Raw genomic sequence first — 54639 nt, 5'->3', positions numbered from 1 at the left:
CCTACGAGACCCTGCGCCTTACCGAGGCCGGCTCCGGCCTCTACGCTGCCGTCAACGTCGTCGCGAGCGTCGCGGCGGGGCTCACCGCGGCCTTCGCCGGGGTCTCGCTCGCCGGCGCCCTGTGGGCCTAGGCGCTTGCCAGACCGCCGGACGCAGCAAGTACTGTCTACAACACTGTCGACCAACTCTCCTCAGAACTGGATCTCATGAGCGCCATCTCCGTCGGTCAGGCCGTCGTCCTCGGAGTAGTCGAGGGGGTGACCGAGTTCCTCCCGGTGTCCTCCACGGGTCACCTGAAGATCACCGAGGGACTCATGAACATCCCGGTCGACGACAAGTCCGTCGTCGGGTTCTCCGCCGTCATCCAGGTCGGCGCCATCGCCGCCGTGCTCGTGTACTTCTTCAAGGACATCAAGCGGATCGTCTCCGCCTGGTTCCGCGGTCTGACCAACCGCGAGGAGCGCTACCACCACGACTACAAGTTCGCCTGGTGGGTCATCGCCGCGACCATTCCGATCGTCGTGGTGGGCCTTGCCGCCAAGCCGCTGATCGACGGTCCGCTGGGCTCCCTCTGGGTCGTCGCCGGCTCGCTCATCCTCGGCTCCGTCGTGATGTGGTGCGCGGACCAGATGGGCCGGCACAAGCGCGGTGAGGACGACACCTCCTTCAAGGACGCGATGTGGGTCGGCTGCTCCCAGATCCTCGCCCTGCTCTTCCCTGGTTTCTCCCGCTCCGGCGCCACCATGTCCACCGCGCTCATCCTGGACCTCGACCGCGTCGCCGCCACCCGTCTGTCGTTCTTCCTCGGCATCCCGGCCCTGACCGGCGCCGGTATCTACGAGCTGAAGGACGCCCTCGGCGCGGGCGTGGGCGCCGCCCCGCTGGCCGTCGGCACCATCGTCTCCTTCGTCGTCGCCTACGCCTCGATCGCCTGGCTGCTGAAGTTCGTCGCCAAGCACTCCTTCAACGCCTTCGTGATCTACCGGATCATCATCGGCGTGGGCCTGCTCGGCCTGCTCGCCACGGGCACGCTCAACGCCTGACCGAATCCTCCTGATCACCCACGGGGTGCGGATGCCTGCTTTCAGGCGCCGCACCCCGTGAATGTTTCCTTACGGCACGTCTTGACAGTCCCGGCGGGCAACCCGCAGGATCGCTCCCGTGAACCTGTCAGACAGCCAGACAGGTGGGAGGGGACCCCGGCGTGTCAGCGCCATGGAAGCGGTCCTCGCCCACCTCCGCGGTGCCATCGAGCGCGGCGAGTACGCCATAGGCGACAAGCTCCCCTCCGAGGCCGAGCTGTGCCGCACCCTCGAGGTGTCCCGGCCCGTGCTCCGCGAGGCGCTGCGCGCGCTGCAGACGATGGGCCTGACGGTCTCCCGGACCGGCAAGGGCACCTTCGTCGTCGCCACCGCCGTCGAGGACCCCACCTTCGGCGACTACGCGGCCAGCGACCTGCTGGAGGTGCGCCGGCACATCGAGATACCGGTCGCCGGATACGCGGCCCTGCGCCGCACACCCGAGAACCTGGACCACCTGGCCCACCTGCTCGACCGCATGGAGCGGGAGACGGACACCACCGCGTGGGTCGCGATGGACACGCTCTTCCACCTCGCCGTCGCCGAGGCCGCCCAGAACCCGGTCTTCCGCCGGGTCATCGAGGAGATCCGCGACGCACTGGCGCGTCAGTCGGCCTTCCTCAACGAGCTGGGCGGCCGTCGCGAACAGTCCAACCGCGAGCACCGGGCGATCGTCGAGGCGCTGATCGACGGTTCCGAACTCGACGCCGTGGAGGCCATGAGTCACCACCTGGACCGCGTCGAGACGACCCTCACCGACATCGTGCGCCCCGCGCGCACGGACCTCCCCACGGAAGGCGGACCCGAGGCGTGAGCGAGCAGCACCTCAAAGACGAGACGCGCCCCTCGTCCGGCCATGTCGACGCCGGAGACGCCGGCTACAGCAAAGGCCTCAAGCACCGGCACGTCAACATGATCGCCATCGGCGGTGCCATCGGCACCGGCCTCTTCCTCGGCGCGGGCGGCCGGCTCGCCGACGCCGGTCCCTCCCTCTTCATCGCGTACGCCGTCTGCGGCGTCTTCGCCTTCCTGGTCGTCCGGGCCCTCGGCGAACTCGTCCTGTACCGCCCCTCCTCCGGCGCCTTCGTGTCGTACGCCCGGGAGTTCCTGGGGGAGAAGGGCGCCTACACCGCGGGCTGGATGTACTTTCTGAACTGGGCGACCACCGGCATCGCCGACATCACCGCGGTCGCCACGTACACGCACTACTGGGGCATGTTCTCGGACATCCCTCAATGGTTGATCGCATTGATCGCCCTGGCTGTCGTGTTGACCGTCAATCTGATCTCGGTCAAGGTGTTCGGCGAACTGGAGTTCTGGTTCGCCATCGTCAAGGTCGGCGCGCTCGTCGTCTTCATGTGCATCGGCATCTTCCTGCTGGTCACCCAGCACCCGGTCGACGGCCACCACCCCGGCCCGGCCCTGATCACCGACAGCGGCGGCGTCTTCCCCAACGGTCTGCTGCCCATGCTGCTGATCATCCAGGGTGTCGTCTTCGCCTACGCCTCCGTCGAGCTGGTCGGCGTCGCCGCCGGCGAGACCGAGAACCCCGAGAAGATCATGCCGAAGGCGATCAACTCGATCATGTGGCGCGTGGGCGTGTTCTACGTCGGCTCCGTCGTCCTGCTCTCGATGCTGCTGCCCTGGAACGAGTACAGCGCCGGTGAGAGCCCGTTCGTGACCGTCCTGTCGAACATCGGCGTCCCGGCGGCCGGCGGCGTGATGAACCTGGTCGTGCTGACCGCCGCCATGTCCTCGCTCAACTCCGGCCTGTACTCCACCGGCCGCATCCTGCGCTCCATGGCCATGAGCGGCTCGGCCCCCAAGTTCACCGCGAAGATGAGCCGCAGTCAGGTCCCGTACGGCGGAATCCTGCTCACCAGCGGCATCTGCGTCCTCGGCGTGGGTCTCAACTACGTCGTCCCCGCCGACGCGTTCGAGATCGTCCTCAACTTCGCGGCGATCGGCATCCTCGCGACCTGGGGCATGATCATGGTCTGCCACGCCCTCTTCTGGCGGAAGACCCAGAAGGGCGAACTGACCCGGCCGTCCTACCGGCTGCCGGGCTCCCCCTGGACCGAACTCGTGACGCTGGCGTTCCTCGCCTCCGTCCTGGTCCTCATGTACGCCGACGGCGGCGCCGGACGCACCACCGTGCTCTGTCTGCCGCTGATCGCCGCAGCGCTGGTCGTGGGCTGGTACGCCATCCGCGGCCGCATAGCGCGCACATCCACCGGCGCCGACGCGTGACCCGCGCCCCGGACCGCCCCGACCCCTCGATACAGGCAGTGATGTACAGCAGTTCCCCCGCCGACGCACCCGTCATACGCGAACCCCTCCACGCGCCCGTCGCCCACCTCGTCCGCGGCGGGGTCGTCGAGGGCATCCACTACGGCTCCGTCGTCGTCCTCGGCGCCGACGGCCGGGTGGAGTTCCAGCTCGGCGACATCGAGGCCGCCTTCTACCCGCGCTCGGCCGTCAAGCCCCTCCAGGCCGTGGCCATGCTGCGGGCCGGACTGCCGCTCGACGGCGAGCTGCTGTCCCTCGCCGCGGCCAGCCACTCCGGCGAGGAACGCCACCTCGCCGGCACCCGGCGCATCCTCGACCTCGCCGGACTGACCGAGCACGACCTGCGCAACGTCGCCGACATGCCCTTCGACCCGGCCGTCCGGGACGCCTGGGTGCGCGAGGGCCGCACGCCCTCCCGGCTCGCCCAGAACTGCTCCGGCAAGCACGCGGCCATGCTGTGGACCGCCAAGCTCAACGGCTGGTCCCTTCAGGACTACCTCGACCCGAAGCACCCGCTGCAGCAGGCGATCGAGGAGATCGTCGAGGACCTGACCGGCCAGCGGGTCGCCCGGGTCACCGTGGACGGCTGCGGGGCTCCACTGTTCGCCATCTCCCTGCACGGGCTCGCCCGCGCCCTGTCCCGCATCACCTCGGCGGCCCCCGGGACGCCCGAGGCACGGGTCGCCGACGCGATGCGCTCGCACGCCGAGATGGCCTCCGGCGCAGGCCGTGATGTTGCTTCGCTGATGAGGGCCGTTCCTGGATTGCTCACCAAGGACGGGTTCGAGGGCGTTCAGGTTGCCGCGCTGCCCGACGGCCGGGCGATCGCCGTCAAGATCGCTGACGGTGCGAACCGGGCGCGGATTCCGGTGGCGGCGGCCGCGCTCGCTCGCGCGGGCGTGGATCCCGACCTGCTGACCGAGTTCGCGGGTGAGCCGCTGCTCGGGGGTGGGGAGCCGGTGGGATGTGTGCGTGCGGTGCGTGCGCTCGACCCCGTTCCGTTCACCGCCTGCGCGTAGCGATCGCGCCCACGCGGCGGTGGCCGCGGACCGACACAGCCCCGCGCCCCCCAGGGGCGCCGTCACCTCTGTACCTCAGAAAGAGGACCGTACCCTCATGACCTCGCCCACCCGCAGCGAACACGATCTGCTCGGCGACCGTGACGTACCCGCCGACGCGTACTGGGGTGTGCACACCCTGCGCGCGACGGAGAACTTCCCCATCACGGGCACCCCGATCTCCGCATACCCGCATCTGATCGACGCCCTGGCCGCCGTCAAGGAGGCCGCCGCTCTCGCCAACGAGGAACTCGGCCTGCTGGCGCCGGAGAAGGCGGGCGCGATCGTCGCCGCCTGCCAGGAGATCCGGGCGGGCAAGCTGCACGAGCAGTTCGTCGTCGACGTCATCCAGGGCGGCGCCGGCACGTCCACGAACATGAACGCCAACGAGGTCGTGGCGAACCGTGCGCTGGAACTGCTCGGGCACGAGAAGGGCCGGTACGCGTACCTGCACCCCAACGAGCACGTCAACCTCGGTCAGTCGACCAATGACGTCTACCCGACCGCCGTCAAGATAGCGACGGTCTTCGCGGTGCGTGGACTGCTCAAGGCGATGGCCGTACTCCAGGACGCGTTCGCCCGTAAGGCGGTCGAGTTCCGTGACGTGCTCAAGATGGGCCGTACACAGCTGCAGGACGCCGTGCCGATGACGCTCGGCCAGGAGTTCTCCGCCTATGCCGTCATGATCGAGGAGGACCGCAGCCGTCTCGCCGAGGCCGTCGAGCTGATCCATGAGATCAACCTGGGCGCCACGGCGATCGGCACGGGGCTCAACGCGCCCGCCGGATACGCCGAGGCCGCCCGCCGGCACCTGTCGGCGATCACCGGGCTGCCACTGGTCACCGCCGCCAACCTGGTCGAGGCCACCCAGGACTGCGGCGCGTTCGTCCAGATGTCCGGTGTGCTCAAACGGATCGCGGTCAAGCTCTCCAAGAGCTGCAACGACCTGCGGCTGCTGTCCTCCGGGCCGCGCGCGGGCCTCGGCGAGATCAACCTGCCGCCGGTGCAGGCCGGTTCGTCCATCATGCCGGGCAAGGTCAACCCGGTGATCCCCGAGGTGGTCAACCAGGTCGCCTTCGAGGTGATCGGCAACGACGTCGCCATCACCATGGCCGCCGAGGCCGGACAGCTCCAGCTCAACGCCTTCGAGCCGATCATCCTGCACTCCCTGTCCGAGTCGATCACACACCTGCGCAGCGCCTGTCTCACGCTGGCCGAGCGGTGCGTGAACGGCATCACCGCCAACACCGAGCGGCTGCGCGCGACCGTCGAGAACTCCATCGGCCTGGTCACCGCGCTCAACCCGCACATCGGCTACACGGCCGCGACGGACATCGCCAAGGAGGCCCTCGTCACGGGCCGGGGCGTGGCCGAGCTGGTACTGGAGAAGGGCCTGCTCCCCGCCGAGCGGCTTGCCGAGCTGCTGCGCCCCGAGGTCGTCGCCGGCAGCGGAGCACCGGTCGCCTGACCTGCGGCGACGCAAGGCCGATTGCGCTCCGGGAGCGAGCGGGAGGCACAATGGTGATCATGACAACGACGTCGTCCCTCACCTTCCTGCCGGTCCTGGAGCGCATCGCCGAGGAGATGGAACGCACGCCCGGCCGCGGCCGGGCCGCCGACTACATCCCGGCCCTCGCCGCCCTCGACCCCCGCCGGTTCGGCATGGCCGTCGCCGAGCTGGACGGCACGGTGTACGGGGTGGGGGAGTGGCGCGAGCCGTTCTCCACGCAGTCCATCACCAAGGTCTTCACGCTCGCCCTGGACCTGGCCCGCGAGGGCGACGAACTCTGGGAGCACGTGGGCCGCGAGCCCTCCGGCAACCCCTTCAACTCGCTGGTCCAGCTGGAGTACGAGAACGGCATCCCGCGGAATCCCTTCATCAACGCGGGCGCCCTCGTCGTCACCGACCGCCTCCAGACCCGTACCGGAGACGCGGCCGGCGAGCTGCTGGCCTTTCTGCGTGCCGAGAGCGGCAACGCCTCCCTGGACTTCGACGAGGAGGTCGCCGCCTCCGAGACCGCCTACGGCGACCGCAACGCCGCCCTCGCCCATTTCATGGCGTCCTACGGCAACATCGACAACGACGTGCCGGCCCTGCTCGACCAGTACTTCCGGCAGTGTTCCCTCACCGCCTCCTGCGCCGACCTGGCCCTCGCCACCGGCTTCCTCGCCCGCCACGGCATACGCGCCGACGGCAGCCGCCTGCTCACCCGCAGCCAGGCCAAGCAGGTCAACGCGGTGATGCTGACCTGCGGGACGTACGACGCGGCCGGGAACTTCGCCTACCGCGTCGGGCTGCCCGGCAAGAGCGGCGTCGGCGGCGGGATCATCGCCGTCGTACCGGGCCGGTGCACGCTGTGCGTGTGGAGCCCGGGCCTGGACGAACGCGGCAACTCGGTGGCGGGGGTGGCGGCCCTGGACCGTTTCACGACGCTCACTGGTCTGTCAGTGTTCTGACGGGACCTGTCAACAGGACAGCACACCGCACTCACCGGTTACATCGTCGCCTCCGCCCGGCAGGGCCACCGTCGTCTCCCGGCCACCCCGCATTGACACGCTGAGCCAGTGTTGGCCATGGCATTCCCCGTCGATCTCCGCCACTGCCGGCTGCTCGGGCTGGCCGGCACCGCCTTCCTCGCGCTGGGCGGTGAGACAGCCGGTGCCCTGCCCGTACAGGATCTCCTCGCACCCGCCTCGGCGCGGGCCGCGCTCGGCCTGGTCGGGGTGTACTTCGGTGTCGTGCTGCTCATCGCGGCCTGGGTGCTCCTCGGCCGCCTGGTGCGCGGCCCCCGGCCGCCCACCCCGCGCGCCCTGCTGCTGGTGCTCGCCCTGTGGGCCGCCCCGCTGCTGCTCGCCCCGCCCCTGTTCAGCCGGGACGTCTACAGCTACCTCGCGCAGGGTGCCATGGCCGATGCCCACATGGACGTCTACGCCCACGGGCCCGCCGTGCTCGGCGGCCCGCTCGCCGACGAGGTCGCCCCGATGTGGCAGCACACCGGCGCCCCCTACGGGCCTGCCTTCCTGGCCGTGGCCTCCGCCCTGGCGGGCCTGACCCGTGGCCGGCTCCCGGCCGGCCTGCTGGGCATGCGCCTGCTCGCCCTGCTCGGTGTGGCCCTGATGGCGGCGGCGCTCCCACGCCTGGCCCGGCACAGCGGTGCCGACCCGGCCGCCGCCCTGTGGCTCGGCGCCCTCAATCCGCTGGTCCTGCTGCACCTGGTGGCCGGGGCCCACAACGACGCCCTCATGCTCGGCCTGCTCGGTCTCGGACTGGTCGCCGCGCGCGGTCGCCGGCCCGCCCTCGGCGCCGTCCTCGTCACTCTCGCCGCGCTGGTCAAGGCACCAGCGGGCCTCGGCCTCCTCGCCGTCCTGGTCCTCCAGGTCCGCTCCGGCCGCCGCCCGCTGACGGCCACCCTGACCACGGCGGGCGCCTCCGCCCTGACCACGGTCGCCGCCACCGCCGTCGCCGGCACCGGCTACGGCTGGATCGGCGCCCTGGACACCCCGGTCTCCCCGCAGAACTGGGCCCTGACCAGCCTGGCCGGCTGCGCCACCGGCGCCCTGCTGAAACACCTCGGCAGCGGCCTGGCCCCGCTGGCCGTCCCGGCCTGGCACCTGCTCGGGCTCGTGGCCACCGCCGTCGCCGTAGCGCTGATCTGGCTCCGGCTGCGCCTGAGACCGGAGTACGCCCTCGGGCTCAGCCTGCTGACGGTCGCCGTGTTCGGCCCGGCGATCCGACCCTGGTACGTGCTGTGGGGCCTGTTCCTCATCGCCGCCGGCGCGCCCGACACCTCCGTACGGCACCGGGTCGCGGCTCTGGCCGGCGTCCTCGCCCTCGCCGTCCTGCCGAGCGGCGGCCCGGCCGACCCCGGCCAGCTGGTGCTAGCCGTCTTGGGCGGGGTGCTCGGCGTGGTCGTCCTGTGGCAGGCCCACCAGGCGGCCCAGGCCCCGGCACCGGGACGCACGGCGTGAACGGCCCGCCGGGACCCCGTACGGACCGCGGCCGTGTGCGACTCGTCCTCGCCCTCGCCGCGGCCGTCACCCTCTTCACCGCCACCGTGCCGCTGCTGCGCGGCTTCTTCGACCTGCGCGTCTACTACGGCACCGTGCACACCTGGGTGCACCACGGCGGCCGGATCTACGACTACCAGGTGCCGGGCACCTCGTACGGCTTCACCTATCCGCCGTTCGCGGCCCTCGCCATGCTGCCGCTGGCCCTGCTGGGCCGTACCTCGGCGATCGTGGCGTCCGTGCTGGTCAACGTGGCCGCGCTGGCGGTGGTCCTGCGGATCCTGGCCGGGCCCGACTGGCGGCGGCACGGCTGGTACCGGTGGTCGCTGAGCCTGTGTCTGCTCGCCCTGTTCGAGCCGCTGCGGGACACCTTCAGCTTCGGCCAGGTCAACCTGGTGCTGCTCGCCCTCGTCCTCGGCGACTGCCTGCTGCTGGCGACCGGCCGGGAGCGCCTGGCCGGTGCCGGGATCGGGCTCGCCGCCGCCGTGAAGCTCACGCCCGCCCTGTTCATCGGCCTGCTGCTGCTCGCCGGACGGCGCCGGGCGGCCGGCCTCGCCACGGCCGTCGCCGCCGCGGCGACCGCGCTGGCCGCCTGGGCGGACCCCGAGGCGTCCCGTTTCTACTGGACCGAGGCGCTGTGGGACACCGGCCGGGTGGGCCGGCTCGGCTATGTGTCGAACCAGTCGCTCCAGGGCGTGCTGGCGCGCCTCGGTGAGCCGGGCCGCCCGCTGTGGGCGACGGCGGTCCTGCTGACCCTGTGCGTCTGGGCATGGCGGGCCCGCAGAGCGGTGACGGCCGGCGACTGGACGGCGGCCTTCGCGCTCACCGCGGCGGCGGCCTGCCTGGTCAGCCCCATCACCTGGGTGCACCACCTGGTGTGGCTGCTGCCGTCCTTCGCCGTGCTGGTCCGCGCCGGGCACCGGCGGATCGCGGGCGCCCTGTACGCGGTGCTGTGCACGAGCGTGGTCTGGCTGTGGGTCGACGACGCCTCGGGCGTCGGCGGCTTCCTCGGCAGCAACACCTACACGTGGATCACGCTGGGCCTGCTGTGCGTCCTGCCGACGGGTCAGCCGCGCGCGCCACGGCTGCCCTTGGCGCGCAACGCCAGCGCCACCGCTCCCGCGCCGAGCCCCGAGAGCCCCACGACGACGGCGGTACCCGACCAGTCGTCGTCCTGAGCCTGTGAGGTGGCCGCGGCCACCGGTGCGGCGGCGGACGCCGGGGACGACTTGGCGCGCAGCCCGTCCAGCGAGCCGACCGGATCCACCCGCCCGGCCGCCGCGAAGCCCCAGTCGAGCAGCTGGCGTGCCTCCTCGTAGACGGCCAGTCCGCCGCCCTCCTGAGGGTTCATCAAAGTGACCACCAGCGTGCGCCCGCCCCGTCGGGCCGCGGCCACGAGGGTGTTGCCCGCATTGGTGGTGTAGCCGTTCTTGATGCCGATCAGCCCCGGATACGGCGCCACCCCGTCCTCACCGGTCAGCAGCCGGTTGGTGTTCTCGATGCCGTACGACGAGCCCTCACCGGGGAACTGCGCCTGGGCGGTGGAGCAGTAGCGGGCGAAGTCGGGATTGCGCAGCCCGGCCCGGCCGAAAACCGCCAGGTCGTAGGCGGAGGACACCTGGCCGGGGGCGTCATAGCCGTCGGGGGACACGACATGGGTGTCCAGGGCGCCGAGCGAGCGTGCCTTGCCCTGCATCCGCGCGACCGTGGCCGCCCAGCCGCCGTCCAGCGAGGCGAGCACGTGCACCGCGTCGTTGCCGGAGCTGAGGAAGACCCCGCGCCACAGGTCGGCCACCTGGTAGGAGTGCCCCTCCTCGACGCCGACCAGGCTGCTGCCCGCACCGATGTCCGCCAGCTCCTCGTCCCGCACGGTGTGCTGCATCCCGGCGGGCAGCGTCGGCAGCACGGTGAGGGCGAACAGCGTCTTCAGGGTGCTCGCGGGCGGCAGCTTGCGGTGCGCGTCGTTCGCGGCCAGCACCTCCCCGCCGTCCGCGTCGGCCACCACCCAGGACAGCGCCGACACCTCCGGCACCTCGGGCGCGCCCCGGCGCGGCCGGACCTGGGGGCCGGAGCGGTAGAGCAGGGACGGCCCGGGCATCGCCGCCCGGGGTCCGGGCGGTGCGGGCTCGCCGGCACGGGGCCCGGCAGCGGCGGCGGCCGGCGCGAGTGCCAGCACGCCGGCCACACACAGGGAACAAGCCGCCCCGGCCGCCCGATGAGAAAGGGCTGTGAACATATGATCAACGTACGAACGGGGTCGCCGTCGCTCGCGCTGTCGGGGCCGTTCGGCCCACCGGAGCAACCCGGATGCCGCACCCCGGCCGCCCGCGGGCGGGGTCAGCCGGTGGGCAGGGTCGGCCGGACCTGCCGCAGGAACGCGGCGTTGTCGGGGGTGGAGCGCAGCCGCTGCAGGAGGGTCTCCAGACCGGACGGGCCGCTCTCGCGGGAGCGCAGGACGCGGCGCAGGCCGTGTACGGCCGTCAACTCGGCCGGAGCCAGCAGGAGTTCCTCACGGCGGGTGCCGGTGGCGTCGAGGTCCACGGCGGGGAAGAGGCGGCGGTCGGCGGCTTCGCGGTCGAGCCGCAGCTCCATGTTGCCCGTGCTCTTCAGCTCCTCGAAGTAGTAGCCGTCGGCGCGGGAGCCGGTGTCCACCAGGACGGTGGCGAGGATGGTCAGCGAGCCGCCCTCCTCGGCCTGGCGCGCGGCACCGAAGAACCGCTTGGGACCGAGCAGCGCGCCCGCGTCGACACCGCCGCTCAGCGTACGGCCGCCGGCCGCGGAGGCGTTGTTGTGGGCCCGGCACAGCCGGGTCAGCGAGTCCAGCAGGACGACGACGTCCTCGCCCGCCTCCACCCGGCGCCTGGCCCGCTCGACGACGAGGTCGGCGAGGGCGATGTGCTCCTTGGGGGACCGGTCGAAGGTGGAGGCGTACACCTCGCCGCGCACCGAGCGGCGCATCTCGGTGACCTCCTCGGGACGCTCGTCCAGCAGCAGGACCATCAGCCGGCACTCGGGGTGGTTGCCGGCCACGGCGGCGGCGAGCTGCTGGAGCAGCACCGTCTTGCCGCTCTTCGGCGGGGCCACGATGAGTCCGCGCTGGCCCTTGCCGACCGGCGCGAAGAGATCCGTGACCCGCCCGGCGGGTCCGGACGCGGGGTGTTCGAGGCGGATGCGGGCGTGCGGATGGAGCGGGGTGAGATCGCGGAAGTGGCGCCGGCCGCGCAGGCCCGCCGGGTCGCGTCCGTCGACGCGCGTGACCTCGGCCAGGGCGCGCCGGTCGCCCGGGACGCCCTCGACGAGGTCGCCCTTGCGCAGCCCGTGGCGCCGGATCAGGGCCGGCGGAACCTGGGTGTCGGCGGGGGAAGCGAGCAGGTGCCCGGCCCGCAGATGCCCCTTCCCGTGCGCGTCGATGTCGAGGACACCGGTGACGAGCCGGGGGGCTGGGTTCTGCTGGACCACGAGAGGGTGTTCGAGTGTGGTGGTCATGGGGTCCTTTCACGGACGGAAGAGCGTGGGTCGTCTTGCGGACGGAAGAAGAGCGCGGGAAGGGGAAGAGGCCGCGAGCGGGAGGCGTGGACAGCTGCCTCCGGGCGGCGGGAACGGCACCTCGGATACGGCGTGGACGCCCTGGTCACGAGGTGCTGCGGAGAAGAAGCCCGGGCCGGTCGGAAGCCTGGCCGAGGGGCTGATGGAGAGAAAGGGCACCGGTGTCCGTACAACGGGACACGCACATGCGCTGATCGCACTATACCCGTGCGTGCGTCGGGGTCAACACGACGGCGTCCGCGTCTGTTCCCTCCCGGCCCCCCGGGACGCAGCGGGGGGCCGTACGGCTGCGGGTGTGTCGTGACTGGTCAGGCCTGTGCCGACCGGCCCTCCGCCTCCTGGGCGATCCGGTCGAACCGCGCGCCCATGGCCTCGGCGAGGGCGTGGGCGCCGGACAGCGGGCGGACCATGACCATGAAGTCGTCGATCAGGCCTTCCTCGTTCACGTGCAGGAAGTCGCAGCCGGTCAGCTCCCGGTCGCCGACCCGGGCCGTGAAGACCAGCGCGTGGTCGGGGGCGGCCGGGTCGCCGATCTCGCGGACGTACCGGAAGTCCTGGAACACCTGGGAGACCGCGCGCAGGATCGCCGCGGTGATCGCCTTGCCCGGGTACGGCTTGAAGACGACCGGGCTGGTGAAGACGACGTCCTCGGCCAGCAGCGCCTCGACGGCATCCATGTCCCCGGCCTCCACGGCCTCGCGGAACGCGCGCATCGGATCACCTCGCATAGTCAATTTGTTGAATAGGTGTGGATGAGATTAGTCAACGGCTGCTAGCCTGTCCATATGTCGCTCAAGTACGCCGTCCTGGCAGCCCTGCTGGAGGGCGAGGCCTCGGGCTACGAGCTGTCGAAGGCGTTCGACGTCTCGCTCGCGAACTTCTGGCCCGCCACCCCGCAGCAGCTCTACCGGGAGCTGGAGCGCCTGGCGCAGGACGGGCTGGTCCAGGCCCGGACGGTGCAGCAGGAACGGCGGCCGAACAAGCGGATGTTCACGCTCACCGAGGCCGGCCGGGCGGAGCTGGGCGCGTTCGCCGCCGAGCCGCCCAGGCGGCCCACCGCCATCCGCGACGAACTCCTCATCAAGATCCAGGCGATGGACGGCGGCGACCCCGAGGTCACCCGCGCGCTGATCGAGGAGCGCAGGGGCTGGGCGCGCGGAAAGCTTGACCGCTACCGGCGGGTGCAGGCCCGCCTGCTCGACGGCCGAACCGAGGACGCGTACCTCCGCGAGGCCGACCGCGTCGGCCCCTACCTCACCCTCATGGCCGGGATCGCCTTCGAGGAGGAGAACCTGCGCTGGTGCGAGCGGGCCCTCGCGGTCCTGGCCGAGCGGGTGGCCCTAGGCTGGGGAGATGTTCGGTCCCGAAGGTCCCCGTCTGCGTGAACTGGCCGTGCAGGCGCTGTCGTCCGTCGAGCACGGCTACGACCTGCTCGCCCCCAAGTTCGACCACACCCCCTTCCGGACCCCCGACCAGGTGCTGGAGTCCGTGGCGAAGGCGCTGGCCCCGCTCGGGCCGTTCGAGGACGGACTCGACCTGTGCTGCGGCACGGGTGCCGGCGTCGAGGTACTGACCGGGCTGTGCCGTCGCAGCGTCACCGGGGTCGACTTCAGCGCGGGCATGCTCGACGTCGCCCGGCACCGGGTGCGGCCCGCCGGCGGGCCCGAGGTCGCCTGGGTGCGCGGCGACGCCCGCGCCCTGCCGCTGAGGGCCGCCTTCGATCTCGTGGTCTCCTTCGGGGCGTTCGGTCACTTCCTGCCGCGCGAGCTGCCCGGGCTGTTCGCCCAGGTCCACTCCGTGCTGCGGCCCGGCGGCCGGTTCGCCTTCCCGGTGCTCGCCCCGCCCCGTCCGGCGCAGCCCGGCTACTGGGTGCTGCTCGGCTTCGACGCGGTGATGCGGGTGCGCAACGTGCTGTGGCGACCGCCCTTCGTCATGTACTACCGGGCCTTCCGGCTCGGCGACATGCTCGGGGAGCTGGCGCGGGCCGGATTCACCGTCGAGCTGCACGCCCTGCCCGAGTTCGGGCGGCGCGGCGACGGCAGCCCGCGGGCCCGGCTGGTCGAGGCCCGGCGGACTCAGCCCGCCGCGGGCAGTGTGAACTCGTAGACCAGGGTGTCCCGTTCGGCGTTCACCACCAGATCGGTGATCTCCAGCGGCCGGGCGTACTGGTCGTGCACGCGCCGGGTCACCCGCACCGATGCGGCGCCGTCCATCTGGGTGATGGAGTCGCGGTGGTGCAGGGACAGACCGGCCTTGCGCATCCAGTCGTAGGCCCGCCGCAGATGCGCGGGCGTGGCGCCGTCGGCCCGGTCCCGGTAGCGGGCCAGCTCCGCGACCTCCGCCAGCGCCACCGCCGAGAACGACGTCACCGCGGTCCGCAGCGACCGGCCGTCCGGCGTGGCCGACCGGTAGCGGTGCACCAGCGTCGGCCGGTGCGGGGCCAGGCCCAGCGCCCGCGCGTGCTCCGGCGGCGGAGTCTCCCATGTCACCGTGGCCCGGTCGACCGCGCACGGGTCCGCCGAGCGGGATCCCAGCGGGAAGGCCGGTGTGCCCTGTGCCTGGACCGGCCGAGCGGGCAGCGCGGCATGACTGCCCCGCCGGTCGGTGGCGACCAGACCGCTGCGCCGCAGCACCTCCAGCGCCTGCCGGACCGTTTCCCGGCTGACCTGGAAGTGCGCGGCCAAGTGCCGTTCGCCCGGCAGCCGTTCCCCCGGCGGAATGGTGCCGTCGCGCAGTTCGTCGAGCAGCAGCGCCGCGATGCGCCCGTACAGGGGCCGGTCGTCGTTCTGGGTGGGTTCGTGTGGGGTGGTGCGGGCCATGCCGCGCCCTCCTGATGTGACAAGACGTAGTCGTGCGGGCTCGTTGCGCGACCACAATTAGCATTGGTCTAAACCACAAGGGAAGAGCGGCCTGCCGGTTCGGCCGAAACCCACCCGCGCGATGCCGTGGTCACAGGGCGCTGTACAGGGCGTCGACCAACGCCGTCTTCCGCGGGTCATGGGCGATGCGCGGCCCCATCCGGTTCATCACGTACCCCAGCGACACACCCGCCTCCGGATCGGCGAGCCCGCACGAACCGCCGAACCCGTCATGACCGAAAGCCCGCGGGTTGGGGCCGTACGACCCCTGCGGGCCGCTCAGCCACAGACCGAGCCCGATCTCGGTCTCGCCCGCGAAGCCCGCGCCCAGCACCAGATCGCGGCAGCTGCCCTGGCCCTCGCGCACCCGCTCCGCCGCCTGGCGCGACAGCAGGCGCCGCCCGCGGTGGGGGCCGCGCCCGGCGAAGACGCCGTACAGGGCCGCGACGGCGCGTGCCGTGCCGTGCCCGTTCGCCGCGGGGATCTCCGCCGCCCGCCACTCGGGGGTGTTCGCCTGCGCCGCGCCGACCACGGGATTCGTCAGGGCCGCGAGCGCGTGCGGCGGCAACTGGCTGAAGGCCGCCACCTGTTCACTGCCGGCCGCGACCGGCGAGTGGACCAGCTCGGCCGCCCGTCCCGCCTCCTTCGCGGGCAGCCCCACCGTGAAGTCGATCCCGAGCGGCCCGGTCACCTCCCGCTCCAGGAAGGCCCCCGGCCGCACCCCGGAGACCCGCCGGACCACCTCGCCGACCAGGAAGCCGTACGTCAGCGCGTGATACCCGGACCGGGTGCCCGGCTCCCACCACGGCTCGGTCGCCGCCAGCCGGGCGGTCGTCAGCTCCCAGTCGTACAGCTCCGCCAGAGAATGCGGTTCCCGCAGCCCGCACAGCCCGGCGCGGTGCGACAGCAGATGGCGCACGAGCACCTTCTCCTTGCCCGCCGCCGCGAACTCCGGCCAGTACGCGGCCACGGGCGCGTCGAGGTCGAGCAGCCCCCGGTCGGCGAGCAGATGCGCGCACAGCGCCACCGGGCCCTTCGTGGTCGACCACACGTTGACCAGCGTGTCCCGCTCCCACGGGCGGGTGCCGGCCGCGTCCGCCCAGCCGCCCCACAGATCCACCACCGTGGCGCCCTCCACGGTCACCGCCACGGCGGCGCCCAGCTCACCCCGCTCCCGGAAGTTCTCCTCGAACGCCTCCCGCACCGCCGCGAAACGCGCGTCGCAGTGGCCGTGGACCTGAGCCTCGTGCACGGACATGGGGCCTCCGTCGTCGCCGGGAACCCGGGCCGCGACGCCGCGACCCGGACTCCCCGAACGTACCGACTGGTCGGACTGGAGGGAAGTGTCCCGCTGCCCGCCCGCGGCCTCAGGCGTAGGACCTCAGCCAGCGCACCTTCTCGACCTCGTGGAAGGGGCCGCCGCCCTCATGGTCGTTGAAGTCGTAGACCTCGATGGCTTTGTCCTCGTGCGCCCAGGCGTTGAACGCGGCGAACACCGTCGACGGCGGGCAGGTCTGGTCCTCCAGCGCCGCCGAGAACAGCGCCGGCGCCCGGCCCCGGGCCGCGAAGTGCACCGCGTCGAAGTAGGACAGCGTGCGCTGCACCTCCGCGGAGCGGCCGCGGTGCGTCTTGAGGAACAGGCCGATCTCGCGGTACGGATGACGGTCCGTCAGCACCGTCGCGCGCGGGAAGTCGCACAGGAACGGCACGTCCGGCGCCACCGCGACCAGGTCGGGGACCAGTCCGCCGACGGCCAGCGAGATGCCGCCGCCCTGGCTCGCCCCGAGCACCACCGTGCGCGCCGCGTCGGTCAGCGGGTGCGAGCGGGCCGCCTCGACGGCGCGCACGGCGTCCGTGTACACCCGGCGGTAGTAGTAGTTCTCAGGCGCGTCTATGCCCCGCGTCATGAACCCGGGGTACGCCGGCGCGGCACCCACCGGATCCGCCGTGCCGCCCCCGGCGCCCCAGGCGCTGCCCTGGCCGCGGGTGTCCATCACGAAGTGCGCCCGGCCCGTCGACGCCCACAACAGGTTCTCGTGCGGCAGCCCGCGCCCGCCGCCGTAGCCGATGAACTCCACGACCAGCGGCAGGGGTTCACTCGTGCCGGCCGGCAGCCGCAGCCAGCCCTTGACCGGATGCCCGCCGAACCCGGCGAACGTCACGTCGTACACCTGGACCGTCGACAGCCCGGTGTCCACCGGCTCGAAGCGGGCGTTCAGCTCGTGCTCGCGTGCCTCCTCGAGGGTCTTCTCCCAGAAGGCGTCGAAGTCCTCGGGCTCGGTGGACTCGCTGTGATGCGTGCGCAGTTCATCGAGGGGAAGGTCGAACAGGGCCATCACCGACCGCCTTTGTGAAGGGAACAGCGTCAGCTCACCGTACGTGGGTGGTCACGGGGCTGACCAGTAAGCGTCTGTTCCCGGTCGGTGGCCGGCCGGCCCGCTCGTCATGCCCGTGGCTGGGTCCACCTCGGTCCGGTGCGCGCCCACTCCCGTTCCCACTCCGCCAGCCGGTGACGCAGCGCGATCCGGCGCTCGACGGCGTGTCCGAGGAGGACGACGGCCGCGGCACCGCCCGCCGCACACACGCCGACGGTCACCGCGTGCTGCCAGACAGCCGCGTCGCCGGTCGGCGGTGCGACAGTGCGGCCCCGGGTGTCGAACCACACGGGGACCGTGTCGCCGGTCCGGGTCCCCGCCGGCACCCGGGCCCACGCCGTCCGGGTCCCCTTGCCCGGCTCGGTCCAGCGGACCTCGGCGCGGTACGGGTGTTCGCGGTCGCTCTGCACGGCGGACACCCGCTCGGGCGGGGCGCCGATCACCAGTGCGCGCACCTGGTGACGCTCGGCCCGCTGGGCAGCCGCGAGGGTCCCGGCCTCGTCATGCGCGCGCAGACCCGCGGCCACGCCGGCCAGGGGCGCGACGACGAACAGCAGGACGGCGACGACCAGCACCGTCCACGCCTCCACGAGATCCGAGCGGCGCCGCAGCGGATTGGGCCGCCAGCGCCAGCCACGCACCCGGGTACGCATGTCCACCTCCTCGCACCGTCGGAGCCGGAGAGCCGACAGGCCGCTCCCCGGGGCCCATCACCCCCGCCGCTCCCGCACACGAGCGTCCACATCCGTCTCGTACCCCGTACGGAGCACCTCGCTCACGCTGCGAACCGCGAGTTCGAGTCCGTCTGAAGCACGGAACGCGCCATGCGCCCCACGATCGCGTGACCGGGCGCGGTGCGCGCCCCGGGATCAGCCGAAGCGCTCGATGCGGATGCGGTCCACCGGCTGACCTGCCGCGACCAGCAGCCGGGACGCGTGTTCGGCGAACCCGTTGGATCCGCACACATAGGCCTCCCACCCACCGGGAGGCTGCTCGACCAGGAGCGGGGCCACATGTGCGGCCGCCATACGTCCCACGGGCACACCCTTCGGAGCGCTGCGGGTGAACACGGGCGTCGTCTCCGCGCCCAGCTCCGAGGCGTAGATCAGTTCCTCGGGGCTGCGCGCGGACACCAGCATGCGCAGCGGCACGGTGAGGCCGCGCCGCCGGTGGTGCCGCACCATCGACATCAGCGGGACGATCCCGGAGCCGGCGCCGATCAGCAGCGCGGGCCGGTCGCCCGGCCAGGCGAAGAACCCGCTCAGCGGCCCGCGCACCTCGACCGTGTCCCCGGGGCGGGCGACGGTGTGGAACCAGCCGGAGACCTCGCCGTCCGGCACACGGTCCAGGGTCAGTTCGATGTGCCCGGAGCCGTCCGGCGCCGAGGCGATCGAGTAGTGACGCTGCGCCACATAGCCGTCCGGCGCGGTCAGCCGCAGCATCAGATGCTGGCCGGGCAGGTGCCCCGCCCAGCCCGGCACCGCCAGCCGGAAGGTGGCCGCGTGCGGCGTCTCACGCCGGATCTCCACCAGCGTGGCCGGCTGCCACACCGCCGCCGCCTGCTCGCTCACAGCGATACGCCCAGGCACCGCGAACCCCGGCGCGGCAACGCCCGAGCCGGGGACCGGGGAGGGGACCGGGGAGGTCTCGGCGGGGGCGGTTGCCGGAATGCCCGGGTTCGTCGTCTGCGTGTCAGTCACCGGAGTACCGCTGCTCCTCCCAGGGGTTGCCGCGCGCGTGGTAGCCGTTGCGCTCCCAGAAGCCGGGCTCGTCGTGGTCGAGGAGCGTGAGGCCCGCGATCCACTTGGCGCTCTTCCAGAAATAGCGGTGGGGCACCAGCAGCCGCGCCGGGCCGCCGTGCTCGGACGGCAGCGGCTCGCCGCCGTACTCCCAGACGATCCAGGCCCGCCCGCCGGTGACGTCGGCGAGCGGCAGGTTGGCGGTGTACCCCGTGTGAGAGCGGGCGAGGACATGGGTGGCGGACGCATGGGGCCGCACCACATTGAAGAACGCGTCCAGGGAGACACCGCCGAACCGCACGCCGAACTTCGACCAGCCGGTCACACAGTGGATGTCGCCGTCGTACGCCGAGGCCGGCAGCGCGTGCGCGGCGTCCCAGTCCCAGGTGTACGGCCGCTCGACCAGTCCGTCGATGCGGAAGGACCAGTCGGCCGGCGCGAGGTCGGGGGTGACCTCGGCGGACAGGACGGGCCAGTCCTCACCCGCGTCGTACTGCCCGGGCGGCAGCCCCGGGTTGTGGACGCGCGGGCGGCCCGTGAAGCCTCGCGTGACGTTCATCCGTCAACCGTACGCTGTCGTTCCGGGTTCTCCGCCCCTGGTCACGCCCCGGGTCATTGCGCCCGTACGAACTGTTCCCGGCCAGGGAACGGCTCCGCGACGCTTCTCCGATCGGGGTGGCCGCGTGAGCGTCACCGCCGACGCCACCCGGCTGATCCTCGCGGTCGCGCATGGCATACGGGAGCGCGGCGGGACGCCGTTGCCGCACACGAGCGCCGGCGACACGGGCGCGATCCGGCTGTACGAGTCCCCGGGTTTCCGGCTGCGGCGCCGTACGGCGTTCCTCGCGGCCCGCGCCCCGCGGCGGCCGAGCGGGCAGCGGTACGGGTGGCAAGAGCGACTCCGGACAGGGAAAGGCTCAGTCGGACCCGGTCTCGCGCGGACCCGCGTTGTACTGCTCCAGGTAGGCCGCGAAGCGCACCAGGTCCTCCTCCGGCCAGTCGGCGAGCCGCTCGCGGAACGCGGCGCGGCGGCTGCGGGTGACCTGGGCGAGGATCTCGCGGCCGGCCTGCGTCAGATGCAGCACCTGGACCCGGGCGTCCTCCGGATCCGGGCGGCGCTCGATCAGCCCGGCCCGCTCCAGCGCGGCCACCTGCCGGCTGACGGTGGACTTGTCCAGCGCGTAGTGCGCCGCCAGGTCGGTCGCACGGCAGCCCGCCTGCTCCTCCAGATGGCTGAGCAGGGTGTACGACACCAGTGACAACTCGGGGTGCATACGGCCCGCCGAGGCGCGCGCCCGGCGGGCGAAGATGGTCATCTCGCGCTGGATCGCCTCGACGGCCGACTCCGCTGCGTTCACGGGAATACCTCCTCCGGCGTTCTAGTTGTATAGTACAACTGAACACAAAGTTGTATAAGCCAACCTTTGGAGGTCGCCCGCGATGAGGTCACCGGCACTGCGCCATGTGCTGACGCACCTGATCACCCCGCTGCTGATGTGCATAGGCATGGGGCTCGCATACATGGGGGCCTTCGTCACCCCCGAGCCGCACCACCTGCCCGTCGCCGTCGTCGGCACTGCCCCGCAGGCCAAGGTCTTCGCCCAGACGGTCAAGGACACCGCCGGGGACAAGCTCGACGTCCGCACGGTCGCCACCCGCGCCGACGCCGTCGGCCTGCTGAAGTCCCGCGAGGTGACCGGCGCCTATGTGCCGAGCTCCAAGGCCCCCGAGCTGCTGGTGGCGAGCGCCGCCTCCGACATGGGCGCGACGGCCGTGGAGAAGGTCTTCACCCCGGTCGCCGCGAAGGAGGGCGTGCCGCTGAAGGTCACCGACGTGGCCGAACCGGTCGCCGACGACCCCACAGGCCAGGGTCTGTTCTTCCTGCTGATCGCCCTCAGCATCGGCTCCTACGCCTCGGTCGCCGCCCTCGGTGCCGCGGGCGCGGGCCTGTCGATGCGGGTGCGGGCACTGCTCGCGCTCGGTGTCTCCGCCGTCGTCAGCGGCATCGGCGCGCTGCTCGCCGGACCGGTGTTCCATCTCGCGCACCACGACCTCGCCGGTGTCTGGGGCATGGCCTGGCTGTACTCGGCCGGCATCCTCTTCATCGGCGTCGGCCTGCACACCTTCCTGAAGCGGTGGACCACGCTCACCATGATGGTGCTGTTCGTGATGCTCAACTTCACCAGCTCCGGCGGGTTGTTCCGCCCGGAGCTGCAGAACGGCTTCTTCGGCACCCTGCACGCCTTCTGGAACGGCGCCGGCTTCGTCGAGGGCGTCCGCAGCCTGCTGTACTTCGGCGACGACGGTCTCTCGCGCAACGTCTGGACCCTCGTGGTCTGGCTGGTGGCGGGCCTGGTCGTGACCGGGATCGCCGCCCTGTACGAGCGGCCCCGCAAGGCCCGGCACGCGGCCGGCCACCCCGGCACCGCAACGGAGGCAGCGGCCACACCGGCCCTGGCGCCCACCGAGCGCGAGACGGAGCGGGCCGCCGAGGAGGAGGCCGCCGAGGAAGAGGTCGAGGAGACGGTCGGCGTCTGACCCCGGCCGGCCACGACGGGGAGCACACCGCCCGGCGACGGCGTACGGGCCACCAGGCGCAGCGGGCCGGCCCGGACGGGCCGCTCGTACCGGGCCAGGGTGAGGGTCAGGCCCGGAACCGGGCCGCCAACTCCACCGTGCCAGGCCTTTTCCCGCCCGAACCGGGGTGCGCCCGTTGGGGTATGGTGGCCGTCCGGTCGCGGACGGTCGCGGCCCCGATCGCGAGGAGGTGGGACCCATCACCGCTGTGTCAGCCGGGGTGCTCTCTCCTCAGGACGACGCGGTGCACCGGCAGCGGTGACCGCGGGAGCGCCCCGAAGATCTCGCGCTCCCGAAAGGCCCGTCGCCTCCATGTCATCCTCCTCGCTTTCCTCTCTTTCCTCACTCTCCTCGTCTTCGTCGTCTTCGTCGTCTACGTCGCCTTCGGCACCTTCATCATCTCCCCGCTCTCTCACCGCCGTCGTCTCCACGCTGCGGGCCGCCGGGTGCGTCTTCGCCGAGGACGAGGCGGAGTTGATCCTCGCCGCCGCCGGCACCGCGGACGAACTGTCCTCGATGGTGGACCGGCGCGTCGCCGGATTCCCGCTGGAACAGGTCCTCGGCTGGGCCGAGTTCCGCGGACTGCGCATCACCCTGGAACCGGGGGTGTTCGTCCCCCGCCGCCGTACCGAGTTCCTGGTCGACCAGGCGCTGGCCCAGGCGCCGTACGCGCGCGTGGTCGTGGACCTGTGCTGCGGTTCGGGCGCGCTCGGCGCCGCCCTCGCCGCCGCCCTGGACGGTGCCGAGGTGCATGCCGCCGACATCGACCCCGCCGCCGTACGGTGTGCCCGCCGCAACCTCGCCGCATTCGGCGGCCGGACCCACACCGGTGACCTCTACGGCGCCCTGCCCGCCGCGCTGCGCGGCCGCGTCGGCATCCTCACTGCCAACGTGCCCTATGTCCCCACCGCCGAACTGTGCCTGCTGCCGGCCGAGGCCCGCGACCATGAGCCGCGCGTCGCCCTGGACGGCGGTGCGGACGGCCTGGACGTGCTGCGCCGGGTGGCCGCCGGGGCGCCCGAGTGGCTCGCGCCGGGAGGCTGCCTGCTGACCGAGACGAGCGAACGACAGGCGCCGGCAGCCGTACAGGCCCTCACCGGCGCGGGTCTGACCACCCGTCTGGCGGTGTCGGAGGAGCTGTCCGCGCATGTGGTGATCGGCGTACTGACGTAACCGTCAGGGCAGTTCCTGCGCCCGGGCGATGAGCAGGGCGACGTCGTCGTGGTTGTCGGGGTGGTGCAGGGTTTGCAGCAGGAGGTCGCAGGTCTCCTCCAGCGGGCGGGCGGGGTCGTCGAGCAGGGACAGCAGGAAGTCCAGGCGTTCGTCCAGGGAGTGGCAGCGGGTCTCCACCAGCCCGTCGGTGTAGAACACCAGCTCGTCGCCGGGCTCGAAGTCGACGGTGACGGTGGAGAACTCGATCCCGCCCACACCCAGCGGCACACCCGTCGGCAGCTCGAGCAGTTCCGGCGGCCGGCCGGGACGGACCCGGGCCGGCGGCAGATGGCCGGCGTTGGCGATCCGGCACTGCCGCAGATGCGGATCGTGCACGGCGTACACGCACGTCGCGATGGAGTGGTCCAGGGCCGACGTCGTCTTGTCCAGGTGCTCCAGCAGCAGCGCCGGGTCGAGGCCGAGGGCGGCCAGCGTGGTGGTCGCCGTGCGCAGCCGGCCCATGGTCGCGGCCGCGCTGATCCCGCTGCCCATCACATCGCCCACCACGAGCGCGGTCTTGCCGCCCTCCAGCGGGATGACGTCGAACCAGTCGCCGCCGACCTCGCTGGTGGCTCCGGCGGGCTGGTAGCGGGAGGCCACCTCCAGACCGGTCATGACCGGCGGATGGCCGGGCAGCAGGCTCCGCTGCAGGGTGAGCGCGGTGTTGCGGGCGCTCTGGTACCAGCGCGCGTTGTCGATCTGCACGGCCGCGCGGGCGGCCAGCTCCCGGGCGAGCAGCACGTCGTCCTCGTCGAACGGCGCCGGATTGCTGGTGCGTTTGAGGTCCAGGGCGCCGAGCACCTCCCCCCGCGCAATCAGCGGCACCGCGAGATACGAGTGCAGTCCCGCCCGGCCCAGCAGTTCGGCCGCCTCGGCGGAGCGGGCGATCAGCGGCAGGTCCTCGTCCTTCACCAGCGGCACCAGCACCGCCTCGCCCGAGCGCACGCACTCGGTGACCAGGCGGTCGGGTGCGTACCGGGCGATCCGGCCGGGCGGGTCTGCGGCCCGTACGGCGTCCGAGTCGTCCTGCGGGCGCACCGCGAGGGCCCTGATCACCGCCGCCTCCGACGGGCCGAGCGTACTGCGCCGGCCCTCCACCACCGCGTCCAGCAGGTCCACGGCGGCCACGTCGGCCAGCTCCGGCACGGCGACGTCGGCCAGCTCACAGGCGGTGCGGTCCAGCTCCAGCGTCGTACCGATCCGGGCGGAGGCGTCGGCGACGACCGCCAGCCGGCGCCGGGCGGCCTCCGCCGCCAGCGACGCCCGGTGCTGCTCGGTGATGTCGACCACCGAGACCGCGACACCGAGCACGTTGCCCATCGCGTCCTCGAGCCGGTACAGCGAGTGCGCCCAGGTGTGGTCCTGGTCCGGGTCGGCGGGGGTACGGCCGACCAGCGTGTTGTCGATCACGGGCACACCCGTCTCCAGCACCCGCCGGGCGTCGGTCTCCACGGGCTCTGAGTTCAGCATGGGGAGCACTTCGCGCAGCGTCCGGCCCACGTGCTCGGCGGCCGGCACCCCGTTGATCTTCTCCAGGGCCGGGTTGACCGAGACGAACCGCAGCTGGGTGTCCAGGACGGCGTAGCCGATCGGCGACTGCTTCACCATCCGCTCGGACAGCGCCACGTCCTGCTCCAGCCGCCGTACGGTCGTCTGGTCGGCGGCGAGTCCGAGCGCGTACACATCCCCGCGGTCGTCCAGCAGCCGCATGTTGCGGAACTCCACCAGGCGGGTGCTGCCGTCCTTGTGCCGGATCGGGAAGCCGCCGGCCCAGCTCTGGCCGGTGCGCATCACATCGGCGAAGAGCTTGCCGACCAGCTCGAAGTGCCGTTCGTGGACCATGAGCCGGGCGGCGTACTGGCCGAGGGCCTCGCCGGCGCTGTATCCGAACAGCTCCTCCGCCTGGGGGCTCCACAGCACGATCCGCCCGGTGGTGTCCAGCACCACCGAGGCCACGCCCAGTACGTCGAGCAGACCGCCGGGCCGCAAGGGCCCCCGTACCGGCTCGCCGCCCTCCGTCACCGGAGCATCGGCTGCACTCATGCCATGCACCGCCTTCGCCCGTTGGCACGGCACGTCGTCCCCCGTGCCGACTCCCCTGCTTCCACCGCGCTCACACCCGACTCCCCGACGCCTTCGCCGGTTACCTCCACCATCTCTCACCCCAGCGGTGCACGTCCGACGAAGCCGCCACGCCGGGGCGCGACCGCTCTCCCGGACATCGTGCACGCCGGTGCCGCGGGCCGGGAGAGTTCACGCTCATGTTGCTCCATTGGCCTGTACATGACCACCGCGCCACGCCAGACTGTCCGCCGTCCGAGTGTCTCCGCACACCCGCCTCGCACCCCCACACCCTTCGAGGAGTCGGCCATGCCCGCGTCCGCCCGGCAACGTTGTCACGCAGTCCTCGCCGGACTCGTCACCTTCGCCGTCGTGTCCCTCGCCGTGCCCGGTTCCGCCGCAGCCGCGGACACCTGGACGGAGACCGGCTCCGACCGCGCCCGTCCGCTGGACGAGAGCCAGGGGCTCGCCTCCGTCGAGGTCCCGGCGAACAGCCCCAACCGGTACACCGGTATCGGCACCATTCCGCTCGGCGTCTCCAGCCGCGGCTGGAACCACGTCGGCGACCCCGACGCCTCGTACAATGGCTACTACATCGAGCCCTATCAGCAGGACTCCGGCAACTCGAAGATGTACCGCGTGCAGGCGCCCGACGGCACCTGGTCGGAGTACGTCCACACGCTGAGCCCCGGCGAGGCCCTCAACAACTCCTGGGACGCCATCTCGCCCGACGGCCAGTGGATGCTCTCGGGCGAGTGGGGCACGATGAACCGCCTGCTGGTCTTCCCGACCCCCGGCGTCAACCCGGCCACCTCGCCCTCCGCGAACCTCCCGCAGGCCTCGACGGTCCACCTGGACCACGCCGTCCGCGACGTCCAGGGCTGCGACTTCTCCGCCCCCACCACCCTGCTGTGCTCCTCCGACGACCCGGACGGCAGCCTCTTCGGCCTCACCAAACCGCTGCTCCAGATCGACCTGTCGGCCCCGCCGAGCGGCTCCGCGGACGTCACCGGCCGGGTCACCGCGCTGCGCCAGCTGCCGCTGCGCAGTTCCTGCTCGGGCACCTTCGAGACGGAGGGCATCGACTACGACCGCCGCACCGGCATCCTGCGCGTGATCGTCATGTCGCCCGGCTTCTGCGTCCTGACCGACAGCAAGACGTACAAGTTCTCCCGCGGCTGAGCCCGCCTGGGGTGTGCCGGGCGGCCGGTGGTGCTTTCCTGAGGGTGGACGCGGTTCGGCGGGGTACCCCGTTCCACCGCAGCGCGGCCACGAAAGGAGCGATCAATGGCACACACGGAGCGGTCGCATCCGGAAACCGTCATGGTGGAGATCAGCGGTGACAAGGAGGACGCCCGCCTCGTCTTCGACGCGCTGGGCTCCTGCTTCGCGTCCGACCGGGGCGCGGACGAGGTTCCTCAGCAGCTCCATGAGGTCCGGCCGATGGTGTGGCTCGGCACGTACGACGTCGCGGACGCGCGTGGCCAGGGCTGCGAGCCGGTCCGCCTCGGCGCGGACGTCCAGGCGGACGTCCAGGGCGGCTACTGGGCCGTGGACCGGTTCCGGCACATCCTGGAGTCGATGTTCACCGTCGAGGAGACCTGCACGGCCTCCGGCGACCAGGAGCGGGATCTGCATCTGCGGCTGCAGAGCCGCTGACGCTCCTTCTCGCTACCGCAGCGCCCCGTCCGGCTCCGCGCCGGCCGGGGCGTACTGCGCCTCCCCGTCGCCGAAGGACCAGTCGACGCATGTGTTCTCGGTAACGGTGACGACGACGTTGCGTGGCTCGGTTCCGGTGCGCTCGTGCACCAGCTCGGCGATCCTCCGGTACAGCGCGCGCTTCAGCTCGGGGGGCCGCCCCGAGCGCATGGTGATCGCCACGAACACCACCGAGCCGTCCTTGGGTATGCCCAGGTGGTCGTCGTACCGCAGCGTGCTGGTGACGCCGTCGTGGCCGGTCAGCACCTGGAAGCGGTCGTCGGGCGGGACGCCGAGCGTCTCCACCAGAGCGTCGTGGACGGCCTGGCCGAGCGCGTCGAGGCGGGCGGTGCCGGTGCCGAGTGCGTCTATCCGGACGAAGGGCATGGCGAGGGTCCTTTCGAAGCGGGCGCGGGTCTCTTCGGGGTGCGTGTACATACTAGTAGGTACAGAGTGGCTGGTGTCACGCCCCCCGGTTGTGCAACTAGTTGCATAAACGTCGGGTGTCCTCTACAACAAGAGGCGACGACACCGCGCACGGAGGGCCCCGATGAGCCGTTACCCGCACCTGATGACCCCGCTCGACCTGGGCTTCACCACACTGCCCAACCGCGTGCTCATGGGCTCCATGCACGTCGGCCTGGAGGAGGCCGAGCGCGGCTTCGAGCGGATGGCGGCGTTCTACGCGGCCCGCGCACGCGGCGGCGTCGGCCTCATCGTCACCGGCGGCATCGCGCCCAACGAGGAGGGCCGGCCGTACGAGGGCGGCGCCAAGCTCACCACCGACGCGGAGGCCGAGCAGCACAAGGCCGTCACCGAGGCCGTGCACCGCGAGGGCGGCCGGATCGCGCTGCAGATCCTGCACTTCGGCCGGTACGCCTACCACCAGGAACTCGTCGCGCCGAGCCCGCTGCAGGCGCCGATCAGCCCGTTCGTGCCGCGTGAGATGACCGACGCCGACGTCGAGCGCACCATCGACGACTATGCCCGTGCCGCCCGCCTCGCCCGGCAGGCCGGCTACGACGGCGTGGAGATCATGGGCTCCGAGGGCTACCTCATCAACGAGTTCATCGCCGCGCAGACCAACCAGCGCACCGACCGCTGGGGCGGCTCCTACGAGAACCGGATGCGCTTCCCGGTCGAGATCGTGAAGCGGGTGCGCGAGGCCGTCGGCGAGGACTTCATCGTCATCTACCGCCTCTCCATGCTCGACCTGGTCCCCGGCGGTTCCTCCCTGGACGAGGTGATCACCCTCGGCAAGGCGGTCGAGGCCGCCGGGGCGACGATCATCAACACCGGCATCGGCTGGCACGAGGCCCGCATCCCGACCATCGCCACCTCCGTGCCGCGCGGTGCCTACACCTGGGTCACCAAGAAGCTCATGGGCGAGGTGTCCGTGCCCCTGGTGACCACCAACCGCATCAACACCCCCGACGTCGCGGAGGAGCTGCTGGCCGGGGGCTACGCGGACATGGTGTCCATGGCGCGCCCGATGCTCGCCGACCCCGACTTCGTCGCCAAGGCCGCCGCCGGGACACCGGAGGCGATCAACACCTGCATCGGCTGCAACCAGGCCTGCCTCGACCACACCTTCAGCGGCAAGATCACCTCCTGCCTGGTCAACCCGCGCGCCTGCCATGAGACCGAGCTGGTGCTCGCCCCGACCCGGCTGAAGAAGCGGGTCGCCGTCGTCGGCGCGGGACCGGCCGGACTCGCCTGTGCGGTGAGCGCCGCCGAACGCGGCCACGAGGTCACGCTCTTCGACGCCGCGAGCGAGGTCGGCGGCCAGCTCAACGTCGCCCGCAAGGTTCCCGGCAAGCAGGAGTTCGACGAGACGCTGCGCTACTTCCGCCACCAGCTCGACGCCCACGGGGTCGACGTACGTCTCGACACCTGGGTCACCGCCGAGACCGTGGCCGGTTACGACGAGGTCGTCGTCGCCACCGGCGTCAGTCCGCGCACCCCGGACATCCCCGGCGTCGACCACCCCCGCGTCGTCGGCTACCTCGACGTGCTCACGGGCGGCGCCCCCGTCGGCGACCGGGTCGCCGTCCTCGGGGCGGGCGGCATCGGCTTCGACGTCGCCGAGTACCTCACCGACGGCGGCGACAAGGCGAGCGAGGATCCGGAGGCCTACTTCCGGAACTGGGGCGTCGACATGGAGTACCAGGCGCCGGGCGGCCTCGCCGCCCCCCAGCGGCCGGCGCCGCCCCGCCAGGTCCATCTGCTCCAGCGCAAGACCACCAAGGTCGGCGCCGGCCTCGGCAAGACCACCGGCTGGATCCACCGCACCGAGCTCAAGCACCGCGGCGTGACCATGGTCCCGGGCGTGCGCTACGACCGGATCGACGACGCGGGCCTGCACATCACCGTCGGTGAGGAGAGCACGGTCCTGGAGGTCGACACGGTCGTCCTGTGTACCGGCCAGGACCCGCGCCGCGACCTGTACGAGGAACTGGCCGCCGCCGGGCGCAGCGTCCACCTGATCGGCGGCGCGGACGTCGCGGCCGAGCTGGACGCCAAGCGGGCCATCAAGCAGGGCACCGAGCTGGCGGCGGCGCTGTAGGGCGCCCGAGGCACGTCCCTAGGATGAGCCCATGTCACTCCCGCACGCGATCCTCACCGCCCTGCTGGAAAAACCGTCGTCGGGACTGGATCTGACCCGCCGGTTCGACAGGTCGATCGGCTACTTCTGGTCCGCGACGCACCAGCAGATCTATCGCGAGCTGGGCAAGCTGGAGGCCGAAGGGCTCATCCGCACACTGCCGGCCGAGCAGCCGGCCCGCGGGCAGAAGAAGAGGTACGACGTCCTGCCCGCGGGCCGCGCCGAACTGGCCCGCTGGACCGCCGCCGCCCAGGACCCGAGGCCCCAGCGGGACGTACTCCTGCTGCGGCTGCGGGCCGCGGCGGTGGTCGGCACGGCCGGTCTGGAGGCGGATCTTCGCCGCCATCTGGAGCTGCACCGGGGGCAGTTGGCCGAGTACCGGGAGATCGAGGAGCGCGACTTCCCACCCGACCGCGACACCCCCGAGGACCGGCTGCGCCACCTAGTGCTGCGGGCCGGCATCGACCTGGAGACCTTCTGGACCCAGTGGCTCACCCATGCCCTGGCGGAGTTCGCCGAACTGCCCGACGCCGACTGAGCCCCGCTCAGAGCCGGTACGGCTTCGCACGCCGGCGCAGGTACCAGCCCGTGGCGATCATTCCGGCGCCGACCAGGGCCCCGCCGACGCCCAGCGTCAGCGAGCCGTAGTCCCGGGTGGCGCCGCCCGCGCCGCCCATCACACCGCGGGAGGGCTTCGCCGTGGACGTCGACGAGATCGTCGGCGCCGAGGGTGCCGAGACGATCACCGACTGGGTGCCCGCCGTGCTGCCGCTGGAGCAGACCACGACCACGGTGTACGTCCCCGGGCTCACTCCCGACCAGGCCGCGGACTGGCTGATGGTCGTACCCGACAGCGCCACCTGCCGGCCCTGGGCGAAGTTGGCCTGCCGGCTGCCGAGCAGGGCCGCGGTGCCCCAGCTGCCGTTGATCTGGGTGCAGGCGCTGGTGACCACCGAGACGGTGGACCCGGTGGTGCTGACGGAGATGCCCGAGACCGCGGCGGACGGGCCGGCGAGAGCGGTCGGGAGCGCCGCGGCGGCCGCCAGGAACAGACCGGAGCGGACGAGGAGTCGCGAGGTGTGCATGGGCTGGCCTCCGGCGGCACGGTTGGCGGTACGTCCCATGCGCCGCCGGGGGTCGGGAAACGTCCGTGCTGCCTCGACAGCAGCCAACTCGGCCACCTGGGTGCCCGCACCCGGTAGGCAGCCGGTCAGGTGACCGATTCCCACGTCTGGCGCAGGGCGGCACGGGGCCCCGCGCCCTTGGCCGGCTGTCCGTCACCGCGTCAGGAGATCCCCGTGGTCACCGTCCGCTGTGCCGACCAGCCGCCCCAGGTGCCGTCCGGCAGCCGCGCCCGCAGCCGCACCCGGTGCTCCTCGCCCGCGCTCCGGCCGACGTAGAAGCTGTAGCTCGCCCTCCCGCGCGGCGGAGTGCCGCCCCACACCAGGGAGGTGGCCGAGGCGCCGTCGAGCTGGATCCGGTACTCGGTGACCACCCCGTCCACGCGCGGCGGGTCCCAGGACAGATCGAGGTAGTACGCCCCTCCGGACCGGTGGGTCGTCGCGCTGAAGCCGGTGGGGGCGGTGTTCCGGCCGTCGTCGGTGCCCGGGGTGGTGAGGCGGACCGGGGCGCTCACGGGGGAGAGGTTGTCGGCGGCGTCGCGGGCCCGCACCGTGAACACATAGCCGGTGCCGGGGCGCAGTCCGGTCACCACGGTCGCGGTCTGGCTCCCGCCGACGCTGTGGATCTTCGTCCCGCCCTGGTAAACGTCGTACGACACCACGCCCCGGTCGTCCCGGGAGGCACCCCAGGACAGCTGGACCGCGCGGCTGCCGACGATCCGCCCGGCGGGTCCCGACGGCCGGGTCGGTGCCGAGCGGTCCGCCGCCGCCCTGGCCGGTGTGCGCGCCCGCACCACACGGCTCGGCGGACCGAGCCGACCCGCGGTGTCCCGGGCCCGCACGGTGAAGGCATACCCGGTGGACGGCCTGAGCCTCGTGACGTCCACCATGTGCTGCGAACCCGGCACTTCCTCCACCTCTGTGGTGCCGCGATAGACCTCGTAGGAACGGATGCCGGGCACGTCCACCACCGCGTTCCACATGACGTGCACGCTCGTGGCGCTGCCCGCCTGCGCGGTGACCCCGGTCGGAGGGCCCGGCGCCCGGCCCTCGTCGCCGTCGGCGGCCCGGTTCCAGCCACAGGCCGCGACCAGCAGCAGGACCCCGCAGACCGGGACGAGCGGCCAGGGAACGCGTCGCACGGCTCTGCCTCCCCGGGCGGCGTCGGGATCACGTAAAGGTCCGGACCAATATGACGCGGAGGGGGCGGGGTGGCAAGAGGGCCGCGGTGGTGGCCGCCGGGGGCGTTACGTATGCTGAGCCTACCTACGGCTGAACTGCCCGCGAGGACAGGGGAGTTCACGCCTGTGGCGCGGACACGCTGTCGTCGCCGAACCCGCGCCGACGCGGGTGGCCGGGGGAACCGGACCGGCTTCGGCCCGGATCCCCGGCCCCTGTTGTCCCCGTGCATTGGGCCGGTTGGTGGAGTTGTCCCTCACGGGGTGTCATAAGCGTGCTCCATCCGGCCGCTTCGGAGTGGCCCGGACAGCCGGGGCCGTGTACGCGCACCACAGTGTGCTGGATGTCCGCCCGTCCCCGTCGAGAGGGCCCCTGATCGTGCGTGTCCCGTCCTTGACGCTGGCCGTCGCCGGCGCCACCCTGCTCGCCCCGGCTGCGCTGCCCGTCCCGGCGGTCGCCCTCCCGCCCGGGGAACGGTCCATGGCTCGCGGCGGGGGCGCCGTGGCCGCCACCGACCTGCTGGCCCGGCTGGGGGAGTGCCACCAGATCTCCCGGGGCCGGTACCGCACCGACACCGACAGCCCCGCGGACGTTCCCGTCTGCGGCACCAGGGACGCGGTCTACTGGAAGGCCGACCTGGACATCGACTGCGACGGACAGTCCACCGCCCGCTGCAACGGCCGTACCGACCCGCAGTTCACCGACTCGACGGCCTTCGAGCAGTCCGACGGCCGCCATCTGAACGCCGAGACGCTGCCCTACATCGTCGTGCCGGCCCCGAGCCCCATCTGGAACCCCGGCAAGGACGGCGTACGCGGCGGCTCCGTCGTCGCCGTCATCTACCGGGACCGGGTGCAGTACGCCGTGGTCGGCGACACCGGTCCACGCGACGTCATCGGCGAGGCCTCCTACGCCACCGCCCGGCGCCTCGGCATCCGGGCCGACCCGCGCGGCGGCGGGGCGCCCTCCGGGGTCACCTACATCATCTTCAAGAACTCGCGCGTGGACCCCATCGAGGACGACGCCGCGGCGGCGGCCGCGGGAGCGCGGCTGGCCCGACTGCTCGTCGCGGACGGGTGACCAGCGCGCCCCCGTGGCCCGGTCAGACCTTGCGGTAGCCGTACGCCTCTTTCGCCGCAGCCTCGACCGCGTCCAGGTCGGCGCCGGTGGCGGCGGTGACCACGGCGGCCACCGCGCCCTCGACGAAGGGCGCGTCCACCAGCCGTGAGCCGTCCGGCAGTTCGTCCCCCTCGGCGATCAGCGCCTTCACGGTGAGCACGGCACTGCCGAGATCGGTGAGCAGCGCGACCCCGGCGCCCCGGTCGACCGACGCCGCCGCGGCGCAGATCAGCTCGGCGCTGGTGCCGAGCCCGCCGCCCTCGGTACCGCCCGCCGGGGCCACGGGCAGCACCGCCGCGGCCCCGCCCGCCAGCCCCTTCGCCAGCTCGGCGACCGAGGCGGCCACCTCCGCGCTGTGCGAGACCAGCACGATCCCGACCAGCTTCTGGTCACTCACCGTCAGCCCTCCGCCGCTTCTTCCAGTGCGGCGATCAGCAGCGCCGACGAGGTCGCGCCCGGATCCTGGTGGCCGATGCTGCGCTCGCCGAGATAACTCGCCCGGCCCTTGCGGGCCTGCAACGGCGTGGTGGCCACCGCGCCCTCCTCGGCGGCGGCCCGCGCGGCGGCGAAGCCGCCACCGAACGCGTCCACGGCCGGCGCCAGGGCGTCGATCATGGTCTTGTCGCCGGGGGCCGCCCCGCCGAGCGCCATCACCCCGTCCACACCCGCGCGCAGGGCCTCGGCCAGCTGCTCGGGGCTGACCTCGGCTGCATCGCCGAGCGCCTTGCCGGTCCGGCGCAGCAGAGTGCCGTACAGCGGCCCGGACGCACCGCCGACCGTCGAGATGAGCTGCCGCCCGGCGAGGGTCAGTACGCCACCCGGGGTGTCCGGCGCCTCCTTCTCCAGGGCGGTCCGCACGGCCCTGAAGCCGCGCTGCAGATTGCTGCCGTGATCGGCGTCCCCGATGGCCGAGTCGAGGGCGGTGAGCCGCTCCGCCTCGCGTTCGACGGACGCGGCGGTCGCCGCCATCCAACGGCGGAAGAAGTCGGCGTCGAGCACTGGGTCTCCTTGCGTATAGGGATGATCACCGGCGTGGTGCGGGTGTTGGTCGCCTCGTTCGCCGTATCACATCCCCCAGCGCAGGGCCGGGGTCTTCACCGGCGCGTCCCACAGCCGCAGCAGTTCCTCGTCGGCCTGACAGAGCGTCACCGACGCGCCCGCCATGTCGAGGGACGTGACGTAGTTGCCGACGAGCGTGCGGGCCACGGCGACGCCGCGCTCGCGCAGCACACGCTGCACCTCGGCGTTGAAGCCGAAGAGCTCCAGCAGCGGGGTGGCGCCCATGCCGTTGACCAGCACCAGCACGGGGTTGCGCGGGGGCATGTCCTCCAGGATCGCGTTCACCGCGAAGTCGGCGATCTCCCCGGAGGTCATCATCGGCCGCCGCTCCCGGCCCGGCTCACCGTGGATGCCGATGCCCAACTCCAGCTCGCCGTCCGGCAGTTCGAAGGTGGGGCTGCCCTTCGCCGGGGTCGTACAGGCGCTGAGCGCCACACCGAAACTGCGCGCGTTCTCGTTCACCTGGCGGCCGATGGCCTGCACGCGTTCCAGCGGCTGCCCCTCGGCCGCGGCGGCGCCCGCGATCTTCTCCACGAACAGGGTCGCACCGGTGCCGCGCCGGCCGGCGGTGTACAGGCTGTCGGTCACGGCCACGTCGTCGTTGACGAGCACCTTGGCGACCTGGATACCCTCGTCCTCGGCGAGTTCGGCCGCCATGTCGAAGTTCAGCACGTCACCGGTGTAGTTCTTCACGACGAACAGCACCCCGGCGCCGCTGTCCACGGCGGCTGCGGCGCGCGCCATCTGGTCCGGCACCGGCGAGGTGAACACCTCTCCGGGACAGGCGGCGGAGAGCATGCCCGGCCCGACGAACCCGCCGTGCAGCGGCTCGTGCCCCGACCCGCCGCCGGACACCAGCGCGACCTGCCCGGCCACCGGGGCGTCCCGGCGGACGATCACCCGGTTCTCCACGTCCACGGTCAGGTCCGGATACGCGGCCGCCATCCCGCGCAGCGCGTCCGCCACGACGGTCTCCGGCACGTTGATCAACATCTTCATGGGTGCCTCCTGGTGAGACTAGCAGGTGGGCCCTTGACCTGCATTTCCCCAGGTCACGAGGGCTACGGTCAGTTATCGATCGTGGCGGTCGGCGGCGGCTCCGGTCGGGCTCCGGCGGTACTGATGCTGACTCGATGCCGACTTTGGTGACGGGGCGTCAGGTGCCTGTCGTCGTCGTTCGCGGCTCGGTTCACACGCTGATATCGGCAGTATCGACCTTGCGGCCGGGAAAGGTCACGTGGTGCGAAAACGGCTTCACCTTATGAGGGTGATCAATGAGAAGGGCGGAGGGTGAATCGGTCGCTCGGCGCGGTGACCGGAGAGGCGTGCTGAGTGACGGCTCGGCCTGTCTCCGGGTGCCCGCCGCGGCTGGTCGAGCGCATCGACCGCGGAGGCATGGGCACGGTGTGGCGGGCCGAGGACGAGGTGCTCGCTCGCACCTGTCCGACGCCGAGGTCGCCACGCTGTACGAACGGACCCGCCGCCAGGCGCGTAGCGCGGCCCGGGTCGTCCATCCCAACGTGGTCGTGGTCCACGACGTCCGTGGTCGTGGTCCACGACGTCGTCGAGGACGACGGGCGGCCCTGCATCGTCAGTGGACCACGGCCCGGAACGCCAGCCCGATCAGCCGGTCAGCCGTGGTCAGGGGAAGGCGAGGGAGCGGGCTGTGGTGCCGACGAGAGCGAGAGGCTTGAGTGCGCGGGATACCGCTCGTCGTAGCGGCGCAGCTTCCACAGCGCGACGGCGCCGATCCAGGTCACCAGGAAGGTGACCACGATGACGATGCCGATCGTGTTGAGGTCGACGGCGGCCAGCCATGACCACGGCGCGCGGTCGGCGGCGCCGAGCCGCTCCGCGAGCAGGGAGACCAGTTCGACCGTGCCGACGACGAACGCCACGAAGATCGACAGGCCGGTCATCGTGAGGTTGTAGTAGATCTTGCGCACCGGGTTCGAGAACGACCACTCGTACGCCTTCGCCATGAAGACGCCGTCGGTGGTGTCCATCAGGCTCATGCCGGCCGCGAAGATCAGGGGCAGCGCGATGATGGCGAGCGGCGGCAGCGTGCCGTCCGCGGCCGAGCCCGCCGCGAGGCCCAGCGCGCCGACCTGGGTGGCGGTGTCGAAGCCCAGGCCGAAGAGGACGCCCACGAAGTACAGCTGCCAGCTGTGCTCGATGAGCTTGTTGTAGCGGCCCTTGAAGACCCGGTTCATCAGGCCGCGGTCGGACAGCAGCTGCTCCAGTTCCTCGGGCCGGTGACGGCCCTGCTTCGCCTCCCGCCAGGTGCGGTAGATGCCGTGCAGCACGGCCAGGTTCATGGCGGCGATGGCGTAGAGGAACACACCGGAGACCAGCGTGCCGATCACCCCGCCGATCTCGGCGAAGCCGGCCTGGAAGCGGTTCGCCGCCTGCGCGGCGAAGGCGATGCCCAGGGACAGGCCGAACACGACGGACGAGTGGCCGAGCGAGAACGCCAGTCCCAGTCCGAGCGGACGCTTGCCCTTCTGCAGCAGGTAGCGAGTGGTGTCGTCGATCGCCGAGATGTGGTCGGCGTCGAATGCGTGGCGCATGCCGAGGGTGTACGCGAGTCCGGCCGCCCCGGCGTACAGGAGCGTGCCCTGACTGTCGGCGATGTCGTGGTACCGGGCGTTGTAGTAGGCGAAGAACCCGAAGCCCGCGACGTGCAGCGCGGCCACGAAGCCGTACATCGCCACCAGGCGGCGTATCTCGCCCCGGTCGAACCGCCGGTTCGGCCGGACGGATGTGGCGGTCGTGCTCATGGGCAGCCCTTTCGGGACGACGTCGATGGCCAAGCCTTACTGCGCTGATTCTTCAGATGCGAATCTTATGCAGCAAGGAGGGCTGCTTTCTCACCGGGTTCGGACGTCACGATGCCGGCTCGATCGGCAGCTCCAGGAGGACCTCCCAGCCGCCGTCGGCGGTGGGTCCGAACGTGACGGTGCCGCCGAGGAGGGCGGCACGCTGTCGCAGGGCCACCAGGCCGTAGTGCGCACTGGGCAGGGGCAGGGCGGGCCGGGTCGGCACGCTGTTGCCGACCGTGACACGAACGACGTCGCCCTTGCGGCGGGCGTGAACGGTGACGGCGGCGCCGGGTGCGTGTTTGCGTACGTTGGTCAGCGCTTCCTGGACGGTGCGGTAGACGGCGCGCTGCAGGGCCGGCGGAAGGTCGGCGGGCAGATCCGTCGTCAGGTCGGTGTCGATACCGCTGGCGTCGATCAGCCGCCGTAGGCCGGCCAGGGAGGGCTGCGGGGTCAGTTCCCCGGGGCGGCCGCGGGAGTCACGCAGGACGTTGACCATGTGCCGCAGTTCGTCGAGCGTCTGCACACTCAGTCGCCGGATGGTGGCTGCGGCTTCCCTCGCTTCGGCGTCCCGCGTGCCGACCTGCAGCGCACCCGCCCGCACCGCGATCAGGCTCACCTGGTGGGCGACCACATCGTGCATCTCGCGTGCCAGCTGCGCGCGCTCCTCGGCCAGGACGGCCTGTGCGCTCAGCCGCCGCTCATGGTCCCGGGCCTGCGAGATCTCGGCCAGCCGCAGCGACAGATCACACCGGGCCTGAACCAGCTGGCCGAGGAAGACGGGCGCCGCAGCCGTCGCCGCGGTATAGCCCAGAGTGATCAACGCCGAGGCGGTCCACAGATCCAGATGCGGCGGCGGCGACCAGGAGGTCATGTCGCAGAGCGTGTACGCCATGGCGCACACGGCCAGCAGCATCCGGCTCCGGGTGCGCGTGGCCAGGGTGTACAGCGCCGCCAGCGCGGCGAACGTCGCGTCCGACAGCAGGACAGCGGGCAAGGTGAGCAGGAAGGTCGGCAGCGGCCGGCGTCGGCGCAGCAGAAGCAGGCAGGCGGCGGCCAGGGCCAAGCCCATGCGCATCGGCTCGTCCACGCCGACATGCACCCAGACGTCCAGCAGTGCGGCGCCGACGAAGCCGGCATCACGCAGTGCGCCGGCCAGGCGGCGGGGCATCATCCCGGCTCCAGGTCTCGGGACGGTCTGAGGAGTCCGGCGCGTTCGGCGACCAGGGCTGCCTGGACGCGGCTGCCGACCTCCAGCTTGGTGAGGATGGCGCTCACATGGTCCTTCACCGTGCCGGTGCCCAGGTGCATCCGGGCGGCGATGTCCGCGTTGGACAGTCCCGCGGCGATCAGGACGAGCACGGCGCGTTCGCGCTCGGTCAGCCGGTCCAGGCCGCGGGTGGCGGGTCCCTGGCAGCTGGCCTCGAGGTATCCGTCCACGACGGTCCGCGTGACCTTGGACGACAGGACGGTTCCCCCGTCGGCCAGGGCGCGCACGAGGAACGGCAGCTGCTCCGGGTCGGTGTCCTTCAGCAGGAAGCCCGCCGCCCCGCAGCGCAGGGCCGTGGTCACGTACTCGTCCATGTCGAACGTCGTGAGCATGGCCACCACCGGAGGCTGCGGCAGCCGGCGCAGCTCGGCCAGGACGGACAGCCCGTCCACGTCCGGCATGCGGATGTCCAGCAGCACGACGTCCGGGCGCGTCTCCCGCGCCGTCCGTACCGCCTCCCCGCCGGGAACCGCCGCCACGACCTCCAGATCGTCCGCGGCGTCCAGGATGCACCGGAAGCCCGTACGGATCAGGGCCTCGTCGTCGACCACCAGTACCCGGACCACGCACGCTCCCACTCGCCGTCGGATCACCGTCCGTCGTACCACGCCGAGCAGCGCCCCGCTTCCCGAGACGGACCACCGGCCAGGTGGCGGGGCCGGGGCCGGCCGGTCGGCGGGGACGCTCCGGCCTGCTGCCGGATGGTTACGGCGACCGGGTTCACGAACCCTGGAGAACGTGGAACGCGACGAGTCGGACCGAGGTGGCGCCGGTGGAGACCGCCCGCTGCCGCCGCAAGGGGGCCGGCCCGACGGCCCAGCGGCATCGGCCTGGCGGTGCCGCACCCCGGCCACGTCACGCCGGGCCGCATGAGGAGGGCAGCCGCATGACGATCAGCCTGACACTGGTGTGCGCGCACCCCGCAGACGCGACCTTCGGGCCCGCTCTGCCCGGTGACTGCGGCATCGACGGAGTGAGCACCGTCCTGACGACGCTCGGCCCCGACACCCCGGCCATGCGGTCGCCCACGAGCCGCTGCGCACGAACCGCCGCAGCCCTCGCACTGAGGGCCACGGCGGAGCCCGCACTGCGCGACCTGGACCCCGGCACATGGCGCGGCCGCACCGCGGCCGACATCGTCGCCGCGGACCCCGACGGATACAGCGCGTGGCTCACCGACCCGGATGCCGCCCCCCACGGCGGCGAAACCGTACGCCAGCTCTGCCACCGGACCGGGCTCTGGCTCACCGGCCTGCCTGCCGACACCGGCCACGCCGTGGCCATCGTCGAACCGGCCGTGTGGCGGGCCCTCCTCGTACACGGCCTGTCCGCGCCCGCACGAGCCTTCTGGCAACTCCGGATATCGCCCTGGCACGCCGTCTGCCTCACGCGTCACCGTGGCGTCTGGAGCATCCAGCCGGCCACCATATTCCCCGCACCCAAGCGCCGGCCGGTGTCCGACACCGCCCAGCACCGGGCCGCGCTGCGGGCGTGACGGAGGGGGCTCCCCGACACTCGTCCTTCGCCCATACGTGGACGCAAGCCGTCGGAGCGTGATCGCCCGCTTACCATCTGTCGCATGCCGCAGGAATCTGCCGGCCGCGCGGGGGCGCGCAAGCCGGCCCCCGCTCTCCTCCTGGGACTGGTGCTGCTGCTCCTGTCCCACGCTGCCGCATGTGCCGGGCACCTTGCCGACGGCCACGCGCACGACGCACCGGTGGCCATGTCGGCGGCACCCGAGGCAGCCGGAGCGGCCGTGCTGCGGTCCGTCCGGCAAGCGGCGGAGGACGGCGACCCGGGTCACGGAGCGCGCGAACACCCCGGCCATGACAGCCTGTGCTGCGATCCCGCGGACCTGCCCGCCGGGCCGCGCGTCACGGCCGGGGCCGTGCTCCTCGCGTACACACTGCTCGCGCTGCTCTCCTTGCGTCATCGCGCCGTGGACGTCGTACCGCAGGGTGCCCCGCCGGGGGGAGTGAGTCCAGACCCCGTACGCGGCCCCTGCGGCTCCCACCTGCTCAACCTCGTGTGCGTCAGCCGTACCTGACGGTGCCGCCCGGCAGAACGCCGGGCCCTCCGGCACATCCACCCGTACGGCAGACACGTGGCTCCCGCGGCAGCGGAGCCACGAGAGGACCCCCACCATGAGCACTGCCCTGCGCGGCGTCACCTCGCACGACGTCACGTCCTTCCTCGCGGCACACGACCTTCCCGAACCGGCTGGAGCCCCCCGCCGGTCACCGGCCGGCATGGTCGGCAACACCCCTGTCCTGTGGGTCGGGGAGCCCTTCAACCCGCCGGGCCGCGGCTTCTGGGCCAAGCTGGAGGGCGCCAACCCCGGAGGAATCAAGGACCGCGCGGCCCTCCACATGGTCGACGCCGCACGAAAGCGAGGCGCCCTACCGCCGGGCGCCCCGATCATCGAGTCCACCAGCGGCACCCTCGGCCTCGGCCTGGCACTGGCCGGCATCACCTACGGCCATCCGGTCACCGTCGTCTCGGATCCCGGCATGGAGCCGTTGATGGTGCACCAGTTGCGCGCGCTGGGAGCCCACGTGGACGTGGTCACCGAGCCCGCCCCCCGGGGCGGCTGGCAGGAGGCACGTCGCCGGCGCGTGAGCGAGCTGCTCGCCCGCACGCCGGCGGCCTGGTGCCCCGACCAGTACAACAACCCCGACAACACCGCGGCCTACGCCTCACTGGCTCTGGAACTCGTCGTCCAGCTCGGACGGGTCGACGTCCTCGTCGCGGCCGTCGGCACCGGCGGCCACTCGGCCGGTGTCGCGCGCACGCTGCGCGCCTTCAACCCGCAGCTCAGGCTCGTCGGCGTCGACTCGGTGCACTCCACCGTCTTCGGCCAGCCCGACGGCCCCCGTCTGATGCGCGGACTGGGCAGCAGCATCCACCCGCGGAACGTCGACCACGCCGCCTTCGACGAGGTGCACTGGGTGGCCCCGCAGGAGGCGGTGTGGGCCTCCCGCAGGCTGGCCCGCGGCCACTGCGCCAGCGGTGGCTGGAGCGTGGGCGCCGTGGCACTCGTGGCGAACTGGCTGGTCCGTACCGAGCCGGAGCGGACCAGGATCGCCGCCGTCTTCCCCGACGGCGTGCACCGCTACTGGGACACGGTCTACAGCGACGACTACTGTCGCCGGCACCACCTGCTGCGACGCTCCCCGGCATCCGAGCCGGACGAGATCGCCGACCCGGCCGAGTGCGTGGTGGAGCGCTGGACCCGCTGCACGACCGTCACCGCACCCGAGGGAGCGGCGCGATGAAGTCCCTTGCCGCGCAGTTCCGTTCGTTCAACGGTTGTGTCCGACTCCTGATGGTCCAGCAGTTCACCATCAACACGGCCTTCTACATGCTGATGCCCTATCTGGCCGTGCACCTCGCGGACGGCCTGGGCCTGGCCGCCTGGTCGGTCGGGCTGGTGCTCGGGGTGCGCACCTTCACCCAGCAGGGCATGTTCCTCCTCGGCGGCACGCTCGCCGACCGGCTCGGCCACAAGCCCGTGATCATGACCGGGTGCGTGCTGCGGACGGTCGGCTTCGGCCTGCTGGGCTGCGTCGGCTCGCTCCCCGCGCTCATCGTGGCGTCGGCGGCGACCGGCTTCGCCGGCGCGCTGTTCAACCCCGCCGTTCGCGCCTGTCTGGCCGAGGCGGCGGGGGAGCGCCGCATGGCGGCGTTCGCCGCCTTCAACGTCTTCTACCAGGCCGGGATGTTCGTCGGCCCCCTGGTGGGGCTCGCCCTGCTGGCCGCCGACTTCCGGCTCATCTGCTCGGTGGCCGCGATGCTGTTCCTGGCGCTGACACTGGTCCAGCTGCGCCTGCTGCCGGCCCGCACGGGTACGCCGCAGGCCGAGCCCGACGGCGTGCTGGCCGACTGGCGCACGGTCGTCGCCAACCGCCCGTTCCTCCTCTTCTCCCTCGCCATGATCGGCTCGTACGTCCTCTCCTTCCAGGTGTACCTGGCGCTGCCGCTGCAGGCGCACCGCGCCGCCCCGGACAGCGGCGACGCGGTGACCACGGCGCTGTTCGCGGTCTCGGCCGCGGTCTCCGTGGCCGGCCAGCTGAAGATCACCGCCTGGGCCAAGGCCCACTGGTCGCCCCAGCGCGCCATGGTGTACGGCATCGCGCTCATGGGCGCGGCCTTCCTGCCCCTGCTCCTCGGGACCACACCGGTCACCCGGGCTTCGAACCCCCTGACCTGGGCCGCCGCGCTCACGCCGCTCCTCGCGGCGGTCACCCTCCTGGGGCTGGGCACCGCGATGGTCTACCCCTTCGAGATGGACACCGTCGTCTCCCTCGCACGCGGACGCCTGGTCGCCACCCACTACGGCCTGTACAACACCGTCGCCGGCCTCGGCATCACCCTGGGCAACCTGGCCACGGGCGCCGTCTGGGACGCTGCCGACCGCCTGGGACGCCCCGAGCTGACGTGGTGGGCGTTCGCGGCGACGGGCGGCATCTGCGCCGGTTGCGTGGGCCTGTTGGCGCGCTCGGGCCGGCTGACGGTGCGAACCGAGCGGGAACTCACGGCGGTTGCCTCGTGACGGGGTGACCGGGTTCGACACCGTGGACGTGGTTCGTGCGCCCCCGGCCGAGGCTGCACGGCGTCAGCGGCCGTCGCCCGTTGGCGCCTTCACCCCCGAGGGTGGAACAAACCCCTGAACAGCGCCATCGGCGAATTTCCGGGCCGGGCACCAGCACCATGGGAAGACCGACCCGGGACCCGCCCAGGACCGGCCCGGAACCCACCCCCCGAAGGGAACCTCATGCGCCTGCGCACAGCGCTGCTCTCCGTCGCGAGTGCTGTCACCCTTGTCCTCTCCGTATCCGCCTCCGCACATGCGGGGGCCGACGGCGCACTCGACTACGGCCTTGTCGAGGAGGGCGGCCGTCACACCGGAACGCTGGAAGACCCGGCCCTGAACGACTGCATCAACGTTCCCGAATTGGGGTCTTCCGCGGACTCGGGCACGTATGCGGACGCCCCGCACAACGCCACCAACGCCTATGCCGATGTGTACGAGGGCAGGAACTGCGAGGGCACCAGGACCACCCTCGCACCCGGTGCCCCCGGTTCCCCGGACACGCTGCACTTCCGGTCGGTGCTGTTCAGGCCCGCTGGGTGAGAGCCGCCCGGGGCGCGGGGCGACCGCGGCCCGCATCGGCCGGGCCGTCGGGGGAACTCGGGCGTCCGGGGACGGAAGCCGCCGACCGGCGGAGGAGGTGCCGTTGCCGTGGACGACTGGGAGATGTGGGAGATGCACGACGAGGTACGGCTGTCGCCGCGCGAACGGCTGGTGCTGCTGCAGATCGAGACCGACCTCCGGCAGGACCGCCGGTTCGCGCGCCGCATGGGGGACAGCCACCGCGGGGCCTGGCTGCCCGTGGCCGTACTGCTGCTGGGCATCGCCTCGGCGTTCGTGGCCGTCATGGGCATCCGCACCTCGGACCCCGCGCTGCTCGGCTGCTTCGCTCTCCTGTGGCCCCTGACCCTCCTCCAGGCCTTCCGTCTCCTCTGCCGCACGACCCGCCTCCGGTCCCACAGGGGGAGCGGAGGCGGGCGTGGCTTTCACGGCGGCGCACGGGGGCATCAGCCGTGGCTCTGACTTTGTCCTCAGGCTGCCCCGGCCACCGCCACCCGCTGCTGTCAGCTCTCCTTGCCTCGACCCGTCAGCGCATCGCGCATGCGGTCCACGAGGCCGGCGCCCGGGGCCAGGAGCTTGTTGGCCGGGGGAGTGTCCGGTGCGGAAGGGTGCGGGCGGGTGGGGGCCATCTTCTTCGCCCGGCGCACCTTGTCGCCCAGCTCCATCAGCGCGTCGGCGGGGCAGGCGCCCTCCAGCCGCGGGAAGAGGTTCTGCTCCTCGTCCGTCACATGTGAGCGGATCTCGCTCATCAGCTGCGCCATCAGCGTGTCGAACTGCGGATCGTCCGCCTGCAGGCCTTCCAGGTCCTTCATGATCTGTTCGGCCTTGGCGTGATCCTCGAGCTCCTTGTCGGCCAGGGCGTCCCCGCCGGAGATGTGCTCGCGCACCGCCGGGTACAGATAGGCCTCCTCCGCGACCGAGTGGCGCACCAGCTCGATCGTGGCCTGGTCGGCGAGGTTCTTGCGGTCCTTGGAGCCGGGCGGCAGCGCCTCGATACGGCCGAAGATCTCCTCGACCTCGCGGTGGTCGGTCGTCAGCTCCTGGATGACGTTTCCGCCGTGACCCATGTCGTTACCTCCTGCGAGACATCGCGGCGGCCCATGACGGCCTGCCGTCGCCGCGCCGAGTGCCCCGCGCGCGGCGCGCTACACGGCCCGTCGGCGCCGGGTCAGTGCAACGGGTGGCTGACTGCGGCCGTCCGGCCGACTCGGGTTGCATGAGGGAGATTGCACGACGAGGTACGGCTGTCGCCGCGCGAACGGCTGTGCCGCGGTCGTCCAGTCCGGCTCGGGTAGCCGCCGGGTCCGCGCAACAGGCCAACGGCACGCGGCCGTCCGGCCGACCCCGGCAGCCGCCAGGTCGGCGCAGTGAGCGAACGGGCCGTGACGGCCGTGCCCACCCTGCCCGGCTCGGTCGGCTCGGTCGGCTCGGCCGGCCCGGTCGGCTGTGCTCTCGGTCGGTCGCCGAGTCAGCGCATCGAGTGGCGCGCCGCGGCCGTGCGGCCCGATTCCGACAGCGTCCACCGCCACCAGTGGTCCAGCAACTCCTTGTCGAGCGCCCCCGAGTCCACCAGCGCGGGCCAGCCCACCGCCCGCGCCTGGGCGGTGACCTTGGCGCCGCCCGCGACCGGGTCCACGGCGATCACCGGCGTGCCGGTGCGCAGGGCGAGCACCAGGCCGTGCAGCCGGGTGGTGACGACGACGTCGAAGCGGGAGACCAGGGCGAGGAACTGCTCGGCCGTCGCGCACAGCCGCCAGTCGTCCGTGGCCAGCCGGGTGTCGGCCGGGACGCGGGCGCAGTCCTTCCCGGACAGCCAGCGGGTGAGCCGCGTGTTGACCTCCTCGTGCCGGCGGCGCGCGCCGTACTCGCCCTGCCCCTGGGAGAGCAGCACCCCGGCCACGGGCGGCAGCGGGCCCGCCGGGGCCGCTGCCGCGAGATCGTGCCGCGCCGGGGCCGCGGTGCCGTCCCGGGCGATGATCTCGTGGAAACCGGTGGCCGCGGGATCCGCCGGATCGACGACCGAGACACCGGCGGCGAGTCGCCGACAGGTCCCGAACCTGGCATGCAGTCCGGCGACTTGCGGCCCGTGCACCGGACCGCACACGAAGAGCACGGTGTCGTACGCCTCCGGCCGCGCCGCCTCCAAGGACAGCGCGCCGGGACGGAAGCCGGGGCTCCACGCCGTGTCGTGCGGGATGCCCGCCCGGGTCAGTGCGGCCGACGCGTGCCGCTGCGCGAGGGTGTCCCCGGCCGTCGCCTCCCCGTCCCGGAAGCTGAACCAGCCCGTCAGCAGAACCCGCCCGGGAGGCCGGCCGGACCCGCGCACCATGCGCAGCAAGCCGGCCGTGAGGTCGTCGTCCATGTCCCTCACCAGCCCTCTCCTGCCTCGCTGCGGCTCTTGCGGACCTCTCGAAGACGTCGCTGACCAGCGTCTTCCCGAGCCGCCCGCCCAGGGACCGCCGTCGGAGTCGCGCGAGTACCCCTGCTTCCGGACAATAAGAATCCAATGTGTGAAACCAACTGGTAGGGGCACTCAGCTGCCAGTGCCGTCCAGCCAGCGGCGGCCGAGCAGGGCGGTCCTCCGGACCAGCGGGACCCGTGCCCTGTGCAGAGATGTCTCTGCTTTCTCTCTGCTTTCTCCCCGTGCTTCCCTCAGTGGGCCGACGAGATCGGCCCGGCGACGCGGTACGCGCCGAACGCCCAGGCAGGAGCCTTGCGACAGCCCAGCCAGGAGCGTTCCACACGGGCGCGACGACGTGGACGAAGGAATGGCCCCCATGACTGGTGACACACCGTTTTCCTGGCGGCGCGCCCTCGTGACCGGCGGCGCCGGCTTCCTCGGCTCCCATCTGTGCGAGAGCCTGCTGGATTCGGGCGTCGAAGTCGACTGTGCCGACAATCTCGCCTGCGGGCGGCGCGAGAACGTCGCCCAGCTCGAGGACCGGCCTGGTTTCCGGTACGTGCACTGCGACGTCTCCGACGCCGACTGCGTGGAGTCGCTGACGGGGCCGTACGACCTGGTCCTGCACTTCGCCTGCCCGGCCTCGCCCGCCGACTACCTGCGCCTGCCGCTGGAGACCATGGACGTCGGCAGCCTCGGCACCCGCAACGCGCTCGCGATCGCCGAACGCGACGGCGCGCGGCTCCTGCTCGCCTCCACCTCGGAGGTCTACGGCGATCCGCTGGTGCACCCGCAGCACGAGGGCTACTGGGGCAATGTGAACCCCATAGGGCCGCGCAGCGTGTACGACGAGTCCAAACGGTTCGCCGAGGCCCTGGTCACCGCGCACGCCGGCAGCAAGGACACGAACGCCGGCATCGTGCGGCTGTTCAACACGTACGGGCCGCGCATGCGGGCCCACGACGGCCGCGCGGTGCCCACCTTCATCTGTCAGGCCCTGGCCGGCGAGCCGCTCACCGTGACCGGCGACGGCAGCCAGACCCGCTCGCTGTGCTACGTGGACGACACCGTCGACGGCATCCTCCGGGTTGCCGCGAGCAGGTCCGTGCGGCCCGTGAACATCGGCGGCAGCGACGAGATCACCGTCGCCGACCTGGCCCGCCGGGTGGTCGCCCTCACCGGCTCCCGCTCACCCATCGCGTTCGTCGACCGGCCCGTCGACGACCCCGGCCGGCGCCGCCCCGACACCACCCTCGCGCGCGAGCTGCTCGGCTGGTCGCCGCAGGTCCCCTGGGAGGAGGGCCTGAAGCAGACCATCGCCTACTTCGCCGCCCGGCCTCCCGAACCGGTCCCACGGGAGGAGGGCCCGGCACCGCAGTCCTGACCCCCGACCGCCCGCCGCACTGGAGCAGCGCATGCACGTCCTCGGTATCAACGCACTCTTCCACGACCCCGCCGCCGCCCTGATCACGGACGGCAAGATCGTGGCGGCTGCGGAGGAGGAACGGTTCTCGCGCCGCAAGCACGGCAAGCGGCCCGTCCCCTTCTCCGCCTGGGAGCTGCCCGAGCAGTCGGCCCGCTGGTGCCTGGAGCAGGCCGGCCTCACCCCGTCCGACCTGGACGCCGTCGCCTACTCCTACGACCCCGCGCTCGCCCGCCCCGCCGAGCGGTTGGGCTTGAACGACCCCTGGGACCATCTCCGCCAGGAGTACGCACGCCAGGCCCCGGACTTCCTCGCCGAGGCTCTGCCGGGGCTCGACCCGGCGAAGGTCAGGTTCGTCCCGCACCACGTGGCCCACGCCGCCTCCGCCGGACCCGTCTCGCCGTACCCGGACTGCGCCGTCCTCGTCCTGGACGGCCGCGGCGAGTGCGGCTCCCACCTGGCCGGCCGCTACACCAACCGCGAACTGACGGTCCTCGGCACCCAGCAACTGCCCGACTCCCTCGGCCTGTTCTACGAGGACCTCACCCAGCACCTCGGCTTCCTGCGCAGCAGCGACGAGTTCAAGGTGATGGCCCTCGCCTCCTACGGCACCCCGCGCTTCGCCGGCCGGCTGCGGGAGTACGTCCAGGCCGACGCGCAGGGCGGGTTCCGCGCCCGGCCCGTCCCCTGGGCCGACCTCGTCCCGCCCCGCCCGGCCGACGGCGCCTGGAGCCAGGACCACGCCGACCTCGCGGCCAGCGCCCAGCTCTGCCTGGAGGAGGCCATGCTCGCCCTCGCCCGGTGGCTGCGCGAGCGCACCGGCGAGGACGCGCTCACCATGGCCGGCGGTGTCGCGCTGAACTGCGTCGCCAACACCCGTCTGTGGCGCGAGAGCGGCTTCCGGCACGTGTGGGTGCAGCCCGCCGCCGGAGACGCCGGTACGGCCCTGGGCGCGGCGGCGCATGTCGCCGGCCAGAAGGACACCCTGGAGCCGATGCCGACCGCCGCGCTCGGCCGGGGCTGGACCGACGCCGAGCTGCGGTCGTGGCTGGAGCGGGCGGCCGTACCGTACGAGGAGCCCGCCGACATCGCCGAGACCGCCGCCGAGGCGCTGGCCGCCGACGGGATCGTGGCCTGGTTCCAGGGCCGCAGCGAGTACGGGCCGCGTGCCCTCGGGCACCGCTCGCTGCTCGCCCACCCCGGCAGGGCGGAGAACCTGGAGCGGCTCAACGCGGTCAAGGGCCGCGAGGAGTTCCGGCCGGTCGCCCCCATGGTGCTCGCCGAGCGCGCCGCCGAGATCTTCGACGGGCCGCTGCCCAGCCCGCACATGCTGTTCGTGCACGACGTGGCCGCCGACTGGAAGGACCGCATCCCGGCCGTGGTGCACGTCGACGGCACGGCCCGCATCCAGACCGTCGACCGCGCCCGGGAACCGCTGGTCGCCCGGATGATCGATGGCTTCGAGCGGCGCACCGGGCTGCCGGTGGTCGTCAACACCAGCCTGAACACCGCCGGGAGGCCCATGGTCGACGACCCGCGTGACGCCCTGGAGTGCTTCGGCTCCGCACCCGTGGACCTGCTGGTGCTCGGGCCGTTCGCGGTCCGCCGCGGGAAGGCGTTCGCATGACCGCCGTGTCCGCCTACACCGTCGTCGTCCCGACGATCGGCCGCCCCTGCCTCGCCGAGTGCCTGCGCGCGCTCGCCGAGGCCGCGGGGCAGCCGCCGTACGAGGTGATCGTGGTGGACGACCGGCCCGCGCCCGACGGCGAGCTGCCGCTGCGGGCGGCCGGGCCGCTGCTCGACCGGGTGCGGATCCTGCGCACCGGCGGCAAGGGCCCGGCCGCGGCCCGCAACGCCGGCTGGCGCACCGTCCAAACCCCCTGGACGGTCTTCCTCGACGACGACGTCCAGGTGCTGCCCGACTGGTCCCGGCTGCTCGCCGAGGACCTGCTGGAGGCCGACGAGGAGGTCGGCGGCATCCAGGGACGGCTGCGTGTCCCCCTGCCCCTGGACCGCCGGCCCACGGACTGGGAACGCAACACCAAGGGCCTGGAGAACGCCGCCTGGGCCACGGCCGACATGGCGTACCGCACCGACGCGCTCACCCGGGTCGGCGGCTTCGACGAACGCTTCCCGCGTGCCTTCCGTGAGGACGCCGACCTCGCCCTGCGCGTCCAGCGGGCCGGCTGGTCGCTGGTCCGGGGCAGGCGGATCACCCGGCACCCGGTCCGCCCGGCGCACTGGTGGGCCTCACTGCCCGCGCAGCGCGGCAACGCCGACGACGCGCTGATGAACCGGCTGCACGGGCGCGACTGGTGGGACCGCGCCCAGGCGCCCCGCGGCCGGCTGCGCCGCCACCTGGCCGTGACCGGTGCCGCCCTCGCCACGGCCGCCTGCGCGCTGGCCGGCCGCCGCAGGGCCGCCACCGCCTGCGCGGCCCTGTGGACGCTGGGCACGGCCGAGTTCGCCGTGGCCCGCATCCTGCCCGGCCCCCGTACGGCCCGCGAGATCGCCGGGATGCTCGGTACGAGCGTGCTCATACCGCCGCTCGCCGTGCGGCACTGGCTGCGCGGAGCCGTCCGCCACCGGCACGCACGACCGCTGGGAGGCACCGGGTGAAACCTGTCTCCGCCGTCCTGTTCGACCGCGACGGAACCCTCGTGGAGGACGTGCCCTACAACGGCGACCCCGACCGCGTCCGGCTCCTGCCCGGCGCCGCGGCGGCCGTCGCCCTCGCACGCTCCCACGGTCTCGCCACCGGTGTCGTCAGCAACCAGTCCGGCATCGGACGCGGCCTGCTCACCGCGGACGACGTGCGCCGCGTCAACGAGCGCGCCGACGCCCTGCTGGGCGGCCTGGACACCTGGGAGTTCTGCCCGCACACCCCGGACGCCGGCTGCGACTGCCGCAAGCCGCGACCGGGCCTGGTCCTCGCGGCCGCGGCCCGGCTGGGGGTGGCACCCGCCGAGTGCCTGGTGGTCGGCGACATCGCCGCCGACGTGCTGGCGGCACGCGCGGCAGGCGCCCGCGGGGTGCTCGTACCGAATGCGGCCACCGCACCGGCGGAGGCCGAGCGCTTCGCCGGCCAGAGCGCCCCTGACGTGCTCACCGCGGTGCGCGCGGCGCTCGCCGGGGCTGCGGGGGCGCGGTCGTCTGCGGGGGCCGCGGCGGTCCTCGGCCGAACCCGGCCCTGCGGACGGGACCTTGCGGCCCGGGGCCGGGCGGGGCCGTCCCCGTCGGACGCGGCGTGCCCGGGAAGGAGGCGGTCGCCGTGAGGGCTCTCGTCGTGCGGCTCGACAGCTTCGGGGACGTACTGCTCGCCGGGCCGGCCGTGCGTGCCGTCGCCGCCCACAGCGCGCACGTCACCGTGCTGTGCGGTCCGCGCGGCGCGGATGCGGCGCGGCTGCTGCCCGGGGTCGACGAGGTGCTGGTGTGGGAGGCGCCCTGGGAGGGCTTCGACCCGCCCGACGTGAGCCGGGAGGACGTCGAGGACCTGGTCGGCCGGCTGCGCGCCAGGGCCTTCGACGCCGCGCTCGTGCTCACCTCCTTCCACCAGAGCCCGCTGCCCACCGCGCTGTTGCTGCGGCTGGCCGGCGTCGGCCGGATCGGTGCCGACAGCGTCGACCACCCCGGGCGGCTGCTCGACGTACGGCACCGGCGGCTGCCGGGTCGCCACGAGGTGGAGGCGGCGCTCGACACCGCCGCAGCCATGGGCTTCCGGCTGCCTGAAGGAGACGAGGGGCGGTTGCGCGTACTTCCGCCCCCGGACACCGGCGGCCTCACCGGCAACGGCCCGTACGTGGTCCTGCACCCCGGCGCCAGCGCGCCCGCCCGCGCCTGGAACCCGCACCGGTGCGCGGACGCGGTCGCCCTGCTCACCGACGCCGGGCACCGCGTGGTCGTCACCGGCGGCCCGCACGAGCGCGTGCTCACCCGGTGCGTCAGCGGGGACGTGGGCGTCGACCTCGGCGGGCGGACCTCCCCGCGGACCCTCGCGGGCGTGCTGCGCATGGCCGACGTCGTGATCAGCGCCAACACCGGCCCCGCCCACCTCGCCGCCGCCGTCGGCACCCCGGTCGTGTCGCTGTTCGCGCCGGTCGTCCCGGCCGAGCGCTGGGCGCCGTACGGCGTTCCCACCATCCTCCTCGGCGACCAGTCGGCGCCGTGCGCGAACACCAGGGCGCTGACCTGCCCGGTGCCCGGACACCCCTGCCTGGACGAGGTCACCGGCCAGGACGTGGTGCGCGCGGTGCACAAGCTCATCCAGGAGCGGCACTCATGAACATCCTCGTCTGGCACGTGCACGGATCATGGCTGACCGCCTTCGTGCAGGGCCCGCACACCTACCTGGTCCCGGTCACCGACGACCGCGGCCCCGACGGACTCGGCCGTGCCGTCACCTGGGACTGGCCCCAGACCGTCGAGGAGCGCACCCCGAAGCAGCTGTGGGACAGCGACATCGACCTGATGGTGCTGCAACGGCCGCACGAACTCGACCTGGCCCTGCGCTGGACCGGCCGCCGCCCCGGCGTGGACGTACCCGCCGTGTACGTCGAGCACAACAGCCCCGATGAGACTCCGGAGCGCCAACGGCACCCGCTGGCCGGGCAGTCGAAGATCCCGATCGTGCACGTCACCCACTTCAACCGGCTCATGTGGGACAACGGCCACGCCCCCACCGAGGTCGTCGAACACGGCATCATCGACCCCGGCCACCGCTGGACCGGCACCGAGCGCCGCGCGGCCGTCGTCGTCAACGACCCCGTGCGCAGGGGCCGTACGACCGGCACCGACCTGCTGCCCCGCTTCGCCCGCTGCGCGCCCCTGGACGTCTTCGGCATGCGCACCGAAGGGCTCGCCGAGCACCTCGGCCTGCCCCCCGACCGCTGCCGCGCCCGCGACCTGCCCCAGCACGACCTGCACCGTGAGATGGCCCGCTGCCGGCTCTATCTGCACCCCGTGCGCTGGACCTCGCTCGGGCTGTCGCTGCTGGAGGCGATGTTCCTCGGCATGCCGGTGGTCGCCCTCGACACCACGGAGGTACGGGAGGCGATACCCGACGGCGCCGGGGTGGTCTCGAACCGTCTCGACGTACTGGAGGACGCCGTACGGGCCCTCCTCGCCGAACCCGAGCTCGCCCGCCGCACCGGCGCGGCGGCCCGGGCCGCGGCCCAGGCCCGCTACGGAGAGCGGCGCTTCCTGGACGACTGGGAGCGCCTGATCAAGGAGGTCACCCGATGAGCCGCATTCCGCACACGGCCGGGCGCATCGCCATGGTCTCCGAGCATGCCAGCCCGCTGGCCGCGCTCGGCGGGCCGGACGCCGGCGGCCAGAACGTGTACGTGGCGCAGGTAGCCCGGCAGCTCGCCAGAAGGGGATACCGGGTCACGGTGTACACCCGGCGGGACTCGGCGAGCCTGCCGGACCGGGTGACCCTCATCGACGGCGTGCAGGTGGTGCACGTGCCCGCCGGGCCGCCCGCCCCCGTCCCCAAGGACGAACTCCTGCCGCACATAGACGAGTTCGGAGCCTGCCTGGCCCGGCAGTGGTCGCAGAACCCGCCGGACGTGGTGCACTCCCACTTCTGGATGTCGGGCCTCGCCGCCCTCGCCGGCGCCCGGGACCTCGGCATACCGGTCGTGCAGACCTATCACGCGCTGGGCACGGTCAAGCAGCGCTACCAGGGCGCCGCCGACACCAGCCCGCCGCAGCGCCTCGCCATCGAGGAGGCCGTCGGCCACGAGTGCGCCCGGATCATCGCCACCTGCAGCGACGAGGTCGCCGAGCTGAAGGCCATGGGCCTGCCGGAGGACCGGATCAGCGTCGTACCGTGCGGCGTCGACCCCGACCAGTTCGCACCCGCCGCCCGCCCCCGCCCGGCCGGTGCCCGCAGGCGGCTGCTGTCCGTCGGCCGGCTGGTGCCCCGCAAGGGCTTCGACCGCGCGATCCGCGCCCTGGCCGGCATCCCCGACGCCGAACTGCTCATCGCGGGCGGCCCCGAGGCCGATCTGCTCGGCGCCGAACCCGAGGCCCAGCGCCTCTACGCCGTCGCCGGCGAGTACGGCGTCAGCGGCCGCGTCACCCTCCTCGGCGGGATCAGCCGGGCCCGGATGCCCCGGCTGATGGCCGGCGCCGACCTCGTGCTGTCGCTGCCCCGCTACGAGCCCTTCGGGATCGTCCCGCTGGAGGCCATGGCCTGCGCCACGCCGGTCGTCGCCACCGCGGTCGGCGGTCAGCTCGACACGGTCGTGGACGGCAGCACGGGCGTGCTGGTCCCGGCCGACGACGACTACGACCTGGGCGCCGTCGTCCGTGCGCTCCTCGCCGACCCCGACCGGCTCGCCCGGTACGGCGCCGCCGGCCGGCAGCGGGTGCTGACCCACTACACCTGGGACCGCGTCGCCGACGGCGTGGCGGCGGTGTACGGCGCCGTGTCCTCGATCCCCTCGCTCTCCGGAGTCGTCCGATGAAGACCGTCCACGACACCACGCACTGCGACGACCTCGCCAAGGCCCTGGACGCGTTCCGCGAGCACAGCCCCCTCATCGAGGAATGGGGCAGTGAACTCGCCCGCCGCCTCGGCTCCGGGGCCCGGCTGCTCGTCGCCGGCAACGGCGGCAGCGCGGCACAGGCCCAGCACCTGACCGCCGAACTCGTCGGCCGCTACCGCCACGACCGGCCCCCGTTCTCCGCGATCGCCCTGCACGCCGACACCTCGTCCACGACCGCGATCGCCAACGACTACGGCGTCCAGGAGATCTTCGCCCGGCAGACCGCCGCCCACGGCCGCCCCGGGGACGTGCTGATGCTGCTGTCCACCAGCGGCGCGAGCGCCAACCTGCTGGCCGCCGCCGAGTGCGCGCACCGGCTCGGCATGACGGTGTGGGCGCTGACCGGCCGGGTCCCCAACCCCCTCCAGCTCGGCGCGGACGACGCGCTGTGCGTGGACGCGCCGGTGGCCGCCACCGTGCAGGAACTCCACCTGGTCGCCGTGCACATGCTCTGCGAGGCCTTCGACAGCGCGGTGGAGCGCGGGGAGGCGGACCGCAGCGAGTCCGGCGGCGTGGACGGCAGGCCGGGTGTCGTCGGCCGGCTCGTCGGCCGGGCCCGCACGGTCGGCCGGTCCGTGGACGGCACGCCCGTGGCCCCGAGGAAGGGACACGCATGAACAGTTCGCGCACCCGCCTGGTCGTCGTGGGCGACGCGCTGCTCGACCACGACCTGTGCGGCCGGGCCGAGCGGCTGGCCCCGGACGCCCCCGTGCCGGTGGTGCACGGCACCCGGCGCAGCTCCCGCCCCGGCGGCGCGGCCCTCGCCGCCTGCCTCGCCGCCACCGACGGCCGCCCGGTCACCCTCGTCACCGCGCTCGGCGACGACCCCGCCAGCGACACCCTGCGCGAGCTGATGGCCGGTCGTGTCGACCTGGTCGAGGTGCCGCTGGACGGCACCCTGAGCAGCAAGACCCGGGTCATGGCCGGGGACCGGCCGCTGCTGCGCCTGGACGACGGCGAGGGACGGGCCCGCGCGGCCACGGGGGCCGCCGAGGCCGCCGTGACCGGAGCCGACGGCGTCCTGGTCGCCGACTACGGCCGGGGCACCGCCGACGTCCTGCGCGCCGCCCTGACCACTGCCGCCACCCGGACGCCCATGGTCTGGGACCCCCATGTACGCGGCCGGCCCCCGGTCCCCGGTGTCCGCCTGGCCACGCCCTCCGCCCAGGAGGCCCGCGCCTTCGCCCGCACGCTGGACGACGCCGACGGGACGGGTGACGAGGCCGGACTGCGCACCGCCGCCCGGGACGCCCGCACCCTGGTCCGGGCGTGGCAGGCCCGGGCCGTCGCCGTGACCCTGGGCGAGCGCGGCGCGCTGCTCTCCCACGGCGAGACACCGCTGCTGGTACCGACCCCAAAGGAATCAAACAAACCGATGTCAGCGATCAAGAAGTTCCAAGTCACCTTTGACTGCGCGGAACCTGAGCGCCTTGCTCGTTT

Annotated in this window: 56 protein-coding genes and 2 pseudogenes (1 of these 58 only partly in view); 35 read left to right on the top strand and 23 right to left on the bottom strand. The window is 72.8% G+C overall.

Going from position 1 to position 54639, the window contains the following annotated elements; genetic code table 11:
• The 9 genes from crcB to ABZ624_RS24230 form a co-directional block, all read left to right on the top strand.
• Positions 1-131: the final stretch of a fluoride efflux transporter CrcB gene (gene crcB / locus ABZ624_RS24270; RefSeq protein ID WP_360092600.1), read on the top strand. It extends 244 nt beyond the left edge of the window; only the last 131 of its 375 coding nucleotides appear in the window; its start codon lies beyond the left edge, outside the window; its stop codon occupies positions 129-131.
• Between the two features lie 75 nt (positions 132-206).
• Positions 207-1043 (top strand): undecaprenyl-diphosphate phosphatase, encoded by an 837-nt coding sequence (locus tag ABZ624_RS24265; RefSeq protein ID WP_360092597.1) that lies wholly within the window; start codon positions 207-209, stop codon positions 1041-1043.
• 172 nt (positions 1044-1215) lie between these two features.
• Positions 1216-1893, top strand: a complete 678-nt coding sequence (locus ABZ624_RS24260) for a FadR/GntR family transcriptional regulator (protein WP_351248188.1) — start codon at positions 1216-1218, stop codon at positions 1891-1893.
• Positions 1890-3329, top strand: a complete 1440-nt coding sequence (locus ABZ624_RS24255) for an amino acid permease (protein WP_360092594.1) — start codon at positions 1890-1892, stop codon at positions 3327-3329. Before ABZ624_RS24260 ends, ABZ624_RS24255 begins: the two co-directional genes overlap by 4 nt.
• A 41-nt stretch (positions 3330-3370) precedes the next feature.
• Positions 3371-4387, top strand: a complete 1017-nt coding sequence (locus tag ABZ624_RS24250) for an asparaginase (RefSeq protein ID WP_360092591.1) — start codon at positions 3371-3373, stop codon at positions 4385-4387.
• A 97-nt stretch (positions 4388-4484) separates the two neighbouring features.
• Positions 4485-5894: an aspartate ammonia-lyase gene (gene aspA, locus ABZ624_RS24245; RefSeq protein ID WP_360092588.1), complete on the top strand. Its 1410-nt coding sequence runs from the start codon at positions 4485-4487 to the stop codon at positions 5892-5894.
• Between the two features lie 50 nt (positions 5895-5944).
• Positions 5945-6883, top strand: coding sequence for a glutaminase (locus ABZ624_RS24240; RefSeq protein ID WP_360092585.1), 939 nt, complete (start codon positions 5945-5947; stop codon positions 6881-6883).
• Between the two features lie 117 nt (positions 6884-7000).
• Positions 7001-8395, top strand: coding sequence for a polyprenol phosphomannose-dependent alpha 1,6 mannosyltransferase MptB (gene mptB / locus ABZ624_RS24235; protein ID WP_360092582.1), 1395 nt, complete (start codon positions 7001-7003; stop codon positions 8393-8395).
• 35 nt (positions 8396-8430) lie between these two features.
• On the top strand, positions 8431-9612 hold the full coding sequence (locus tag ABZ624_RS24230; RefSeq protein ID WP_360092579.1) for a glycosyltransferase 87 family protein: 1182 nt from the start codon (positions 8431-8433) through the stop codon (positions 9610-9612).
• Here the strand turns inward: ABZ624_RS24230 and ABZ624_RS24225 are convergent.
• The 3 genes from ABZ624_RS24225 to ABZ624_RS24215 form a co-directional block, all read right to left on the bottom strand.
• Complete coding sequence (locus ABZ624_RS24225; RefSeq protein WP_360092576.1) at positions 9501-10670, bottom strand: D-alanyl-D-alanine carboxypeptidase; 1170 nt, start codon at positions 10668-10670, stop codon at positions 9501-9503. The two genes, ABZ624_RS24230 and ABZ624_RS24225, sit on opposite strands and share 112 nt — an antisense overlap.
• 101 nt (positions 10671-10771) lie before the next feature.
• Positions 10772-11920, bottom strand: coding sequence for a transcription termination factor Rho (gene rho / locus ABZ624_RS24220; RefSeq protein ID WP_360092573.1), 1149 nt, complete (start codon positions 11918-11920; stop codon positions 10772-10774).
• Between the two features lie 368 nt (positions 11921-12288).
• On the bottom strand, positions 12289-12693 hold the full coding sequence (locus tag ABZ624_RS24215) for a nuclear transport factor 2 family protein (protein ID WP_360092570.1): 405 nt from the start codon (positions 12691-12693) through the stop codon (positions 12289-12291).
• A 72-nt stretch (positions 12694-12765) separates the two neighbouring features.
• On the opposite strand from ABZ624_RS24215, the gene ABZ624_RS24210 reads away from it, so the two are divergent.
• Positions 12766-13365 (top strand): PadR family transcriptional regulator, encoded by a 600-nt coding sequence (locus ABZ624_RS24210; protein ID WP_360092567.1) that lies wholly within the window; start codon positions 12766-12768, stop codon positions 13363-13365.
• Positions 13334-14086: a class I SAM-dependent methyltransferase gene (locus tag ABZ624_RS24205; protein WP_360092564.1), complete on the top strand. Its 753-nt coding sequence runs from the start codon at positions 13334-13336 to the stop codon at positions 14084-14086. The genes ABZ624_RS24210 and ABZ624_RS24205 overlap by 32 nt, the downstream gene beginning before the upstream one ends.
• Here the strand turns inward: ABZ624_RS24205 and ABZ624_RS24200 are convergent.
• The 6 genes from ABZ624_RS24200 to ABZ624_RS24175 all read right to left on the bottom strand — a co-directional run bounded on the left by ABZ624_RS24200 (position 14056) and on the right by ABZ624_RS24175 (position 19511).
• Positions 14056-14799: a GntR family transcriptional regulator gene (locus tag ABZ624_RS24200; protein WP_360092561.1), complete on the bottom strand. Its 744-nt coding sequence runs from the start codon at positions 14797-14799 to the stop codon at positions 14056-14058. The genes ABZ624_RS24205 and ABZ624_RS24200 overlap by 31 nt on opposite strands.
• Before the next feature lie 130 nt (positions 14800-14929).
• Complete coding sequence (locus tag ABZ624_RS24195) at positions 14930-16096, bottom strand: serine hydrolase domain-containing protein (protein WP_360092558.1); 1167 nt, start codon at positions 16094-16096, stop codon at positions 14930-14932.
• Between the two features lie 109 nt (positions 16097-16205).
• A complete protein-coding gene (locus tag ABZ624_RS24190; protein WP_360092555.1) occupies positions 16206-17174 on the bottom strand; it encodes an acetylxylan esterase in 969 nt (322 codons plus the stop codon).
• Between the two features lie 107 nt (positions 17175-17281).
• Positions 17282-17866 carry a DUF3592 domain-containing protein gene (locus tag ABZ624_RS24185; protein ID WP_360092552.1) on the bottom strand — a complete coding sequence of 195 codons (585 nt, stop codon included), beginning with the start codon at positions 17864-17866 and terminating at the stop codon, positions 17282-17284.
• Positions 17867-18082: 216 nt separating this feature from the next.
• On the bottom strand, positions 18083-18802 hold the full coding sequence (locus ABZ624_RS24180; RefSeq protein WP_360092943.1) for a ferredoxin reductase: 720 nt from the start codon (positions 18800-18802) through the stop codon (positions 18083-18085).
• A gap of 103 nt (positions 18803-18905) precedes the next feature.
• Positions 18906-19511, bottom strand: a complete 606-nt coding sequence (locus tag ABZ624_RS24175) for a sulfite oxidase-like oxidoreductase (RefSeq protein WP_360092549.1) — start codon at positions 19509-19511, stop codon at positions 18906-18908.
• A gap of 142 nt (positions 19512-19653) precedes the next feature.
• Here ABZ624_RS24175 and ABZ624_RS24170 point away from each other — a divergent pair.
• Positions 19654-19812, top strand: a pseudogene (locus ABZ624_RS24170) (GNAT family N-acetyltransferase); the annotation flags it as partial.
• A 57-nt stretch (positions 19813-19869) separates the two neighbouring features.
• Here the strand turns inward: ABZ624_RS24170 and ABZ624_RS24165 are convergent.
• Positions 19870-20268 (bottom strand): MarR family winged helix-turn-helix transcriptional regulator, encoded by a 399-nt coding sequence (locus ABZ624_RS24165; RefSeq protein ID WP_360092940.1) that lies wholly within the window; start codon positions 20266-20268, stop codon positions 19870-19872.
• Between the two features lie 124 nt (positions 20269-20392).
• Here ABZ624_RS24165 and ABZ624_RS24160 point away from each other — a divergent pair, with 124 nt between their 5' ends.
• Positions 20393-21490 (top strand): hypothetical protein, encoded by a 1098-nt coding sequence (locus tag ABZ624_RS24160; RefSeq protein ID WP_360092547.1) that lies wholly within the window; start codon positions 20393-20395, stop codon positions 21488-21490.
• Between the two features lie 239 nt (positions 21491-21729).
• Here ABZ624_RS24160 and ABZ624_RS24155 read toward each other — a convergent pair whose 3' ends face one another.
• Positions 21730-21960 (bottom strand): hypothetical protein, encoded by a 231-nt coding sequence (locus ABZ624_RS24155; protein WP_360092544.1) that lies wholly within the window; start codon positions 21958-21960, stop codon positions 21730-21732.
• Positions 21961-22003: 43 nt separating this feature from the next.
• Here ABZ624_RS24155 and ABZ624_RS24150 point away from each other — a divergent pair, with 43 nt between their 5' ends.
• A complete protein-coding gene (locus ABZ624_RS24150; RefSeq protein WP_360092541.1) occupies positions 22004-22702 on the top strand; it encodes a putative protein N(5)-glutamine methyltransferase in 699 nt (232 codons plus the stop codon).
• Between the two features lie 3 nt (positions 22703-22705).
• Here ABZ624_RS24150 and ABZ624_RS24145 read toward each other — a convergent pair whose 3' ends face one another.
• On the bottom strand, positions 22706-24784 hold the full coding sequence (locus ABZ624_RS24145) for a SpoIIE family protein phosphatase (RefSeq protein WP_360092538.1): 2079 nt from the start codon (positions 24782-24784) through the stop codon (positions 22706-22708).
• Between the two features lie 327 nt (positions 24785-25111).
• Here ABZ624_RS24145 and ABZ624_RS24140 point away from each other — a divergent pair, with 327 nt between their 5' ends.
• Positions 25112-25984 (top strand): hypothetical protein, encoded by an 873-nt coding sequence (locus tag ABZ624_RS24140; RefSeq protein ID WP_360092535.1) that lies wholly within the window; start codon positions 25112-25114, stop codon positions 25982-25984.
• Positions 25985-26089: 105 nt separating this feature from the next.
• Positions 26090-26461, top strand: a complete 372-nt coding sequence (locus ABZ624_RS24135) for a hypothetical protein (protein ID WP_360092532.1) — start codon at positions 26090-26092, stop codon at positions 26459-26461.
• A 12-nt stretch (positions 26462-26473) separates the two neighbouring features.
• Here the strand turns inward: ABZ624_RS24135 and ABZ624_RS24130 are convergent, their stop codons facing one another.
• Entirely contained in the window at positions 26474-26887 is a 414-nt protein-coding gene (locus ABZ624_RS24130; RefSeq protein WP_360092529.1) for a tautomerase family protein, read from the bottom strand.
• A gap of 163 nt (positions 26888-27050) precedes the next feature.
• On the opposite strand from ABZ624_RS24130, the gene ABZ624_RS24125 reads away from it, so the two are divergent.
• Both ABZ624_RS24125 and ABZ624_RS24120 read left to right on the top strand, forming a co-directional pair.
• The gene (locus ABZ624_RS24125; RefSeq protein ID WP_360092526.1) at positions 27051-29066 is read left to right on the top strand and encodes an NADPH-dependent 2,4-dienoyl-CoA reductase; all 2016 of its coding nucleotides are present in this window, start codon (positions 27051-27053) and stop codon (positions 29064-29066) included.
• A 31-nt stretch (positions 29067-29097) separates the two neighbouring features.
• Positions 29098-29643, top strand: a complete 546-nt coding sequence (locus ABZ624_RS24120) for a PadR family transcriptional regulator (RefSeq protein ID WP_360092523.1) — start codon at positions 29098-29100, stop codon at positions 29641-29643.
• A gap of 7 nt (positions 29644-29650) precedes the next feature.
• On the opposite strand, the gene ABZ624_RS24115 is transcribed toward ABZ624_RS24120, so the two are convergent.
• Both ABZ624_RS24115 and ABZ624_RS24110 read right to left on the bottom strand, forming a co-directional pair.
• Positions 29651-30190, bottom strand: coding sequence for a hypothetical protein (locus tag ABZ624_RS24115; protein WP_360092520.1), 540 nt, complete (start codon positions 30188-30190; stop codon positions 29651-29653).
• Positions 30191-30390: 200 nt separating this feature from the next.
• Positions 30391-31368: a fibronectin type III domain-containing protein gene (locus ABZ624_RS24110; RefSeq protein WP_360092517.1), complete on the bottom strand. Its 978-nt coding sequence runs from the start codon at positions 31366-31368 to the stop codon at positions 30391-30393.
• Between the two features lie 415 nt (positions 31369-31783).
• Between ABZ624_RS24110 and ABZ624_RS24105 the strand changes: the two genes are divergently transcribed.
• Positions 31784-32485, top strand: a complete 702-nt coding sequence (locus tag ABZ624_RS24105; protein WP_360092514.1) for a glycoside hydrolase family 75 protein — start codon at positions 31784-31786, stop codon at positions 32483-32485.
• 22 nt (positions 32486-32507) lie between these two features.
• On the opposite strand, the gene ABZ624_RS24100 is transcribed toward ABZ624_RS24105, so the two are convergent.
• The 3 genes from ABZ624_RS24100 to dhaK form a co-directional block, all read right to left on the bottom strand.
• Positions 32508-32921, bottom strand: a complete 414-nt coding sequence (locus ABZ624_RS24100) for a PTS fructose transporter subunit IIA (RefSeq protein ID WP_360092511.1) — start codon at positions 32919-32921, stop codon at positions 32508-32510.
• Positions 32922-32923: 2 nt separating this feature from the next.
• Positions 32924-33523, bottom strand: coding sequence for a dihydroxyacetone kinase subunit DhaL (gene dhaL, locus ABZ624_RS24095; protein WP_360092508.1), 600 nt, complete (start codon positions 33521-33523; stop codon positions 32924-32926).
• A gap of 66 nt (positions 33524-33589) precedes the next feature.
• On the bottom strand, positions 33590-34582 hold the full coding sequence (gene dhaK / locus ABZ624_RS24090) for a dihydroxyacetone kinase subunit DhaK (protein WP_360092505.1): 993 nt from the start codon (positions 34580-34582) through the stop codon (positions 33590-33592).
• Between the two features lie 396 nt (positions 34583-34978).
• On the opposite strand from dhaK, the pseudogene ABZ624_RS24085 reads away from it, so the two are divergent.
• A pseudogene (locus tag ABZ624_RS24085) lies at positions 34979-35176 on the top strand (serine/threonine protein kinase); the annotation flags it as partial.
• 38 nt (positions 35177-35214) lie between these two features.
• Here ABZ624_RS24085 and ABZ624_RS24080 read toward each other — a convergent pair.
• The 3 genes from ABZ624_RS24080 to ABZ624_RS24070 form a co-directional block, all read right to left on the bottom strand.
• Positions 35215-36363: a HoxN/HupN/NixA family nickel/cobalt transporter gene (locus ABZ624_RS24080; RefSeq protein ID WP_360092502.1), complete on the bottom strand. Its 1149-nt coding sequence runs from the start codon at positions 36361-36363 to the stop codon at positions 35215-35217.
• Between the two features lie 106 nt (positions 36364-36469).
• Positions 36470-37576 carry a histidine kinase gene (locus ABZ624_RS24075; protein ID WP_360092499.1) on the bottom strand — a complete coding sequence of 369 codons (1107 nt, stop codon included), beginning with the start codon at positions 37574-37576 and terminating at the stop codon, positions 36470-36472.
• Positions 37573-38238, bottom strand: a complete 666-nt coding sequence (locus ABZ624_RS24070; protein ID WP_360092496.1) for a response regulator transcription factor — start codon at positions 38236-38238, stop codon at positions 37573-37575. Before ABZ624_RS24070 ends, ABZ624_RS24075 begins: the two co-directional genes overlap by 4 nt.
• Before the next feature lie 320 nt (positions 38239-38558).
• On the opposite strand from ABZ624_RS24070, the gene ABZ624_RS24065 reads away from it, so the two are divergent.
• From ABZ624_RS24065 to ABZ624_RS24040, 6 genes are all read left to right on the top strand, one after another.
• Positions 38559-39167 carry a histidine phosphatase family protein gene (locus tag ABZ624_RS24065; protein WP_360092493.1) on the top strand — a complete coding sequence of 203 codons (609 nt, stop codon included), beginning with the start codon at positions 38559-38561 and terminating at the stop codon, positions 39165-39167.
• 84 nt (positions 39168-39251) lie between these two features.
• On the top strand, positions 39252-39719 hold the full coding sequence (locus ABZ624_RS24060; protein WP_360092490.1) for a hypothetical protein: 468 nt from the start codon (positions 39252-39254) through the stop codon (positions 39717-39719).
• 97 nt (positions 39720-39816) lie between these two features.
• Complete coding sequence (locus ABZ624_RS24055) at positions 39817-40947, top strand: PLP-dependent cysteine synthase family protein (protein WP_360092487.1); 1131 nt, start codon at positions 39817-39819, stop codon at positions 40945-40947.
• Positions 40944-42224, top strand: a complete 1281-nt coding sequence (locus tag ABZ624_RS24050) for an MFS transporter (RefSeq protein ID WP_360092484.1) — start codon at positions 40944-40946, stop codon at positions 42222-42224. The genes ABZ624_RS24055 and ABZ624_RS24050 overlap by 4 nt, the downstream gene beginning before the upstream one ends.
• A 222-nt stretch (positions 42225-42446) precedes the next feature.
• Positions 42447-42806: a hypothetical protein gene (locus ABZ624_RS24045; RefSeq protein WP_360092481.1), complete on the top strand. Its 360-nt coding sequence runs from the start codon at positions 42447-42449 to the stop codon at positions 42804-42806.
• A gap of 108 nt (positions 42807-42914) precedes the next feature.
• The gene (locus ABZ624_RS24040) at positions 42915-43286 is read left to right on the top strand and encodes a DUF3040 domain-containing protein (protein WP_360092478.1); all 372 of its coding nucleotides are present in this window, start codon (positions 42915-42917) and stop codon (positions 43284-43286) included.
• 41 nt (positions 43287-43327) lie between these two features.
• On the opposite strand, the gene ABZ624_RS24035 is transcribed toward ABZ624_RS24040, so the two are convergent.
• Positions 43328-43891 carry a hemerythrin domain-containing protein gene (locus ABZ624_RS24035; protein ID WP_360092475.1) on the bottom strand — a complete coding sequence of 188 codons (564 nt, stop codon included), beginning with the start codon at positions 43889-43891 and terminating at the stop codon, positions 43328-43330.
• Between the two features lie 401 nt (positions 43892-44292).
• Positions 44293-45186 carry a polysaccharide pyruvyl transferase family protein gene (locus ABZ624_RS24030; RefSeq protein ID WP_360092937.1) on the bottom strand — a complete coding sequence of 298 codons (894 nt, stop codon included), beginning with the start codon at positions 45184-45186 and terminating at the stop codon, positions 44293-44295.
• A 415-nt stretch (positions 45187-45601) separates the two neighbouring features.
• Here ABZ624_RS24030 and ABZ624_RS24025 point away from each other — a divergent pair, with 415 nt between their 5' ends.
• The 9 genes from ABZ624_RS24025 to ABZ624_RS23985 all read left to right on the top strand — a co-directional run.
• Positions 45602-46609 carry an NAD-dependent epimerase/dehydratase family protein gene (locus ABZ624_RS24025; protein WP_360092472.1) on the top strand — a complete coding sequence of 336 codons (1008 nt, stop codon included), beginning with the start codon at positions 45602-45604 and terminating at the stop codon, positions 46607-46609.
• Between the two features lie 31 nt (positions 46610-46640).
• Positions 46641-48275 carry a carbamoyltransferase C-terminal domain-containing protein gene (locus ABZ624_RS24020; RefSeq protein ID WP_360092469.1) on the top strand — a complete coding sequence of 545 codons (1635 nt, stop codon included), beginning with the start codon at positions 46641-46643 and terminating at the stop codon, positions 48273-48275.
• Complete coding sequence (locus tag ABZ624_RS24015) at positions 48272-49267, top strand: glycosyltransferase (protein WP_360092466.1); 996 nt, start codon at positions 48272-48274, stop codon at positions 49265-49267. The genes ABZ624_RS24020 and ABZ624_RS24015 overlap by 4 nt, the downstream gene beginning before the upstream one ends.
• The gene (locus ABZ624_RS24010; protein WP_360092463.1) at positions 49264-49923 is read left to right on the top strand and encodes an HAD-IIIA family hydrolase; all 660 of its coding nucleotides are present in this window, start codon (positions 49264-49266) and stop codon (positions 49921-49923) included. Before ABZ624_RS24015 ends, ABZ624_RS24010 begins: the two co-directional genes overlap by 4 nt.
• A complete protein-coding gene (locus ABZ624_RS24005) occupies positions 49920-50930 on the top strand; it encodes a glycosyltransferase family 9 protein (protein WP_360092460.1) in 1011 nt (336 codons plus the stop codon). Before ABZ624_RS24010 ends, ABZ624_RS24005 begins: the two co-directional genes overlap by 4 nt.
• On the top strand, positions 50927-51889 hold the full coding sequence (locus tag ABZ624_RS24000; RefSeq protein ID WP_360092457.1) for a glycosyltransferase: 963 nt from the start codon (positions 50927-50929) through the stop codon (positions 51887-51889). The genes ABZ624_RS24005 and ABZ624_RS24000 overlap by 4 nt, the downstream gene beginning before the upstream one ends.
• Complete coding sequence (locus ABZ624_RS23995) at positions 51886-53118, top strand: glycosyltransferase (protein WP_360092454.1); 1233 nt, start codon at positions 51886-51888, stop codon at positions 53116-53118. The genes ABZ624_RS24000 and ABZ624_RS23995 overlap by 4 nt, the downstream gene beginning before the upstream one ends.
• The gene (locus tag ABZ624_RS23990) at positions 53115-53816 is read left to right on the top strand and encodes an SIS domain-containing protein (RefSeq protein WP_360092451.1); all 702 of its coding nucleotides are present in this window, start codon (positions 53115-53117) and stop codon (positions 53814-53816) included. The genes ABZ624_RS23995 and ABZ624_RS23990 overlap by 4 nt, the downstream gene beginning before the upstream one ends.
• The coding region (locus tag ABZ624_RS23985) for a PfkB family carbohydrate kinase (RefSeq protein ID WP_360092448.1) at positions 53813-54639 on the top strand (827 nt) is incomplete at its 3' end. The genes ABZ624_RS23990 and ABZ624_RS23985, both read left to right, overlap by 4 nt.

The organism is Streptomyces sp. NPDC007205, assembly GCF_040634095.1.
GTDB lineage: Bacteria > Actinomycetota > Actinomycetes > Streptomycetales > Streptomycetaceae > Streptomyces.
The sequence above is the reverse complement of the archived record's forward strand: the minus strand, read 5'-3'. Positions and strand labels throughout refer to the sequence as shown.

Coding starts and splice junctions, on each gene's coding strand:
- mptB (WP_360092582.1), top strand. CDS start 7,001: ATGGCATTCCCCGTCGATCTCCGCCACTGCCGGCTGCTCGGGCTGGCC.
- ABZ624_RS24140 (WP_360092535.1), top strand. CDS start 25,112: ATGCCCGCGTCCGCCCGGCAACGTTGTCACGCAGTCCTCGCCGGACTC.
- ABZ624_RS24200 (WP_360092561.1), bottom strand. CDS start 14,799: ATGGCCCGCACCACCCCACACGAACCCACCCAGAACGACGACCGGCCC.
- ABZ624_RS24055 (WP_360092487.1), top strand. CDS start 39,817: ATGAGCACTGCCCTGCGCGGCGTCACCTCGCACGACGTCACGTCCTTC.
- ABZ624_RS24195 (WP_360092558.1), bottom strand. CDS start 16,096: ATGTCCGTGCACGAGGCTCAGGTCCACGGCCACTGCGACGCGCGTTTC.
- ABZ624_RS24260 (WP_351248188.1), top strand. CDS start 1,216: ATGGAAGCGGTCCTCGCCCACCTCCGCGGTGCCATCGAGCGCGGCGAG.
- ABZ624_RS24190 (WP_360092555.1), bottom strand. CDS start 17,174: ATGGCCCTGTTCGACCTTCCCCTCGATGAACTGCGCACGCATCACAGC.
- ABZ624_RS24225 (WP_360092576.1), bottom strand. CDS start 10,670: ATGTTCACAGCCCTTTCTCATCGGGCGGCCGGGGCGGCTTGTTCCCTG.
- ABZ624_RS24075 (WP_360092499.1), bottom strand. CDS start 37,576: ATGATGCCCCGCCGCCTGGCCGGCGCACTGCGTGATGCCGGCTTCGTC.
- ABZ624_RS24125 (WP_360092526.1), top strand. CDS start 27,051: ATGAGCCGTTACCCGCACCTGATGACCCCGCTCGACCTGGGCTTCACC.
- ABZ624_RS24265 (WP_360092597.1), top strand. CDS start 207: ATGAGCGCCATCTCCGTCGGTCAGGCCGTCGTCCTCGGAGTAGTCGAG.
- ABZ624_RS23995 (WP_360092454.1), top strand. CDS start 51,886: ATGAGCCGCATTCCGCACACGGCCGGGCGCATCGCCATGGTCTCCGAG.
- ABZ624_RS24145 (WP_360092538.1), bottom strand. CDS start 24,784: ATGAGTGCAGCCGATGCTCCGGTGACGGAGGGCGGCGAGCCGGTACGG.
- ABZ624_RS23990 (WP_360092451.1), top strand. CDS start 53,115: ATGAAGACCGTCCACGACACCACGCACTGCGACGACCTCGCCAAGGCC.
- ABZ624_RS24210 (WP_360092567.1), top strand. CDS start 12,766: ATGTCGCTCAAGTACGCCGTCCTGGCAGCCCTGCTGGAGGGCGAGGCC.
- ABZ624_RS24135 (WP_360092532.1), top strand. CDS start 26,090: ATGGCACACACGGAGCGGTCGCATCCGGAAACCGTCATGGTGGAGATC.
- ABZ624_RS24020 (WP_360092469.1), top strand. CDS start 46,641: ATGCACGTCCTCGGTATCAACGCACTCTTCCACGACCCCGCCGCCGCC.
- ABZ624_RS24160 (WP_360092547.1), top strand. CDS start 20,393: ATGAGGTCACCGGCACTGCGCCATGTGCTGACGCACCTGATCACCCCG.
- ABZ624_RS24030 (WP_360092937.1), bottom strand. CDS start 45,186: ATGGACGACGACCTCACGGCCGGCTTGCTGCGCATGGTGCGCGGGTCC.
- dhaK (WP_360092505.1), bottom strand. CDS start 34,582: ATGAAGATGTTGATCAACGTGCCGGAGACCGTCGTGGCGGACGCGCTG.
- rho (WP_360092573.1), bottom strand. CDS start 11,920: ATGACCACCACACTCGAACACCCTCTCGTGGTCCAGCAGAACCCAGCC.
- ABZ624_RS24215 (WP_360092570.1), bottom strand. CDS start 12,693: ATGCGCGCGTTCCGCGAGGCCGTGGAGGCCGGGGACATGGATGCCGTC.
- ABZ624_RS24080 (WP_360092502.1), bottom strand. CDS start 36,363: ATGAGCACGACCGCCACATCCGTCCGGCCGAACCGGCGGTTCGACCGG.
- ABZ624_RS24035 (WP_360092475.1), bottom strand. CDS start 43,891: ATGGGTCACGGCGGAAACGTCATCCAGGAGCTGACGACCGACCACCGC.
- ABZ624_RS24165 (WP_360092940.1), bottom strand. CDS start 20,268: ATGACCATCTTCGCCCGCCGGGCGCGCGCCTCGGCGGGCCGTATGCAC.
- ABZ624_RS24250 (WP_360092591.1), top strand. CDS start 3,371: ATGTACAGCAGTTCCCCCGCCGACGCACCCGTCATACGCGAACCCCTC.
- ABZ624_RS24025 (WP_360092472.1), top strand. CDS start 45,602: ATGACTGGTGACACACCGTTTTCCTGGCGGCGCGCCCTCGTGACCGGC.
- ABZ624_RS24120 (WP_360092523.1), top strand. CDS start 29,098: ATGTCACTCCCGCACGCGATCCTCACCGCCCTGCTGGAAAAACCGTCG.
- ABZ624_RS24045 (WP_360092481.1), top strand. CDS start 42,447: ATGCGCCTGCGCACAGCGCTGCTCTCCGTCGCGAGTGCTGTCACCCTT.
- ABZ624_RS24065 (WP_360092493.1), top strand. CDS start 38,559: ATGACGATCAGCCTGACACTGGTGTGCGCGCACCCCGCAGACGCGACC.
- ABZ624_RS24205 (WP_360092564.1), top strand. CDS start 13,334: ATGTTCGGTCCCGAAGGTCCCCGTCTGCGTGAACTGGCCGTGCAGGCG.
- ABZ624_RS24175 (WP_360092549.1), bottom strand. CDS start 19,511: ATGAACGTCACGCGAGGCTTCACGGGCCGCCCGCGCGTCCACAACCCG.
- ABZ624_RS24060 (WP_360092490.1), top strand. CDS start 39,252: ATGCCGCAGGAATCTGCCGGCCGCGCGGGGGCGCGCAAGCCGGCCCCC.
- ABZ624_RS24130 (WP_360092529.1), bottom strand. CDS start 26,887: ATGCCCTTCGTCCGGATAGACGCACTCGGCACCGGCACCGCCCGCCTC.
- ABZ624_RS24015 (WP_360092466.1), top strand. CDS start 48,272: ATGACCGCCGTGTCCGCCTACACCGTCGTCGTCCCGACGATCGGCCGC.
- ABZ624_RS24185 (WP_360092552.1), bottom strand. CDS start 17,866: ATGCGTACCCGGGTGCGTGGCTGGCGCTGGCGGCCCAATCCGCTGCGG.
- ABZ624_RS24115 (WP_360092520.1), bottom strand. CDS start 30,190: ATGCACACCTCGCGACTCCTCGTCCGCTCCGGTCTGTTCCTGGCGGCC.
- ABZ624_RS24240 (WP_360092585.1), top strand. CDS start 5,945: ATGGTGATCATGACAACGACGTCGTCCCTCACCTTCCTGCCGGTCCTG.
- ABZ624_RS24050 (WP_360092484.1), top strand. CDS start 40,944: ATGAAGTCCCTTGCCGCGCAGTTCCGTTCGTTCAACGGTTGTGTCCGA.
- aspA (WP_360092588.1), top strand. CDS start 4,485: ATGACCTCGCCCACCCGCAGCGAACACGATCTGCTCGGCGACCGTGAC.
- ABZ624_RS24000 (WP_360092457.1), top strand. CDS start 50,927: ATGAACATCCTCGTCTGGCACGTGCACGGATCATGGCTGACCGCCTTC.